This is a genomic window from Capnocytophaga sp., assembly GCF_030532915.1.
Classification (GTDB): Bacteria; Bacteroidota; Bacteroidia; order Flavobacteriales; family Flavobacteriaceae; genus Capnocytophaga.
In genome coordinates, this window is sequence record NZ_JAUNKD010000005.1 from 43843 (window position 1) to 101513 (window position 57671).

A 57671-nucleotide genomic window follows, 5' to 3' on the forward strand; every position below is an offset into this window, starting at 1 on the left:
CAGATAGCGCATACTTTCCATCGGATAGCGCATACTTTTTATTAGATAACAAACAATTATATCCAATTTTTAAATAAATATGTAGTGTTTTCCTAAAATTTTACCACAAAAACACGCTAAAAAAGGCATTTTTTAAACAAACAACACCATTTTTCGTGTTATTTCAAATCATAAAAACTATTTTTCATTCAGCAATCGCTTTAATGAAGCCATTTCTTTGTATTTTTTACGGGCTTCTTCTGCCGGATAACCGAAATAAGTCCGTCCTCCTTCCAATGATTTTGAAATTCCGCTTTGAGCAAGGATAATTGCTTTTGCTCCGATGGTAATTCCGCTTGTCATTCCCACTTGTCCCCAAATGGTAACCTCATTTTCAATAATTACACAGCCTGCTATACCCGTTTGAGAGGCAATTAGGCACTTTTCACCGATAATTGTGTCGTGCCCCACGTGAACCTGGTTGTCTATCTTGGTTCCGCGCTTGATTGTCGTGTCGCCCGATACACCCCGGTCAATGGTACAAAGCGCTCCAAGGTCTACATCATCTTCTATCACTACTCTCCCACCGGATTTGAGTTTATCAAAACCTTCCGGACGCTTTTTGTAATAAAACGCATCAGCCCCAAGCACGGTTCCTGCGTGAATGGTAACGTTATTCCCGATGATGCAATCGTCGTAAATGCTAACATTGGCGTGAATCAGGCAATTGTTACCGATTTTCACATTATTCCCGATAAAAGCCCCGTGCTGAATGGTCGTGTTTTCACCAATTTGAGCCGACGGAGCAATAGTTGCCGTGGATTTCTGAAAAGGTTTAAAAAAATCAGTCAGTTTATTAAAATCCCTGAACGGGTCGTCAGAGATAAGGAGCGCTTTCCCTTCGGGACAGGCTACTTCCTTGTTGATAAGCACAATAGTGGCTCGTGATTGCAATGCTTTGTCGTAGTATTTGGGGTGATCAACAAAGACTATGTCTCCCTCTTCCACGACGTGTATTTCATTCATTCCCAACACAGGAAAATGGGCATCGCCTACAAACGAACTACCTATGATAGTGGCTATTTGCTGCAAAGTATAAGGCTGCGGAAACTTCATTTTATGTAATTTTATGTGGATTTCGTGTTATTGCGCGCGTTATTCGGTAATTATTTGCACGTTTTTCATTAAAAAGTCAAGCGTATTGCCTCCTTCGTGAAAAAGGAGGTCAATTACGCTTAAATTGGATAAAAATCCGTGCTTGTCGGCAAAAATTTGGTAGTATTCTTCCGTTTTTACGGGAAGCGGTTTCTTGGCAGATGTCAGCTGACGGAAATCTTGGGCGTATTTAGGCTCGGCTTCATACGTTTTGGTCTTCTCGAAGTTCACGTCGGTTTGCAAACACGCCATTACAAGGGCGATTGTATCTAGATTTACATCCAACAAAAACGTATATTGCTTTTCAAACAACGGACGAAACTCATCTTCATAAAACTCAAAGAAAGGCGAGGTGCGATAGGCCGTTTCGAGGCTCTTCCAATGCAGTCGCTGCCACGGAAAATGGTTTTCAACACGCACATCTTTAAAGAGTTGCCGCCCCGTTTCGCCTCCCACGTGCTTGATGGGCAAGTTCAGAGCTTGTTTCCCGTTAGCTCCGTAAATATAGGCTCTGTTGCGAAGGGTTTGCTTCTGATAATTGTCTGAAACTTCCAGCACGCAAGGTCGCGTCAGCATCAAATGAAACTGAGCAATGCTCGGGAAATATGTCGGGTGAATAAGTGCTTGATACATTTGTATTTTTGTTTGTTTTTAAATGTAATTATCTGTTTCTTTCGTTTGAAATCGCTAAAAATTGCGTGAAGCCTCAATGGGCAAACTTTCCTTAAAACCCAATCATACGCAAACGGTCGTAATATTTAGAATCCTTACCAACGGCAATATTGAATTGCACACCGAAGGTTATCCCTCTGAAATACCGATTTTTATCTATCGGAATGGCATAACCCATGTTCAGTGCGAAAAGGTTTAAGACATTGAACTGCAACTGAGGCTCCACCGCATAGGGCGTAACGGAAACACCCGCCACCAAAAAGAGCCCATACTCCACGTTGAGTTGCGGCACTACTTTGGGTTTCCCTTCCACGGAAGTGTAATAAGCCTTTACCCCGACATTACAAGTCATTGCATCTTTATGCGGAATGCGGTATTCAAAGCCCAACCCCGCCGCGTTACGCCCCAAATAGCGATATTCAGTACTCACGGCAAGTCGGTTCCACACCGATTCTTGGGCTTGCACACTCACTCCTAAAAACAAAATCAGCAAAGCAAATATCGGTCGCATAAGCTTTTACATTTTATTGGTCATCAAAACTTTGCATTCAATTCATTAACAAGCTCCACCAACTGATTATACCCACCACGAATGTCTCTGTCGTAACTCACGTGCAATAATGTTCCTTCTTGGGAGGTATATAGCCCGTCAAAAGTCTCTATAACAAGCCGTTGAACGCGAGGCTCATTCGGATATTGCTTTCGGAATTGTTCCGCCTTGCGAGCCAGTAATTCAATCGAGGCGTAAATAACCCCGAAATCGTGAAATTCATCGTTTGCTTTTTCCAAAACGGTTCGGTCGTTCGGGTTATTTTTATAGTATGTTTTCAATCCCTCTATATGCTTTACCCCTTCGGAATAGGCATATTTTTGAAGTTGGTACAAATCATCAGGCAACTCGGGCAATTTGTTAATTTCGGCAATCAAACTGTTGTACCGTTCCACATACTCGGCAATTTGTGTTTTTAACTGCTCGTCGGTTTTCATATGCGTGCCTTTAAACTTCGGAAGCGACTCTTGTTTAGGCACTTCAGGCAAAAAAACCGTAATGGCAAGTGCAAGCGTACTTCCCTTTTGGGTGTCGGTGAGCGAGGCGGTTATTTTGCCTTTCCCGATGCCTTTCACCACAAAAGCCTGTTTGCTTTCGGCAAGAGTAACTTCCGCCACTTGGTTGCTTCCTTCCGAAAGGGCAATGGTGTAAGTCTGGTTTCCGGAAAGGATTTTCACCTCGGCACTTTCGCCTACAAGAAGCTCAACAGCGTTCTTTTCCAAGGTAAAATCTTTGGGTTTTTCGCCTTCATTTTCAGGCTGCATCAACTCTTCTTTCGGCTTTTCAACATCTGCCGAATTGTTTTCTTTTTGACAATGTGCCGACACCAAAGCCAGCAATACAAGTGCAGTAATTTTAAATATGCGTCTCATAAAATTAAGGTATTTATTTAATAAATTATTTTTTCTTTTATAAAAATTTGTTGACGACACCGTGTTTCCGCTCGGCGAGAGATTTTCGGGAACTTCCGACAGATATTTTCCACCAAAAAACAAACTTTCGGGAACTTCCGACGAGTATTTTCCAACAGAAAACAAACTTTCGGAAACTTCCGACAGATATTTTCTAACGGAAAACAAACTTTCGGAAGATTTTTCCCACCCTTTTCGCCAAAAAAGCACCCATTCGGGGATAATTCTTCCGAAAAACGGAATTATTCCCTACAAAAAAGGAATAGTCAAGGCTATTCCTCCGTCAAAAAAGACCATTACAGCGATTCTTCTTTGTTCTTTTTGCGTCTGCGGCTGTAAAATTCGTAACCACCCCACACCAACACGATGATTACCAATGCGTAATAACGATATGAAACCGGCTCGCCCTCGCCATTTACCGTGGTGAAAAGTCGGTTCCAACGGATTTTATTCAAGCCCGAAGCATTGCTGTCCAAACTCATCCACACCATCACGGGTTTGCCCAAAATATGGTCTTCCGGCACGAAGCCCCAATAACGGCTGTCCTCCGAATTGTGGCGGTTGTCGCCCATCATCCAATAATAATTCTGTTTGAACGTATAAGAATTGGCTTTTTGCCCGTTGATGAAAATATCGCCGGCTTTGATTTCTAAGGAATTATTTTCATAAACCTTGATAAGTCGCTCATAAAACGGCAGATTTTCAAGGCTTAGCGACACGGTTTGTCCTTTGGCAGGAATGGTTACAGGACCGTAATTATCTTCGTTCCAAGGGAATTTTTCCGAATGCGGAAACACGGCAGGATTGTACTTGCCCGCCTCCTCAATGCGTTTCTGTACCGAAAGCACATTAGGGCTGTTTTTCAAAGTGTTAGCCACTTCTTCCGTCAATGAAGAAAATATGTAAATATCGGGCTGTACTTCTTTGAAATAATCGGTAACGCCGAATTGCTGATACATAAACGGAGGTGTGAGTTTGCCTATATTCGGCTTCATTTCAACGATATACGAAGTTTGCAGTTTTGCCCGAACCGGATAAATTTCCTTTTTTCCGTTGATGAAAACATCGCCGTCTTTGATTTCAAACACATCGCCGGCAATGGCAACGGTTCGTTTCACGTAATTCGAACGCTTGTCAATGGGTTTATCCACGTGAATTTTGGAATCATCACGGAAGAAACGCACCGTATCGGTAGGCCAGTTGAAGACCGTAATATCATTACGCTCAATCTTTTGCAAAGCGGGTAAACGCAAATACGGCAATTGCGGCAGCTTCAAATATGATTTTGTCCCGACCACGGGAATGGAATCGTGTACCATCGGAAGCGAAAGCGGTGTCATCGGTACGCGCACACCGTAATGAAACTTGCTAACAAACAGAAAATCACCCACTAACAATGTCTTTTCCAATGATGAAGTCGGAATCATATACGGCTGAATGAAATACGTATGAATCGCCGAAGCCGCCACCACGGCAAAGAGCGTGGCACTTATCCACGAGGATACGTTCTTTTTGATGGCTTCTTCTTCTTTTCCGATGTATTTCGTTGTGGGTAAATAGGTTACGTAAGCGGTAAAAAGCCCCAAAGTCAGTACCGAAAGCAAGGTAAAACGCTTTTTGCGATAGCCGAACACGTGCAACCACTCGTAATTCATTACAATGAGAATAATATTCCCAATAACAGGCAGATACATCAGGAAAACCCACCACCAGGGGCGCTCAATAATCCTTAAAAAAAGGACATTGTTATAAAAAGGCACGAACGCTTGCCAGGGTTTGTACCCCGCCTTTTCGTATCCTTTCCAGAAATATAATCCGTTGATTATCTGTGCTGCGAGGAGAATATAGATATATAACATACAATTATTTTTAAATTAAAACTTACAAAAATATAAAAAACACAATAGTTTAAAAGGCAATCGTCAGGTCAAAAGCTTTACGAAAATCATTCAATTGCGGATTTATTTCAAGCAAACGCTCGTATTTATCTTCCGGAGTTATCAAAAACTTCTTCACAATCTCTTCATTAACAACAACTTCCAACGAAACATCGTAATTGCGGAGCGATTTGCGCAAGTGTGCCAAAAGCCTGTCTTCCTGATTTAAAATTTCGGTTTTAGAAGTTTGGTTCGGCACTTCCAAATAAATCGTTTTTTCGTTTAACTGAGGGGCATTCACGCTAAGTGTCGCAGCCTGAATGCGTTCGCCTTTGGATTCCAAATCGTGAATATAAGCATTCCAGTACTTGAAAAAATCAACCTGCGAAAAGGCTTCACGAGGCAGCGAATTGGGGTCAATAACTTCCTCTTTTATATTCTTCTGCGCTTCCGTTTTTACTTGAATACTGCGAATGGAAAAACTCGAAACCACCTCAGAGCGTTCCTGCTTGGTCATAAGCGGAACGTTCAAAACCGCATTTGTTACTCCCTGTGATTGTGGCATTTGTACATTCGTATTCGGAATTGCTCCACTCGTATTTTCTGCAATCGGCTCTTCTTTTCCGTTAAAAATATACGCCGGAATTATGAAGCGTCCATCATTTTTTTTTTATCCCCTTCAAAGGTCAATGATGCCAGCTGCATCAAAGCAATTTCAACCAACAAACGCTGATTTTTACTGGTTCGGTACTTCAAATCACAATCATTGGCTATATTAACAGCTTCCATCAAAAAAGGAACGCTTGCCCTTTGGGTCTGTTGTAGGTATTTCTGTTGCGTTTCTTCACCGACTTCCATCAAAGTAATGGTCGATTGATTTTTACAAACCATCAAATCGCGGAAATGACTTGCCAATCCAGAAATAAAATGCTGACCATCAAAACCTTGTGCAATAATATCATTAAACTTTTTCAGCAAATCAGGGAGTTTGTTATTCAAAATCAAATCCGTTGCCGAAAAATAAGTTTCATAATCCAAGACGTTTAAAATCTCGGAAGTGGCTTGGCGCGTAATCTTATCGCCTGAAAAACTCACCACACGATCAAAAATAGAAAGTGCATCGCGCATTGCTCCGTCAGCTTTTTGTGCGATGATTTGCAAGGCTTCATCTTCGGCTTCAATGCCCTGTTCTTTGGCGATATACTTCAAGTATTCACGAGCATCATTTACCGTAATTCTTTTAAAATCAAATATCTGACAACGAGAAAGAATCGTTGGGATAATTTTATGTTTTTCGGTAGTTGCCAAAATAAAAATGGCGTGTTTGGGTGGCTCTTCCAACGTTTTCAAAAAAGCATTGAAAGCCGCCGTTGAAAGCATATGCACCTCATCAATAATATACACCTTATATTTCCCAACCTGCGGCGGAATACGCACCTGCTCAATGAGTTTACGAATGTCATCAACCGAGTTGTTCGATGCCGCATCTAACTCAAAAACATTAAACGCAAAATCATTATCATCTTGAACACCAGCGGTTTGTTCATTAATTTTTTTAGCCAAAATCCTTGCACAAGTAGTTTTCCCTACTCCGCGCGGTCCCGTAAAAAGCAACGCCTGTGCCAAATGATTATTCTCAATGGCATTCATAAGCGTATTGGTAATTGCCTGCTGCCCAACTACATCACGAAATGATTGCGGGCGATACTTCCTTGCTGATACTACAAAATGATTCATACTGGCAAAAATAAGATGTTTTTATTACATACGCAAATGTTTTTCTGCAAAATAAACCAAAAACTGAATATCAAGTCATTACACCAAAAAAATTTTTCTACTTGTCCCATTTCATCGGTTAATATTTTTCTGCATTTTAACTTTCAAAAACCATTTATTGTTTTTATTTTTGCAGATAATTTATCAAAATAACTTCAAAAGATGAAAAAAATTATCACATTAACCGCTTTATGTAGCCTGTTTTATGCCTGCAACCAAGAAAAACCTGAATATTCTATCATTTCAGGAAAGTTGGAAAATGCCACTGACGGCAAATTTGTCATAAAAGGAGATTCCTTTAAGAGAGAAATCACCCCAAATGCCGACGGTACCTTTACCGATACGCTGATACTTACCTACAACGGGGTGTATCACATTGCCCGACAACCTATTTATTTGCAAAAAGGCAAGAATTTAATCTTAAAAGCAGATGCAAAAATGCTCGATGAAATCACTTTTTCAGGGGATTTAGCCCCCGAAAATAATTACATCGCGCAGAAACGCAAAATGAGCAGTGAATTTATGGGCAGTCAGCGCGAATTATATTCTCTTAATGAAACAGAATTCCTTCAAAAAGTAAACGACTTAAAAACCAAGCAAATTACCCTATTGAATGACGTTCAAGCATTTACTGTTGATAACTTCAAAGAAAATGAACTAAAAGAAATTGATTATCAAAGGGATATATACCTTTCCAACTATCAAAAAAATCATCGAATACTTTCAAAAAACAACGAATTTACCGTATCAGAGAACTTCCCCAAGCCACAAACTACGGATTATGACAACGCCGAAGCCTATTACCTATCGCCATCTTACCGCAATTTGGTGTTGGACTACTTTACCACTAAGAGTTTCGATACTTATAAAAAAGAATTTGGCGATGCCTACAACCAAGAAGGCTTTTACAAACATCTGCTTGCCAATTTCTCCAAAATCAAAAGTGCAAACATCAAAAACGGCATAGTACCCTACGAGTTGGCATACGGCATTTCGCCATCCAATAAAATAGTTGAGCAGCTTTATAATGAGATAATGGCAAACACAACCGACCCATATCTAAAAGAAGAAATCACCGAAAAGTATAACACTGTAAAAGCACTCACACCGGGAAATCCCTCGCCGAAGTTCAGTTTTGAAAATCACAAAGGCGGAAAAACATCACTCGATGACCTAAAAGGCAAATTTGTATATATCGATGTTTGGGCTACGTGGTGCGGACCTTGCATTCGCGAAATTCCCGAACTCAAAAAAGTGGAGCAAAAATACCATTCCAAAAACATTGAATTTGTAAGCATTTCAATCGACGAACCGAAACACCACCAGAAATGGCACGATTTCGTAACTTCGGAAGGACTTGTAGGCACGCAACTAATAGCCGACAATGCCTGGCAATCCGATTTCGTCAAAAAATATGCCATCAGCGGTATTCCCCGCTTCATACTTCTTGATACCAACGGCAACATTATCAGTGCCGATGCACCAAGACCATCAGATGAAGAACTCATCAAAACGTTCACTGAATTGGGTCTCTAATTGCAATAACCCCCAAAAAATAAGGCTATCCGATGATTTGGATAGCCTTATTTTTATATTTTATACCAGCACCTGCAATAAGTCGGGTTTGTCATTGAGGTAGTCGCCGTAGAAGTTTCGCAGTTTCATTCGGTCGATAAGGGGTTGCAGGTCTGTTTCGTGCTTTAATTCAATCCCGACAACTGCCGAACCGTTCTCGCGATTGTTCTTTTTCATATACTCAAAGTGCGTTATATCGTCCGTTTTGCCCAATACTTCAGTTACAAACTCCTTTAAAGCCCCCGCCCGCTGCGGAAAGCGAACCACAAAATAGTGCTTCAAGTTCGCATACAGCAAGGCACGCTCCTTAATTTCTGCCGTACGGGTAATATCATTGTTACTTCCGCTGACGATACACACCACGTTTTTGCCCTTGATTTCCTTTTTATAACTCTCCAACGCCGAGATGGTCAAGGCTCCGGCAGGTTCTACTACGATGGCATCGCGGTTGTACAGCTCTAAAATCGTTTGACAAACTTTCCCCTCGTGAACCCCGATTACTTCGTCTAAATAATGCCTACAGATGTCGAAATTCAGCCGTCCGACTTTCTTTACCGAAGCCCCATCAACGAAGGTATCGACCGCAGAAAGCTCGGTAGGCTCACCCACTTCCAAGGCTTTTTTCATCGACATCGCCCCTAAGGGTTCTACGCCTATAATTTTGGTCTTCGGGGAAAGGACTTTCAGTATGCTCGAAACCCCTGCCGATAGTCCGCCCCCGCCTATCGGAACAAATACATAGTCAAGCTCGACCGCCGATTGCTCCAATATCTCCAAAGCAATGGTCGCCTGCCCCTCAATCACCTTTTCATCATCAAACGGAGGTATAAAAACCTTGTCATTTTCCTGTGAAAAAGCAATCGCCGCATAGTTGGAATCGTCAAAAGTATCGCCTTCCAATACTATGGAAATCATATCCTCGCCAAACATTTGCACTTGCTCAATTTTCTGTTGGGGCGTTGTTACAGGCATATAGATAGTTCCCTGAATGTTTAATTCTCGGCAAGAGAGCGCTACCCCCTGTGCGTGATTTCCGGCACTGGCACACACGATGCCTTTTTGCTTTTGCTCATCGGTTAAAGCACTGATTTTGTTGTACGCTCCCCGAATTTTGTACGAGCGAACCGGCTGCAAATCTTCCCGTTTCAGGAATATTGAAGCCTCAAACTGCCTCCCAAGCCGAATGCTGGGCGACAAAGGCGTATGCACAACGATATTTTTTAGGCGTAACACCGCCTTTTGTACGTCTTCAATCTGTGGTATGTACATCTTTTTGATAAATTTTGTCTTTTAATTATTACAGGAAACTACACAATAACAGCATATTACAACCTAAAAGCAATTCCTTTTAGCTTGATGATTCAGCTTTCGGGAGTGATGAATACAAATTCGTGTCCGTTATCGTATAAATATGATTTTTCTTAGCCGTATTTTTATGGCTTACATACCTATTTTTATATTTCATAAAATAGGAAAACAAGTGATTTATAAAGATTTCAAAATCCATTTTTAAGTCAGAAGCACCCATCACAAGCTGTTTTTTATTCTTTTTATACGTAAAAAAGGGCAACTGACACCCCACTTCTACCTCTTCAAATAGAAAAATACGTACGCTTTTGTTGAAATATAGCATTTGCAATTGCACAATCCGATTCCAATCTGCGGAAAAAGTACGATAACCATCTCTAAAATCGATGCCTTTCTTGGAAATTATGATGCTATTTTCTTTTGAAAACAAACGCTTTACCATAATTAGTAAAACATAAAAACAGCCAATCAGAACAATAGCAAATAAACACTGAAGCAACCAATTACTTGCCGAATAGATAACTATCGGAACATACACAATAACAATCAACAGATTTATTAAAAAAAATCCGAATTGTTTTCTTTTACCAAATAAAACACGTATCATTTTTTCCGATTTTATCCCGATGCTACCCCGTCCCTACTCCATTTTTAAGGATAAAAACACTCAAATAGCATTCCACGCACAACCTTTGTCAAAGTTTGAAACTTTGACAAAGGTTTTTTACGCATCAGTTCGGAATTTTCTCTCTTTAATTACCGTCTGCGTTGCTTGTAAGCGATATTTACGTCATCAATCAATTTATTGACCGATGCCACAAACTTGCTTGCTTCTTCCGACGGAGTTGCTACACTGCTGACAAAACCACGGGTTGTAATCTCGTCGTATTGCTCATCGACCTCCTTGCGTAGCTTTTTGGCATTATCCAACGGATTGGCAAGCTGACTTTCCGTGCGATTGGCAGCCAGTGTTTTGTACGATTCGTTCACCGTCTTCAACTCTTGCAGACTCTCAAACAGCCCCAGCAGACGTATATTTTTAATATGTTCCGGCTTTTCAAGGTCTAACACAAGGCTTTCAATGGTTTGCGTAAGCTGACGCACCGGCAACTTTTCCGAACCCGTATAGGTTTTCGTTGCGTTAAACAGCTCCGTAGCTGCCTTTCTGCGGACTTCCACAGGGCTTTTACGCTCCATCTTAAAAAACGAAAGCAAATACCGAAATACGCTAACCCTATTTTTGCTCAATTGCAACAAGTTTTGCGTTTCGTTATGCACCCGTGCCTGCTTGGCAGTGTCCGTTAGCAAAAGGATATTCTCCTTAAACTTATCCAACAAAGTAGGTTCAACACCTAACTTTTCAGCGGTAGCCGTTTCGGCATACCCTTTCACCGCACCCATAAAATGAGTGTACTCCGCATTATTGAGCTTTGAAAGTCCAATAAGTTTAATTTTAACGATTCGTCCCATAAGGCTGTGATTTAAAATTTCTTGCTACAAAACTAAACCTTTATTTTCTGATTTCCAAATATTTTAAGAAAACTTTATAAAAATATATTTTTAAGAAGCCAAATTTATTATCAATATGCCTCACTCTACCTTTGTCAAAGTTTGGAACTTTGACAAAGGTTTTTACACATCGGTTCGGATATATCCGACCCCTACAATTCCCCTACAAATACCTCTTTTACATCTGAGTGTCCCCTCTCCTTGGGAACAAAACAGGATAATGAATTTAGTCCTCGACTTCGCTCAGCCTGACAAACACTGCTTTTACATCTGAGTGTCCTGTATCCTTGGGAACAAAATAGGATAGTGAATTTACGCTTCGACTTCGCTCAGCCTGACAAACACCCCTTTTACATCTGAGTATCCCCTCTCCTTGGGAACAAAATAGGATAGTGAATTTAGGCTTCGACTTCGCTCAGCCTGACAAACACCCCTTTTACATCTGAGTGTCCCCTTTCCTTAGGAACGAAACAGGATAGTGAATTTAGGCTTCGACTTCGCTCAGCCTGACAAATACCACTTTTACACCTGAGTGTTCCCTCTCCTTGGGAGAGGGATAGGGAGAGGAATACGTTTCTACGCCTCCCCTATCGGATTTGCTTCATATTGGTCATATAATCACGCAAATACGTACCCACTTTTTCGATTTCGTGGGATTGTATCGCCCGATTCACGGCAATAAGCTCCTGATTATCCACTTCATCGGAAGCCGAAAAATCACGACCGATTACTGTTTCCTCCAATCCAAAAATATAATCTTTAAGCAACGGACGACACGCATTGTCAAACAAATAGTTCCCGTACTCGGCGGTATCAGAAATGGTTTTGTTCATTTCGTAAAGTTTTTTGCGTGCAATGGTATTGGCAATGAGCGGAAGTTCGTGTAAAGACTCATAGTAAGCTGATTCCGATTTCATTCCGGAGGCGGTCATTACCTCAAAAGCCAATTCCACACCGGCTTTTACCAATGCCACGAGCAAGGTTCCGTGATTGAAATAGGTCTGATTGCTGATTTCTTGCTTCGTTATCGGGGTTTTCTCAAAATGAGTTTCGGCAGTTGCGGCACGCCATTGCAATAATTCGGCATCGTTATTTGCCCAATCTTGCATCATTTTGGCAGAAAACGCTCCGCTAAGTATATTGTCTTGATGTTTTTCAAACAACGGACGCATCATAATCTTCAATTCATCGGCAATTTGTGTAGCTCGTATTTTTGCAGGGTTTGAAAGTCGGTTCATCATATTGGTTATACCGCCTTGTTTGAGGGCTTCGGTAATCACTTCCCAGCCTTTTTGAATGAGTTTAGCGCCGTAATACGGGTCTATTCCCTCCTTTACTAACTTATCAAATGCCAAGACCGACCCCGTTTGTAACACTCCGCAAAGTATGGTTTGCTCGCCCATCAGATCGGATTTCACTTCCGCAACGAACGAAGAACGCAACACGCCTGCCGTATGACTTCCGAGGGCTGCCGCATAAGCTTTCGCTTGCTCAAATCCCTTTCCTTCGGGGTCATTTTCAGGATGCACGGCTATAAGCGTAGGCACGCCAAACCCGCGTTTGTATTCCTCACGCACTTCCGACCCCGGTGACTTCGGGGCAACCATAATCACAGTAATATCCTTGCGTATCTGTATACCCTCTTCCACGATATTGAATCCGTGCGAGTAGGACAGCGTAGCCCCTTGCTTCATCAAAGGCATTATTTTTGCAATTACCGAAGTGTGTTGTTTGTCGGGCGTAAGGTTGCAGACCAAGTCCGCTGAAGGGATAAGTTCTTCAAATGTACCCACCTTGAAATTATTCGCCACGGCATTGGTATATGACGGACGTTTTTCGGCAATAGCACACGCCCGTAAAGCATAGGACACGTCCAACCCTGAGTCTCTCATATTCAGACCCTGATGCAATCCTTGCGCACCCGCCCCTACGATGACTATATTTTTTCCTTTTAGCGCTTCCACACCATTATTAAATTCTTCTTTATTTAGTAATTCGCACACACCTAACTGCGCTAACTGCTGTCTAAAATTCAACGAATTGAAATAATTTTGCATATCTATATTTTAATTAATTCTTATATTTTTATCTTTGTCAAAGTTCGGAACTTTGACAAAGATTTTTAAACACTCACAATCCTCTCCCTATCCCTCTCCCAAGAACAGGAGACACTCATACCTATAAATATTATAGAGTATCAAATTTTATTATTTGTATCTTTGTCAAAGTTTAGAACTTTGACAAAGACTTTCAAACACTCACAATTCCCCACTCTAACCCTCTCCCAAGAAGAGGAAACACTCATACCTATAAATATTATAGAGCAACAAGTTTTATTATTTGTATCTTTGTCTAAGTTTGGAACTTTGACAAAGATTTTCAAACACTCACAATTCCCCACTCCAACCCTCTCCCAAGAAGAGGAAATACTCATACCTATAAATATTATAGAGTATCAAGTTTTATTATTTGTATCTTTGTCAAAGTTTGGAACTTTGACAAAGATTTTCAAACACTCACAATTCTTCACTCTAACCCTCTCCCAAGAAGAGGAAATACTCATACCCATAAATATTATAGAGTATCAAGTTTTATTATTTGTATCTTTGTCAAAGTTTGAAACTTTGACAAAGATTTATTACGACATCTGTTTTATTATCCAAACACTATAAAAAACCAAAGAAAAACCAACAGATTTCTATTTTCAAAATAACCAAATACAAATTTATACCTCTAAACTATTATTTTCCTTTTACAAAAGCAAAAATAAAGACATCTAAAATCCAATTTATAAAAACATCAAAACAAAAGACAGAACTCCAAATTTTATTTTGTAAAATCAAAAAATATTAAGAAAGACCTCTAAATCATATTTTACAATATTAAAACATCAAAAGAAAGAGGTCTATATTTCCATTTTCAATACATAAAACCCTAAAAACAGGCTATTTTCTGAATATTTTTAAAATAGTAATATCATCAGATACGCAATAAATTGCGTATTTACGCAGGGTTATTGCTCTAAAAACTTAGAAACCTCCATAATTTCTTTGGACACTGAAATCCGTGCCGAGCCTGCAAATTGCAATATCCCAAAAGGTTTAAGTGCTTCATACAAGCGTTCAATACTTTCGCGGGTTCCTGTTTTTGAAAGCACGCAGAAATCCTCATATACTGAAACAATCGTAACATTATGATGTTCAATCAACTTCTTGATAGAATTTTCCTCACCATAAAGCGAGACCGTCGGCATCTTAAATAGCGAATTTTCCAAGAACACGATTTGCTCATCGGTGTGATAAAATACTTTGATAATCTCCACTTGCTTCTCAATTTGCTTCACTAAATGGTCTATCCAATAGGGAGTTGTGTATGTTACAATCACAATTCTAAACACATCATCGATTTCCGATTTGGACACATTGATGCTTTCCATATCAATATGTCGGCGTAAAAAGATACCCGTTACCCGATTGAGCATTCCCAATTGGTTTTCAGAGTATATCGTTAGCGTATATAACTTTTTATCTTCCATAATTATTAGGTCTTTTTTGTGGTTTTTTACTTTTTAAAATTTTAGAACATCTCCCTATTCCCTTCAAAGGGAGATTTCAGACTCATATTTTGTTCCTCCAATTCCCCCTTTGAAAAAGATTAGAGGAATGTTTTTAATACCAAAACTATTATTTTCAATACGGTTCGGATATATCCGAACCCTACAAACTTCCCTTCGGAAATAATTAAAAACCTGCTCCGCTCCTCCAATTCTCTCTTTGAAGAGGGTTAGAGAGATATTTTTGACTTCCGTTTCCTTACATCTGAATATCCCCTCTCCTTAGAAAAGAAACAAGAAGAGGATTTTAAGGCTTCGACTTCGCTCAGCCTGACAACTCACCTCTTATATCCGAATATCCCCTCTCCTTGGGAGAGGGATAGGGAGAGAACTTTTTGCTTTACTTACTGCAACCGCACTTCCGAAACGGAGGCTCCCGTGGGCACCATAGGGAACACATTGCCCTCTTTCTTGACCTTTACCTCCAAGAAAAATGCCTCGTTGGATGCTATTAACTGCCTTACGGCTTCCTTCAAGTCGGAACGCTCACTCACACGGCGGGACTTGATGTGGTAGCCTTCGGCAATTTTGATAAAATCCGGATTGGTCATCACCGTGGAAGCATACCGTTTGTCGAAAAATAATTCCTGCCACTGACGTACCATACCCAGAAAATCATTGTTAAGTACCACTATTTTCACCGGAATTCTGCTCTGAAAGATAGTCCCCAGCTCTTGTATGGTCATCTGAAATCCGCCATCGCCGATAATGGCAACTACTTCACGCTCAGGCGAACCCAATTTCGCACCAATGGCGGCAGGAAGTGCAAAGCCCATAGTTCCTAAACCGCCCGACGTTATCTTACTTCGCGATTGCTTAAATTTGGCATAACGGCACGCCATCATCTGATGTTGCCCCACGTCCGATACGATAACCGCCTGATGGTCAGTTGCCTCATTGATAAGTTCAATAACCTCGCCCATTGTGATATTTCCTTTGGAAGGAAACAGCTCGTCTTTGATAACGGCTTCATATTCTTTATTTTGCAATAGGGCGAATTGCTCACGCCACTGCGGATATTTTTTTTCGTGAACTAACGGAAGTATGGCTTTCAGAGTATTTTTCACATTGCCAAGTACGGCTACATCGGTCTTTACATTCTTGTTGATTTCCGCCGGGTCGATGTCAAAATGAATAATTTTGGCTTGTTTGGCATAGCGATTGAGGTCGCCCGTAACCCGATCGTCAAATCGCATTCCGATAGCTATCAAAACATCGCACTGGTTGGTAAGTATATTGGGAGCGTAATTGCCGTGCATACCCACCATTCCCACATAATTGGGGTGAGACGTATTGAGGGCGGATAAGCCCAGCACGGTTGCCGCCGCCGGAATGCCCGTCTTGTTCAAAAATTGCAATAGTTCGCTTTCAGCTTCTCCGAGAATGACCCCCTGCCCGAAGATGACGTAGGGTTTTTCAGCCTGATTGATAAGCTGAGCAGCATTTTCCACACTTCGGAAGTCCGTTTCAGGCACAGGTTTGTAGCTTCGCACGTTGGTGCAAGGCTCGTAACGGAATTCGGGCATTGTATCGAATTGTGCACTCTTAACGATGTCAATCAATACCGGTCCCGGGCGACCCGAGCGAGCCACGTAAAAGGCTTTGGCAACCACTTCGGGGATTTCGCGAACGTCGGTAATTTGGTAATTCCACTTGGTTACAGGGGTTGAAATCCCGATGATGTCCGTCTCTTGGAAGGCATCTGTTCCTAATAAGTGCTTTGCCACTTGCCCCGTGATGCATACTAGCGGCGTGGAATCGATTTGCGCATCGGCGATTCCGGTAATGATGTTAGTCGCTCCCGGTCCTGAGGTTGCGAAGACCACTCCTACTTTTCCGGAAACCCGTGCGTAGCCCTGTGCGGCGTGTATTGCACCTTGCTCGTGCCTTGTCAAGATATGCTTCAACTGATTTTGGTATTTGTAAAGCTGGTCGTAAACGGGCATTATGGCACCTCCGGGGTATCCGAAAGCCAAATCCACGCCTTCGGCTAATAGAGATTTTATTAGAATTTCTGCTCCTGTCATCATATTTTTGTGCTTTGATTTTGATTTTATTTTACGTTTTTCTGCTCGAAAAACCATTTTTATTGTGTTATTTCTCTAATTTATATACCGACCACGTATTTTCAGCGACTTCGATCAGGTAGTACATTCGTACTTTTTCGTTAGAAACTTTTAGAACTTACTGAATCTGCTGATAAATTCTGCAAAACTTCCTTTCCGTATTCGGCTCGGTTTTCGTTGTTTTGTTCTTCTTCCACAATTCGTCTGCCAATTTGCCAATAGGCTTCCACCATCGCCGAATTGATAGCCGCATAAGCCCGTTGCCTTGCCTGTGAAAGAATATTTTTTATTTCAGCAATATAGTCTCTCTTATACAAATAGCTTTCTTTCATCATATTAAGTTTTGCGTTGAAACATAAAAACCTTATATTTTCTTCACTTATTGCCTTTTTTTAGCAACATTTCAAGCATTTTCTGCAAGCGTTTTTCTTTGGTTTCCTGCTTTTTAGCTTCGTTCATCCATTTGATATACTCATTTCGGTGCGAAGGAGGCATTTTCTGAAACACCGCATACGCATTGGGCGTTTCTTTCAAAAAAATTTCTATGTCGCTATTGTTGGTCATTTGATTTTTTAATTTGCTATTTAATTTTTATTTCTCTATTAAAACTCATCGGTTACGCAGCCTTGCGAAGCGGAACTTACCGTACGGGCATATTTGTAAAGCACCCCGCGTTGGGCGGTTTCTTTCAGGGGGTTGGGTACGAAATTTTTGCGCCTTTGGGCGAGTTCTTCCTCAGTGAGATGCACGTCAATGGTGTTTTTCACGGCATCAATGGTTATCAAATCGCCATCTTGTACCAACGCGATATTTCCGCCGTTTTGGGCTTCGGGCGAAATATGCCCCACCACAAATCCGTGTGAACCACCCGAAAATCGTCCGTCGGTGATGAGAGCCACTTTTTTGCCCAAACCTGCTCCCATTATGGCCGAAGTCGGTTTTAACATTTCAGGCATTCCCGGCCCTCCTTTCGGCCCTTCGTAACGAATTACCACCACCGTTCCTTCGGTAACTTCGCCTCGTGCAATCCCTTCATTAGCAAGGAATTCCCCCTCATAAACTTTGGCTTTTCCGGTGAATGAAAGTCCTTCTTTGCCCGTGATTTTCGCCACCGCTCCTTCGGTTGCCAAATTTCCGTATAGGATACGAATATGCCCCGTTTCTTTGATGGGTTTTTCCAAAGAAAAAATAATATCCTGATTTTCAGAAAGCGACGGAACATCTTGCAAGTTCTCGGCAAGTGTTTTCCCCGTAACTGTCAGACAATCACCATATAACAATCCTTTTTCGAGCAAATATTTCATCACGGCAGGAATTCCGCCGATGTGATGCAAGTCTTCCATAACGTATTTTCCGCTGGGTTTGAGGTCGGCGATGAAAGGCGTGGTTTCACTCAATTGAGCAAAATCGTCAATGGTCATCGGGATTTGAGCCGCCTTGGCGATTGCCAAAAAGTGAAGCACCGCATTGGTTGAACCGCCCAAAGCCACCACCAATCGGAAGGCGTTTTCGATGGATTTTCGGGTAACGATGTCGCTGGGTTTGATGTCGTTTTCTTGCAAATAACGGAGGTATTTCCCGACTTTGAGGCATTCTTGCTGTTTGTCATCGCCCGAAGCTGGATTGGAAGAATTGTAAGGCAAACTCATTCCGAGGGCTTCAATTGCCGATGCCATTGTGTTGGCGGTGTACATTCCGCCGCAAGCTCCTTCACCGGGGCAAGCCTTGTGAATCACGCTTTTATATTCTTGTTCGGTGATGGTGCCCGCCACTTTTTGTCCCCACGCCTCGAAAGCGGAAACCACATCGAGTTTCTTTCCGTTGTGGCAACCCGCAGCGATTGTTCCGCCATAAACCAATATCGAAGGACGATTCAGCCGAAGCATCGCCATCAAAGCCCCGGGCATATTCTTGTCACAGCCCACCACCGTTACCAAAGCATCGTAACACATTGCCTGCACGACGGTTTCAACCGAATCGGCGATGATGTCACGCGAAACGAGGGAATACCGCATTCCGTACGTTCCCATTGAAATTCCGTCCGAAACGCCTATCGTATTGAAAATAAGCCCCACCGAACCCGATTCTTGCACGCCTTCCTTGATTTTTACTGCCAATTTATTGAGGTGCATATTGCAGGGATTTCCTTCGTAACCCGTACTGGCAATTCCCACGAAAGGTTTTCGTAAATCATTGTCAGTAAGCCCCAAAGCGTGGAGCATCGCCTGTGCGGCGGGTTGGGTGTCGTTTTGTGTTACTTGTTTGCTGTATCGGTTTAATTCCATCGTTTTGAATTATTTAATCGTGAATTAAAAAATTATAAAACTATAAAAAAACCTGCATCGCTTTAATTTGATGCAGGTTTTCTTTTACGTGTATGTATGAAGCCTCACATCAATTTGATGAATTGATGATACGAATTTGGCTAATAATTGTTCTACTACCGAAAAACATTTTTTTATAATTGCTGGGGCAAATTTAGAAATTATTTTTTAAAGAACAAATGTTTTTCACTTAAAAGAAATAAATAATTGAAAAATGAAAGAATTTTTTTAGGTATTTTGACATACTAATCAGCAGAAGCTCACCATAAAGTATTGATTTACAACGAATGCAAATAAACTCTAAAATTACCTTTCCAATGGAATTTAAATAATTCACATATTTTTTTTCAATTAAATTAAAGTTCCTAGAAAGGAGAATAGAAAAACCCCCGTTGTTTTTCACGCACGGGGGTTTTGTTTATCATCGGTGGAAACTTGCCATTACCCACCAAAATCGTCGAAGCGGATATTTTCATCGGGCAGACCGAAATCCTGACCCATTTTCTGTACCGCTTTGTTCATCATCGGAGGTCCGCAGAAGTAAAGTTCAATATCTTCCGGAGCGTCGTGTTTGCTCAAATATTGGTCAATCACCGCATTGTGAACAAATCCTGTAAATCCGTCGCCTTCCGCATCGTGAATGTCTTTTTTCACTTTCCAGTTATCCTCAGGAAGCGGTTCGGAAAGCACCACGAAAAACTTAAAGTTCGGGAACTCACGCTCCAACTCCCAGAAGTGCTCCAAGTAGAACAACTCACGTTTTGAACGTCCTCCGTACCAGTACGTTACCTTACGTCCTGTTTTTAAGGTTTTGAACAGATGGTACAAGTGCGAACGCATCGGTGCCATTCCTGCTCCACCGCCCACGTATAGCATTTCGGCGTTGGATTCGTTGATAAAGAACTCTCCGTAAGGTCCTGAAATCACCACTTTGTCGCCTTTCTTACGCGAGAAAATGTATGACGAAGCAACCCCGGGGTTTACGTTCATCCAGCCGTTTTTGGCTCTGTCCCAAGGCGGCGTAGCGATACGAACGTTCAGCATAATCTCACGTCCTTCGGCAGGATACGAAGCCATTGAGTAGGCACGCTCCACCGTTTCGCCGTTTTTCATCACTAATGGCCAAAGACCGAATTTGTCCCATTCCATTTTGAATTTCTCCGGTTCGCCGGGGTGCTCGGCAGGGTGAGCCGTGATGTCAATGTCCGAATATTTGATTTCGCAAGGCGGAATTTCAATCTGAATGTATCCCCCTGGTTTATAGTCCATATCTTCGGGAATTTCCACCACAAATTCTTTAATGAACGAAGCCACGTTGTAGTTACGCACCACTACGGCTTCCCATTTTTTGATACCGAAAATTTCCTCAGGAATGGAAATTTCCATATCTTGTTTCACCTTCACTTGGCACGCCAAACGAGCTCCTTCTTTGAGTTCCTTTTTGGTAAAGTGCGGCGTTTCCGTCGGAAGAGCCTCTCCCCCGCCCGAATGCACGTGGCACTCGCACTGAATACACGAACCACCGCCCCCGCAAGCCGAAGGCAAAAATATTTTCTGATTCCCCAAGGTGGAAAGTAGCGACCCGCCCGAAGGCACTTCAATTACTTTTTCCTTATTGATGGTAATTTTTACAGGTCCCGAAGGGGCTAATTTCTGCTTGACTACCAACAACAAAGCCACCAACAATAACGTAATTACCAGCAAGGCAATCACCGTTACGGCTACCGTTACTAATATACTGCTTGATAATATCATCTTTTAAAAATCTTTTGTGTTATGGGCTAATTTTTCCTTTTTTTCCACTTTTTGCTCCATCATCGTTTGGATTTGCTCCTCATCGGCTTTTTTCTCGCCACCGGTAAGCATTCCGCCGAAGCTCATAAACCCGATTGCCATAAGCCCCGTGATGATGAAGGTAATTCCCAACCCGCGAAGTGCCGGCGGAACGTTCGAGTAGCGGATTTTCTCGCGAATGGCAGCAATGGCAACAATGGCCAAAAACCAACCGATGCCCGAAGCCAATCCGTAAGTAGCCGCCAAACCGATAGTCGGGATTTCACGCGACTGCATAAAAAGCGAACCCCCTAAAATCGCACAGTTTACGGCGATAAGCGGTAAGAAAATCCCCAAAGAGTTGTACAACGCCGGAGCAAATTTCTCCACGATGATTTCAACAAGCTGAACCATCGTTGCCACCGTAGCGATGAACAAAATGTAGGTCAAAAAGCTCAAATCATAGCTTGCGTATTCCTCGCCAAGCCACTTCAACGCTCCTTCTTTGAGCAAATATTCGTTAAGCAACCAGTTGATAGGCACCGTTACCGCCAAAACGAAGATAACCGCCGCACCCAAACCAACCGCCGTAGATACTTTTTTAGATACCGCAAGGTACGAACACATACCCAAGAAGGTAGCGAACACCATATTATCTACGAATATCGATTTAAAAATCAGTTCTATATATTCCATCTTCTAATCTTTATAAAATTAACCAATTAGTCCTCAATGAGGGATTTGTTACGCGTACGTTGAATCCAGATTACGATTCCGTAGGTAATAAGTGCCATCGGGGCGAGCAACATAAATCCGTTGTTTTCATAGCCCAAGGCATACAAGCCCGTCTTTTTGATAGGGTCGCCCAACACTTGGATTCCGAAAAGCGTACCCGAGCCTAACAACTCACGGAAGAAAGCCACAATCACCAAAGCGATGGCATAACCGCCTGCGTTTCCAATCCCGTCCAAGAACGATTTCCACGGCGTGTTCCCCAAAGCGAACGCCTCAAAACGCCCCATAATGATACAGTTGGTAATGATAAGCCCCACGAACACCGAAAGCTGTTTGCTCAGTTCATACGAAAAGGCTTTCAGCACCTGATCAACGATGATAACGAGCATCGCCACCACCAACAATTGCACGATGATACGGATTTTTCCCGGAATTACATTTCGGATTAATGAAATTACCACGTTACCCACGCTGAGTACAAATATTACGGACAATCCCATAACAATCGCCGCTTTGAGCTGTGCCGTGATAGCCAATGCCGAACAAATCCCCAATACCTGCACGGTAATCGGGTTGTTATCCCATAGCGGGTCGGTAACTAATTTTACGTCTTTTTTCGATAGTCCCATACGATTACTTGTTTAAGTTTTTAATATAATCAACATACGCCCCTACGCCTGTTTTCACCATTTCGTTCACGCCGTTTACGGTGAGGGTGGCTCCGGCGATGGCATCTACTTTACCGTCTTCTTTGCGTTTGTTTTCAGGGTCGCCGTTTGATTTTGACCCCTCCACGCTTTGGAAATGCCCCGCAGCGTCTAACAAATGCTCGCCGATGAAATCGTCCATAAAGAAACGCTCTTTGATGTTTGAACCCAATCCGGCGGTTTCGCCTTTGTGGTCAAAGAAAACCCCTTGCACGATTAGGTTTTTATCCACGGCTACGTAGCCCCAGATAGCGTCCCAAAGTCCTTTTCCGAAAACGGGAATGATGTAAAACGTTTTTCCGTCTTTCTCACCCACGAAAAGCGGTAAGCCTTTATCGTCTTTGCTGAGCGGATTTTCAATGAGGTTACGCTCCGAAGCCTGTCCGTTTTCGATAACCAATTGCTGTTTGATGTACTTCCCGAACTCGGCTTTCACTTCCGAAGTAGGCACGAAGGTAACGTCGCCCTCGCCCAAGTTGGTGTTCTGATTTCGGTTTACGCCCATTGCGTAAAGTACGTTCTGTTGCTTTTCGAATTTCTTGTTCTCGCTGATTCTATCGCTCAATGCCGAAGAAACCCCCGCAAGCAACGCCCCTACGATAATTACCATCACGATGGCAAAAATCACTGTATATGAATTACTTTCAGTTCTGTTTGACATACCTATGCAGTTTTAGCTTTTAAACGTTTCTTTCTTCTTGCCACATTTGCCTGCACCACGTAATGGTCGATGGTCGGTGCAAATACGTTCATCAGCAAAATCGCCAACATCACCCCTTCCGGATAGGCGGGATTGAAGCAACGAATCATAATGGAGATGAACCCTGCCAAGAAACCGTAAATGTATTTACCCGTGTTGGTTTGTGCCGCCGTAACGGGGTCGGTAGCCATAAAGACCGTACCGAAAGCAAATCCCCCGATAAGCAGATGCTGCCACGCCGGCAAGCTCCACAAGGCGAAAAACTTCGTGCCTTCCATTGACGGAGCAAAGGCATTGAAGATATACCCCATCGCCAAACCGCCGAGTACCATACTGAGCATCACGCGCCAGCTTCCGATTTTGGTGAAAATCAAGAACAAGCCCGCTAAGATAATCAGCACGGTAGAGGTTTCACCGATTGAACCGGGCGTGAAACCAAAGAACATATCCGACACCGAATATTTCGCGGCAATGTCGTGCTGTTGTGCCAAATGCCCGAGGATGGTTTCCCCCGAAATGGCATCTAAATTCGCTCCTTTGGCGATTTGGGCAGCACGCTCGGTAGCGCCTTCCACCCAGATTTTGTCGCCACTCATCGAAGTCGGATAGGCGAAGAACAAAAACGCACGAATGGTCAGTGCGGGGTTTAAGATGTTCATTCCCGTTCCGCCGAAAACTTCCTTACCGATAATCACCCCGAAAGCCACCGCAACGGCAAGCATCCACAGGGGTAAATCCACCGGAACAATCAGCGGCACAAGCATACCCGTTACCAAGTAGCCCTCTTCCACTTCGTGCCCGCGAAGGGTTGCGAAGATAAACTCAATGCCCAGACCCACGGCGTAGGAAACCACCACGAGCGGAAACACTTTCACGGCTCCGAACGAGAAGTTTTGCCACGACCAGAACGTCGGGTCACAAAACGATAGCCCCACTGCGTGCGAAAACTCGCCCGTGGCTACATAATGCTGATACCCCACGTTGAAGATACCGAAGATAAGACACGGAATAAGTGCCATAATCACGGTGTTCATCGTACGTTTGAGGTCATCGGCTGCCTTAATGTGCGTCCCGTGGTGGGTCGTTTCATTAGGCATATAAAGGAAGGTATGCAACGCATTGAAGGTCGTTTCGAGCTTCGTTCCTTTATACTTTTCTTTTAACGTATGTAATTTACTTTTTAAACTCATTTTCTTATGAAAATTATTTACTTTTTAATTTCTTTTAAACGAATATTTTTCCGGATACGGATTATGGATTTCTTTGTATTTCCGTAGAAAATCACCCATTCGGGGAAAAATCTGTACGGAAACCGCATAAAAAAGACGCTTTTTTGCCTTTTGTCGTAATCCAATCTGTTTATGAACATTTCAGCATTTGTCGCCACTGCCTTAAAATTCAATGTCGGAGACGATTATTTTTTCTCCTTTTTTAAACTTTTCCGAAGCAGTTTCAACGCCCAATCATAATGACTTGAAGTTGCCGAAACCAAATACGCCCCCAACGAAGTACTTCCCGTCCAGCAATACATTTTCTTGGTAAAAAGCTCAGTATCAGTATGTTTTTCAATAATAGAAAACACTTGCCGATGCGATTTTTCGAATAGAATTTGCATCGTTTCGAGCGGTACGCCTTGGCATTCTTCCCAAATGGTGCGGTTCAATCGTGGTGTATCAGTAAAGGTGTAACCCTCCTTCGGAATGGCAGGTTTTTCGCCTCGCATTCCTATCTCGTACCAAGTCAAAAACAGCAAATGCCAGTGGTACAAATGCCCAATGACATCTCGCACATTACGGTTGAGCGTTCCCTCTGGAAAGTCGGTTTCTCTTTGGCTTTCCGATAGTTCGTCAATAAACAAACGAATTTTTCGGTAATTTTCTTCTGCCAAAAACAACAACTCTTCTTTTGATTGTGGGCGTGGCATAGTTCAATGTTTTTATTTCTTGATTATATGTTTTTTAATGCATTACACTTCGAAAAACACGGATTTTGCTTGTCAGGTTGAGCGAAGTCGAAACCTTTTACTCAACAAACACGCTTGCCCCTTGACTCCGCTCGGGGTGACAGCCTTCTTCCGAAGAAAACCGCAACCTCGTTTGGAACGGCGACCCGAAAATCGGTGGCGTAACACAACAAAAACACGAAAAATCACACGAAACCCTTATCCCAATTCTTCCATCATTAGGTCTAAGCCCTCGCGGATAATCTTCTGATGCGGTTGTTTGGACACGCAAACGAACTCGGTCAGTGCAAAATCCTCAGGGGCAATCTCGTAGGCTCCTAAATTTTCCAGCTCGTCCAAATCTTTGTACAAGCAGGCTTTTAGCAACTGCATCGGATAGATGTCCAACGGGAACACCTCTTCGTACATACCCGTCATCACAAACGCACGATGCTCGCCGTTGGTATTGGTGTTCAGGTTGTACTTTTTCTTCGGATTCAGCCACGAGAAGGTCATCGCACGCGTGGTGGATACCTTGTTGAAAATAGGTTTGTTCCAGCCGAAAAATTCGTAATCGTCTCCTTCGGGAATGGCGGTAATTTGGTCGTCATAATAGCCCAAATAGCCGTTTTCACCTACCTTTTTGCCCGTTAGCACATCACCGCTGATAAGGCGGGCTTTGCCGTCTTTGAGGTTTCCGGCAACGATGCTGCTCACCTCGGCTCCGGCAATTACCGAAACATACTGCGGTTTGCTGATGCACGCCCCCGTGAGTGCCAAAGTGCGGGTCAGGTTGAGCTTTCCGGTAACGAACAGCTCGCCGATAACCACCAAATCTTGCGGGGTTACCACCCAAACCACTTCGCCTTTATTAATCGGACTGATTTGAGCGATTTGCGTGCTTACGTTACCCGCCGGATGCGGACCTGACACGTTGTGAATCACCAAATCTTTCAGATTACGCAAGGGCGACTGCGGGTCGTTTTTAAACACCGACACGTGAACCTTGCCCGGAGTAAGTTTGGAAAGAGCCGTTACGGCAGCCTGCAAGAATTTTTCCTTTCCGTTTAGCACATAACCATAATCGGGTGCCAGCGGATTGGTTTTGCAAGCGGAAACGAAAATCGCCTTGGGAGTTGTATCAGCCCCGGCAATCACATCATACGGACGCTGTTTGATGAGCGTCCACGCACCGCTTGACAGCAAGAAGTTTTTGATTTGCTCGGCTGTCATTTGGGTGGGGTCTTGGCTTGCAAAGTCTTTGAAGACCTGCGTCGGGTCGGGAGTGATTTTGATTTCTAAAATCTTACGACGCTCGCCACGGACAATTTCGGTAATTTTACCGCTCACGGGTGAGGGGAATACCACTCGCTCGTCTTTTTTGTCGTGAAAAACGGCTTCTCCGGCTTTAACCTCTGTGCCTTCCTTAGCGATAAGCTTCGGCACGACAGAATGAAAATCAGTGGGTTTGAGACCATACGATTTTGCCAAAGGCACTTGCCGTGTGATTTTCTCGGCTTCGCCCTCCAAATGTATGTCTAACCCTTTTCGAATACGGATGTCGTTTGACATATTTGTAAAATTGTTAGTTAGTTTTAATTAATTAAAATCGGCACAAATATACTACTTTCTATTTAGAAAAGAAGATAAAAATGTTTTTTTTCGCCTACATAAAGTCGGTTTACACAAAAAAGAGGAGAAAGTCCGCTAAAAACGAGGCAAAATAAAATCCCTTTGGCACAAGTGCCAAAGGGATTTTTATCTTCTTGTTAAACTATTTTACATTAGTTCACAGGGAAAACCACTCGGAAACTGATGTTATTTTGGAACGAATCGTTTGCACCCCGGTTTGCTGAACGGCAATAGTTTGGTTTGCAATAAACACTTGCTCCACGACGCACAAACCTTTTCTTAGCATTATCGGTTTTGTATGGTTGAGGGTCAACCTTATCGGCAGATGTGTAATTTGAATAGTACTCATCGGCAGTCCACTCCCACGCATTTCCACTCATATCGTGAATACCCAACTCATTGGCTTTTAGAGTTCCGACAGGATTTAGCCCTTTTGAGTTTCCTAAGTGATACCCCACTTCATTAACGTTGTTACTTCCTGAGAATTTGTATTTTTGGCTTTTTGTTCCGCCCAAAGAAGCAAACTCCCACTGTGCTTCGGTTGGTAATGAACCTCCTACCCACTCGGCATAAGCCTTAGCTCCGTACCACGACACATAGGTTACCGGATAGTTTTCACGACCTTTTACCGGCTCAAAAGTATTTCCGTTTTTAACTATACCTTTTTCTCTTTCCTTTCCGATACCGTTGTAGTAGAGGAGTCCGTTTTCAATTTTATTACCTACCGCATTCAAAAACTTGGCGTATTGTGCATTGGTAATTTCGTACTTACTGATTCGGTAACTGCTTAGGGTTACGTTGTGGCGCACTCTTTCATCGGGGTCGCCATCATCGCTTCCCATTCTGAAAGTTCCGCCTTCAACCAAAACGGTATCAGCATCTTCGGGTGATACAGCACCTTCAAGTACATAAACCCCTAAAATTACTTCTTTTCCTGAGACTTTGTCTTTTATCGTAATCTCCGTTTTAACAGGGCTTGTTCCTGTTATGGTTATCGTACTTCCGGAAACGGTTACTTCCACTCCGGCAGGCACGCCCTCCACCCCATACTCACCACTTCCGTCAATTACTTGCACGGCAACCGATTCATATGGTTTTAAGCTGATATTGCTCACTTCGAGATTCAAAGCGTATACGTGAGCTACGATTTCTTTGGGTTCGTCCACATCATTGGCGATGGTAATAGTTACGGTTCCGGTTTTGTAGCCGTCGATGTAAATTTCATTTCCTTCTACACGCACTTTTGCGATGTTTTCATCACTTGATGTTACGGTGTAATTACCTGCACCTGAAACAATTTCTATTTTTGTACTTTCTAGTTTTTCCTTTTTTACAGCAGCCTGCTCTCTTTCAATGTCTGTATAAGCCTTAACAACAAGCTCATCTTCCTCAATATTTAATTCAATCAGCTGCTTTTCAGTTACAACAACAGGGAACTCAATTTTTTCTTCGCTTTCGGTATCAACCACTGTGATGGTTGTTGTTCCAGCGCTAAGAGCTTCCAAAACAAGAATGGTTGTTCCGGATAGGGTGGCCTTAACGACGGTCGGGTCTACCGACTCTACTTGGTAGTTTCCGTTCCCTTGTATACCGATTTCGGTTTGTGCTCCCGAAAGCAAGCTCATCTCATCGTCAATATCAACAACAAGTTCCACCAAACCGGCACTTACTTTAACCTTTACGGAATGCTTTTGACCTGATTTTTTGTCTGTTACCAAAATGGTTGTTTCACCCTCCTGAACGCCCGTTACCAGAACGTTTTTACCTGAAAGAATTACTGTTGCGATTGAAGTGTCGGCGCTTTGCACCTGGTACTCACCGCTTCCTGATTCAATACCAAAAGAGGCTTCTTTATCGGCTCGCAACACAACTTCGGTACTGCTAACCTTCAAGGTGTCATAAACAACATCTTCTGCGATGTCTTTTTTAGAACAATTTGCAGCAACCACAACAAACAACGCAGTTATTGCGTAAATGAAAAACTTTTTCATAAAACTAATTATATTGAATTAATTAATAAATAATATTTATTTTGGGGGACAAAGCTACGGATTAAATGTTAAATAATTAGAAATAAATTCTTAATTTTTTCACAAAAGTTACTTCTTACCGAGAATCAGCAGCATAATTTTAAGAAATTGCTAATAAAACCCTGTTTTTACAAAAAAATCGTTTAATTTTAGCGAAGTACTCGGTCGGGTTCTCTGTTTTTCTCCCATTTAAGGTCAGAAAGCATTGATGATTTTATACCGATGAAGAAATACCACGAACTTCTGTACCCGAAAGGCGTGAACTGAAAACTCATTCTGAAGCTGTTCAAATCGCGCTCAAAACGCAATTGGGTGTAGGTAATCCCTTTATTTACAAAATCATAACCACTTGAAACCCCCACCTGCCATTTGGGTGACAGTTCCACATTACCCGAAAACATCACCGAATTATTTGAAATGCGTTTTTCGCGGGCTATATTACTGTACGTAAGCGAATACGCCAAATTAATATCCCACGGAATAGAGGCTTTGTAATGCGTTACTTTTTCTTCTTCATCCTCTTTCTCTTCGGTGTTTTTATGTGTGGACTGCATATCATTTAAAGGACGCGATGAACCGAATAAATCATCAGAACGTCCCCCCGAAGCCGTATTGTCTTCCCGATTGGATTTGTCTTTATTTCGATTTGAAAATGAATAACTTGTAGAAATATTCGCATTGGTTAAACGGAAAAGACTGCCACCATTGTTAATATTGAATTTTTCCATTTGCCTTCCGTTTTCATCAATCGCATAAGGGTTTAAGGTCATACCGAAATTCAGCGGAAGTTTCCCGTCAAAAAAAGTGGTACCGCCGGTTACCGAAACTGGACTAAATTGTTTGGTAATCACGTTGTAACTTGAACTGAAATTCAAGCTGTTAAGCAACATTACTTTTTTAGGTTCGGTTTGCGTACTGTCTTTCTGGCGCACTTTGGCTTCGAGCGTATTACTCAATGAAAACGAAACGGATTGCGACTTGCTCAGCCCCGGCGTTCCGTATATACCACCTTCAAAACGAGTATATTGCGATTTATTTCCGTAAGCATCTGAAATATATTCTTCGTAGTACCGGTCAAAAGCGGGCGTATATCCGTAGCTCACTGACGGGCGCATCACGTGCCGAATGGCTTGCACTTTGGCGTCTTTATTAAATCGGAAAGTTCCGTAAACCGTTGTCCCCAAGCTCGCTCCTATGTTATAGGTCAAAAATCGGTCAAAACCACTAACAGTATCGATGGGTATCCTGCCCGTATTATCGTTAAAATCTCTTTTTCGGATAGTTTTAAACTGCCAAGTTTCATTCAATGAGGAGTTTACACCAAAAGTTACGTATTTAAACAATTTAGCCGTAGTGCTCACAGGAATGGAATGGCGCACTCCGTTTCGGGCTTCTTGAAACATTTTTTTCGAAAAGAAAAGGCTATCGGTGGTTGAAAAACGATTGTCAGCCTGCATACTATACTGAAAATTAAGGCTTTTCAAAAGTCCTTTTTTGGTTTGCCCTTGTTTTACAAACGGATAGATACGCTCCACACTTGTTCGTAAAGCCGGCAAAGTCATTTCAATATTCTGCGTGTTCGTGTTTTGCGAATGTGAAGCCGTAACAGACAGATTAACAGATGGGTATGCAGGAAATGTTTTTGAATACGAAATCGAGGACGAAAGCGTATTGTTCAGCACGTTTGCCGAATTAATCTGATTGTATGAATTTTGATAATAACGGCTGCTCCCCAAATTAACGGAAGCCGAAAAACTTGAATTCGGGTTTGATTTAGAGTCCTTTGAGTGCGTCCACTGAATGTTATAAAGCGTAGTTCGGTTGTAATCAGGAAGCCCACGAATGCTGTAAATCTGGTTTTCGTAATTCAAATTGAAATTCCCTGAAAACTTATAGCGCTTGCTATAAGCCGATTGTGCTCTAAATCCGTAACTTCCGTTGGTAAAATAATCACCCGTGAGTGCCAAATCCATATAATCGCTAATCACGAAGTAATATCCTCCGTTTTGGATAAAATACCCACGATTGTTTACCTCGCCAAAAGTAGGGAAAATAAGCCCCGAAGTGCGCCCTGAAACCATCGGATAATAAGCAAACGGAATGGCAATAGGTGTCGGGATATCAACAATATACATATTACTAAGCCCCGCTACGACCTTCTTTTTCGGCACAAACTTGGCTTTGCGAATTTTGATGTAATAATCCGGATCGTCCAAATCTTCGGCTGTGGTGAGAATGGCATTTTTCATAAAATAAGTGGAATCATTTTCTTTTTTAATGATTTCACCTTTAATATTATTCTCATCTTGCTTGGTGTACGCATTGCGGATAATTGCCCGCTGGGTTTTGTAATTAAACCGAATGGAATCGGGTTCAATAACGTCATTACCTTGCTTAAAAACAGGATGTTGCGTGTATTCGCCCAACGAATCTTTCAAACGACCCGCATACACCTCGCCCACATCAAACTTAATCAGTTCAATACCCGCAGTAATGTCAATATCAGTATATTGCACCTGCGTTTCGTTATAAAGAATAATTTCACTGCGCACTTTGTTAAACACGATACTGTCTTGGGCTTTGTACTTCACAATATCTTCCAATTCGCCTTTGGGTTTTTGCAAGGTATCATTTTTCAGTGAATCAGCAACTTGCACAACCGAATCCAATTTAGGTGTTAATTGTTTTATGGTATCTTTAGCGTTCCTTGTGCGTTTTAACGTATCAAGCAACGAAAATCGGTTAATATACGGGTAATCCGACTTTTGGGCAGCAAACAAACCCGCATACCAAAAACAAGCGGTTGCGATTAACAAACTGATAATTAAGATGATTTGCCCTCGGTGTTTTAACAAAGTTCTTCGTTTTGAAATTCAAAAAATTAGCGTAAAAACTCACGCACTTCGTCCTTTAAATGGCTGATAGCACTTGACGAGGGCGAAGGCTTATTGATAAATTCAGTAAAAATAAACTCGGTCATTGCCTTTGCATCGGGCAATTCCTCATCGTGTGTAGCTTTACGAATGATTTGAATGGTTGCCATTTTAGCGGTACGAATAATATTCCATAATTTTTCGCTCATATAAATCTGTTGTGCCAAATTATGCTCAAATTCCTCATCAATGGAATTGACCAAAAGCGCCTCATATTCGCGCTTGGGCAAATTACGCGCCGGAATGCGAAGCAATAAATTTTGCGGACTAATACGCTCCAAAAAAAGCGTCATCCGTTCGTAGGCTTGCAAACGTAAAGGCAACGCAATCTTCTGATTTTCTTTATGTAATAAAAAATCACGACGCTTTTCCTCATTCTTTGTATGCAAACTAAAAAAATAGTAGGCAACAACCCCGACAATTGCCGATGGGATACAATAAAGCAAAAAAGTAACAATCTGGCTTTCCATTCTTATGATTATTTTTTTCGTGGACAAAAGTAGTATTTTTTGTTTTAAAAAAAAAATCTTACCTTTGGAAACTTATTTTAATAGTTCACTTTATGAAAAAACGACATCTAATATGCGTAATAAGTCTGTTGTTTTTTGCCGTTTCGTGCCAAGAAAACAGCTCGCCTGGCAAGGCAACGACTTTCACTATTGAAGGAAGCGTTCCGGCAAATATGCAGGGAAAAGTACATCTGTTTGAATTTAAAAACCAAACATACACACCGGTTGATTCCGTGGAAATTAACAACGGAATTTTTAAGTTCACCGGAAGCGTAACCGAGCCTTTGCTCTATTCGTTACGGCTGAATAATATCGGTAAACGAGCCAATTTCTTTTTAGAAAACACTGCCGTGAAAATGCAACTCAGTACCAATTGGGAAATCACAAAAATTGAAGGAACGGCAAACACGCTTTTGTTCAAAAAATACGACGATACCAATAAAAGGAAATCCGTAAACTTGGACAGCCTTTTGAAAACGGACAATTCTTCACCTGTAATTACTTATTTTTTAGGCAGAAACGCTTATTTGTACGATTTTGACGCACTGGTATCACTTCGCAATCAAATTGCTGACGAATTAACGCAAAACACTTATATTAAAGAACTTGACAGTGCCATTACCAAACTGGCAAGCGTACAACCCGGCAAACCCGCCCCCGAAATAACGATGGAAGACACAAACGGCAACACCTTCAAGTTAAGCGACTTAAAAGGAAAAAACGTGTTAATTGATTTTTGGGCGTCGTGGTGCCCCGATTGCCGAAAACAAAACCCGAATTTGGTTACGCTTTACAGCACTTATAAAGATAAGAATTTCACCATTTTAGGCGTTTCTCTCGACCGCAACAAAGACCATTGGAAACAAGCCATCGTCAAGGACAAACTCACTTGGCAACAAGGCTTTGTGGAAGGCGGCTGGAAATCAGACGTTGCAAAAACATACGCCTTGCGGTGGCTGCCTACCAGTATTTTAATTGATAAACAAGGCATTATCATCGCCCGAAATATCGAAAACGAAAAGCTAATTAACGACATTGAAAAACTAATATCAGAAAAATAAAATGAAAGACCTCTTCGGACAAGCCATTTTAGACTATCAGCAAGGTAATTACACGGAAGACATCAAAACCGAAACCACCATTTCGGAAGAAGACGTATTGCCCCTCCCCTATTTATTTCGCTCTTTTGCCGAAATGCCAAAATTGGAACAAAAAGCATTGCAACTAACACGCGGCAAGGTACTTGAAGTGGGCTGTGGTGCCGGAAGTCACGGGCTTTACCTGCAAAATAAGCGTGGTTTGGAAGTCCATTCCATCGACGTCTCACCCAAAGCCATTGAAGCCTGCAAACTCAGGGGATTAAAAAACGCCTCCGTTGCCAATGTTATGGATTTTGAAGGAAAATTCGACACCATTTTACTGCTGATGAATGGAGCGGGAATGTGTGGAAAGCTCAAAAAAATGGGCACTTTTCTTAGCAAAATTAAAAGTCTTTTAGCTCCAAACGGACAAATTTTCACCGATTCATCAGACATTATTTATATGTTTGACCAAAATCCCGACGGAACGTATGATGTGCCATTGCATTTTGAATATTACGGCGAGGTGGATTATTTAGTTAAGTACAAAGGGCAAAAAGAAAAACCGTTTCCGTGGTTGTACGTGGACTACAATACGCTCCAAAATGCAGCTCACTATGCGGGACTACAATGTGAACTCGTTGAAGAAGGCACTAATTTTGACTATTTAGCCAGATTATTTTAAGTCAATAACTTCTCTATTAAATAAGAGTAACATCAGAAAACATTCATTGCCCTTCTGCTGATTGGCCATTCCTACGAGGCTTCTTTCGAACAAAAATTTTAAAAGCATATTAATTCGGGACTATATCAGCTGGTCAAAATATCAAAAATTAATCCAAAAAATTGCATCTGCTAATGGAATTTAGTTTAGCAATTGATTACGAATAATTTAAAATTACGAAATTCATAATTTAACAGCAAATAATTATCAATATGATAAATTTATGTAGCATACGTTAAAAAAAATTTAATTTTTATTACTCCAAGTCGGATAAAAGCAGTATTTTTGCGCTCGGAAAAATTTTAAAATATTTAACGTATGGATTGGATAGTAAATCTGTTTTCAAACCACGAAAGCGTGGCTTACACCGTTATTATTTACAGTATCGTGATTGCCTTGGGGGTGGCTCTGGGCAAGATTCGCATTTGGGGAATTTCATTCGGGATTGCCTGTGTACTTTTTGCCGGAATTGCCGTAGCGCATTTCGGGTTTACGGTAGATGGTCACATTCAACATTTTATAAAAGAGTTCGGGCTTATTTTATTTGTCTATACCATTGGTTTACAGGTAGGTCCGGGTTTTTTCGCTTCGTTTCAACAGGGCGGACTAAAATTGAACAGTTTGGCAATTTTGTCGGTACTTGCCTGCTTGCTCACCGTCATCGGGCTACATTATGTCACTGGCACGCGAATGGCTGAGTTAGTGGGAATTATGTCAGGTGCCGTGACCAATACGCCCGGTTTGGGCGCTGCTCAACAAGCCATTGTTGATGTTTCATTAGAAAGAGGTATTTCACAAGAAGCCATTAATGAAACACTTTCTAACGTATCTAACGGATATGCAGTAGCTTACCCATTTGGTGTATTGGGTATTATTTTGGTGATGATGGTGCTAAAATCGGCTTTAAAAGTGAATTTAGATGCCGAAAAACGATTAAATCAATGGAAAATCAACAAAAATAATTCAACGGTTGATAAAATTGCCGTATATGTTGAAAATCCTATTTTATTTAACAAACATATTGCCATCATCAAACAGACTTTGGGAATGGATTTTGTGGTTTCTCGCCTGTATCGCGAAGAAAATGTGCTTTTGGTGGATAAAGACACGCTACTTAAAGAGGGTGATATTTTGCTTTTGGTTGCCAATCCGAAAGATTTTGAGCGTCTTAGCACTTTGGTGGGCAAAAAAGCCAACTTGTCGTTATTTGACGAAGAGGCAACCAATATTATTTCGCGCCGAATGAACGTTACCAACAAATTGGCATACACCAAAAAATTAGGCGAAATTAACGTTCGTGAAAAATACGGAGTTACCATTAGTCGTGTATATCGTGCCGGTATTGAATTTGTTCCGACCAAAGACACAAAACTTCAATTTGGTGACACCATCACGGTGGTGGGTGATGAAGAACATATCAAACTGATTGAAAAAGTTTTTGGAAATTCAAAAAAACGCCTGCAACATCCGCACATTGCCGAACTTTTCTTCGGAATTGTACTTGGTGTGATTTTGGGTTCTATTCCTTTGTATATTCCGGGAATGTCGTCGCCTGTAAAACTTGGACTAGCGGGTGGTCCGCTTATCGTTGCGATTTTAATCAGCCGTTATGGCGGACGTTTTTCGGTAACGCATTACGTTTCACATAGTGCTAATTTGATGGTTCGTGAAATTGGTATTGTATTGTTTTTGGCAAGCGTGGGGTTGGGAGCCGGACAAGGCTTTATCAAAACACTTTCCGAAGGTGATGGATTGCAGTGGATGCTGATGGGTGTCGCCATTACACTTATTCCTTTAATTGTTGTGGCACTGACGGCTCGTTTTTACTTTAAATTGAATTTCCTTGAAATTTGCGGACTTTTATCAGGCTCACAAACTGACCCTCCGGCGTTGGCTTTTGCGCACGATGTAACAGGTTCAGATGCTCCGGCAGTAACCTATGCAGCCGTTTACCCACTCACGACTTTTATGCGGATTATGGTTGCACAATTACTCATTGTATTATTTTTATAACACTGAAAAAATAGTTGTTTATAAACCGAAAACGCTCAAATCCTTTACTGATTTGAGCGTTTTGTTTAAATCTTTATAATCGGGTATAAAATTAATCACAGACCGAAAACCACGAAGCACATCACGGATGTCTTAATTAAAATTTATTTCAAGAATTGTAACACAAAAATTTACTCTTGATGGTTGAATGTGTACTCCCATTGATTTAATTATTATTTTTTTCTATCTTTGCGGTCATTTAATTTAGAATTATGAAACGTTTTTTGAAATTTCCGACCCCTTACACCGTACTTATGATTGTGATTGCCTTGGCAGCTTCTTTAACGTATTGGCTTCCGTCAGGAACCTATGATACACTGTCATATGATAAAGAACAAAATCTTTTCATCGTTAAATCAAAGGATAAAACCTACTCACTGGAAGCAACACAACAGACTCTAAACGAGAAAGGTATCGGAATTCATATCGATAAATTTAAACAAGAAAAAATCAAAAAACCGGTTTCTATTCCCAACACATATCGGCAAAGTGAAGCCAAACCACAAGGTATTTTAGAAATTCTTTACGCTCCCATAAAGGGAATTTATGAAGCCATTGACATCGTTCTTTTTGTCTTGATTTTGGGCGGATTTATCGGTGTTTTCAATAGCTCAGGAACGCTCAATGAAGGTGTTGGGTATTTGGCTTATCGGCTTAAAGGGCGTGAAGGAATTTTAATCATACTGATTTCCACATTGATAGCCTTGGGCGGAACCTCATTCGGGCTTGCCGAAGAAACCTTGGCATTTTACCCAATATTAGTCCCCGTTTTTTTAGCCGCAGGATATGACCTCATCGTTCCGTTGGCGGTTATTTACTTGGGGTCATCAATAGGTACAATGGCATCAACCACCAATCCGTTTTCAGTAATTATCGCGTCTGACTCGGCAGGAGTGGATTGGACAACCGGATTTGCAAGCCGAGCCATTATGCTTGTTTTATCGCTGATAATCAGCATAGCTTATATCATTCGGTATGCTGAAAAAGTACGAAAAAACCCGCAAGTATCTATTGCTCACGGAGTTTCTTTACCGGAATCACTCGCTGCGGAGCAAGCCGTTCCTGTTGAAAAATTGAAGTTTTCAAGCAAATTGTTACTCATTGTTTTCGCACTTTCATTTATCGTAATGATTATAGGCGTTTCACAATGGGAATGGTGGTTTACGGAAATGACCGCCCTGTTTTTGGTGGCTTCGGTGTGCATTGCTCTTTTGCAACGCATTGATGAAGAACGATTTATAACCACTTTTATCAATGGCGCAAAAGATTTATTGGGCGTGGCTTTCATCATCGGGATTGCCCGAGGGGTTAATTTTATCTTAAATGACGGACAAATTGCCGATACCATTTTGTATCATTCGTCTAATTTGGTAAACGGAATGTCGCCCTTGTTGTTTCTCCCCGTGTTGATGTGCGTATTTGCCTTTTTAAATCTGTTTATTTCGTCATCATCAGGAATGGCAGTAGTTACAATGCCCATTATGGGTGCTTTGGGAGCTTCGGTAGGCATTGAAGGTCAGAATATTGTGAATGCTTACCTCTTCGGAATGGGGTTGATGAGCTTCATTACGCCAACGGGACTCATTCTACCATCATTGGCAATGGTGAACATCAATTACAAACAATGGTTGAAATTTGTTCTCCCGCTTTTGATGATGCTAACGCTTTTGGCGGTGATGGTACTTTTGGGTGAATACTATCGCCAATCTGTTTAATTTTAAGCTGATTATCACAACTTTAAAAGCATATTTAAGGTTGTGATTTTCCTAAACTCTGCAAGTTTACTAATTATTTTTAAAAAAGCGATGGCTGTCAGAAAGGCATCGCCCGCTGCGTTGTGTCGGTCGTGCGTGATGATGTTAAGTTCTTGACACACTTCATCTAAGGTGTAATTTTTATCATTTTGCAGAAGATAATTAATTATCTTTATTTTTTTAAATAAATAATTGGTATCCAAATAGTTGTTGTTCAGAATTGGCAATTGATGTCGCTGGAAAGCCGCATTTATCATTTTGATGTCATACCCCACGTGGTGCCCTACCAAAACGGCATCTTGAACGTAATTAAAAAACAGTTCAACCGCCTCTTTTTCAGGAAGTTTGTCATATTTATGATTTTTGATAATGCCGTGAATCGGGATACTTTCAGGGTTGGATTTTTCTTGTTTTAGAAACACTTCCAAACTGTTTTTCAAATCAATACGATTTTTAAAAACCGTTACAGCTCCTACAGATAAAATTCGATCTGTAACAACATCAAAACCGGTAGTTTCCGTATCAAAAACTACAAATCGGACTTCTTCCAACGGAATAGCCAACTCCTTATTTTTATCAAAAAAACGATGAAAAAATGATGAAAACACCCTGTTAATTTTTCAAAAAATGTAATAATTTCTCAAAGGCCCTTGCTCGATGACTGATTTGGTTTTTAATTTCAACAGAAAGCTCGGCAAAGGTTTTTGAGTATCCACAAGGCTGAAAAACAGGGTCATAACCAAAACCATTATTCCCTTTGGGGAACGCCGTGATAACGCCTTCAACTATGCCTTCAAAAAGATAACTTTTTTCACCTAAACATAAGGCTATCACGGTTTTGAATCGTGCTTGCCTATCAGTTTTATCGTGCATATTTTGCAAAAGCAACTGTATGTTATCAGCATCACTTTTATGCTCTCCGGCATAACGAGCGGAATAAACCCCCGGTTGATTATCCAACACACTGACTTCCAATCCCGTATCATCGGCAAAGACATCATAACCATATCTTTTTTTTATGTATTTCGCCTTTAACAGCGCATTGCCTTCAATGGTACTTTCAGTTTCGGGAATATCTTCCTGACAATCAATATCATTCAAACTTAAAAGCTGAATATTTTCAGGCATAAGTTTCTGAATTTCTTTAAGTTTATTTATGTTATGAGTTGCAAAAACAAGTTTTGTTACCATTTTATACTTTTTTAACAAAAGAAGAAGAGACTCCCGCCTCTTCTTCCACTTAATTCAACCTATTATTACTCACTCACTTGCTCTTCATCTGCTTGTGATTGATGTAATTGCTTCAATTCGTGTAATTTTGCCTTCCAAGTTTCGAGTGTTTCTTTCTGGGCGGTTATGTTTTTAATCACATCGCGCAACAACGGATTTTTCTCATCTACATTACTGAAAAACTGCAAGTTATTTTCCAATTGTAAAATTTCGGACGTAAGCTCATCAATTTTGCGACGCACAAATATCATTTCATAACTGAGTGAATTTTCATCCTCATCATTGGCTAATTTCTCCAATTTGTTGTTGTATTTGAGAAGTTCAATTTCCTGTTTGTCAAAATTCAATTTTCGATAAAAACCATCAATAATTTTATGGAATTTTGTATCAATGCTTTTTTTAGACAGAGGCACTTTACCCAATTCATTCCATTGATTTACAAAACCTTGCAGAATTTCAATTTCCTTGTCTCTATCCGCTGTTAATTGGTGTTCTTTAACTTTATCAAGAAAATTTTTCTTCTTTTCAAGAACTTCAAACTCTTTATTTTGGTTATTTTTGATAGCCTTACCAAGTGCGTTAAAATACTCATTACAAACCTTTTGGAATTCCCGCCAAAGTTTATCGGCATTTTTTCTGGGCACATTGCCAATTTGCTTCCAATCTTCTTGAATTTTTTTCATAACGGGTGTTACAGCCTGCCAATCCTCACTGTTTTTGTTGGCTTTGGCAATCTCCAACAGCGCCATTTTTTTCTCTAAATTTTCCTGTTGCTCTTTTTTGAGTTTTTTGTAATAACTATTTTTCTTGCGATTGAAAGAACGTGCCGATTCGTTAAATTTTTTCCAGATTTCATCAGCTGAATGAGCCGGAACCCGACCTAAATTAAGAAATGTTTCACGCAAAGTTTCCATTTCCTTAATAGCTTTTTGCCAAGCCCCGTGGGTGGCGAATTCACGTGATGCAAGTTCTTTTATTTTTTCAATAATTTCGGTCTTTTTCTGAGCATTTTGCTCAAAAACTTTGTCTAAATTGGCAAAATAAAACTGTTTTTTCTCGTGAATGGCTTTGGTGGCTTCACTGAATTGTTGCCAAATTTCTTCGCGATATTCGCGTGCCACAGGCCCTATGTCTTCCTTCCAAACCTTGTGCAAAAGCTGCAATTCACGAGATGCCCGCATTGCATCAACTTCCTCTTTTGCAAGTTCTTGGGCTTTTTTAATTATTTTTCGTTTTTCTTCCAAATTGCGTTTAAAATCAATATCGCGCAAATCGCGGCTTAAATCAATAAAATCATAGAAATTTTCAACGTGATGGTGATAATTTCCCCACAAAACATCATAATCTTTGTGTGAAACGGCACCGGCTTTGCGCCAACGCTCCTGTAATTGCTGAAAATGCTTGAACGTGGTGTTTATATTTTCTTCAATATTTATCAAATTCTTGATTTCTTCAATAATTTCTTGGCGTTCTATCAAGTTTTGATGATGAATTTTCTCCAACTCACGGTGATAACGATTTCGTTTTTCACGATATTCATTAAACAGCGCATAAAAAGTTCTGTGAACGGGACTTTCGTATTTAAAATCATAGCTTTCGCCCCCGTCAGCAATAAATTCTTCCTTTTTTTCTTCCAGAAGAGCCTCATACTTACGGTCAAACTCGTGTTTGATTGCCTCTGCGTGCTTTTTAATTGCCTGTACTTTTTCAGAATGGAGCAATTTTTTCAGTTCGTTGGATAATTTTTCCATCGACATTGCTTCGTAATCCAAAAAAGGGATTTCGTGCCGTTTTGATTTTTCCGAATCTTCGGCATCTTCGGCATTTTCTTGATGAATTTCTTCAAGAATACGGTTGGTAGTTTCAACATTCTCTTGAAGTTTTTGCGCTTGATTGAAATCCTTGCTCTCTGCCGGATGCAGATTATCGTTTGTTAGTTCTGACATAAGACTTATGATTTATGTTTATATTGTCCTTGAATTAAGCGAAATACGTCCTAAAATTACAACAATTTATTTAATATCCTAATTTTTTTTGATTCTTTTTTTAATTTTTTTTGGATTTTTAATTGCAACAAACAGCTAATTAATTAACTATCAATAAATTAAACTAAAACACAAAAATCACTATTTTTCTGTTCTTTTGATAAGAAAACGATGTAATTTTTGCATTTTTCTCGTGAAATGACTCCTAAAAATCTGCTGCTGAAACCAAAAAAAATGCGTATTTTGAATTCATCTGCAAATGTCATACTTTTGCAAACGAATTAGAAGTTTTCTTCTTATCCCATAAAAATAACGTTTAATCTTTTAATAAATTGAAAAAAAAATGAAAGTAGCCATCGTAATGGGAAGCAAAAGCGACCTTCCCGTAATGCAAGAAGCCATTGACATCTTAAAAAATTTTGGAATAGAAACGCTGGTGGATATTGTTTCGGCTCATAGAACGCCTGAAAAATTGATGGATTTCAGTACCAACGCCCACAAAAACGGAGTGAAAGTCATCATTGCCGGTGCCGGTGGTGCCGCTCACCTGCCGGGAATGGTAGCCTCAATGTCGCCACTGCCCGTAATCGGGGTTCCGGTTAAAAGCAGTAATTCAATTGATGGTTGGGACTCGGTGCTTTCCATTTTACAAATGCCCGGTGGCGTTCCCGTAGCAACCGTAGCGCTCAACGGAGGCAAAAACGCAGGTATTTTGGCAGCGCAAATCATCGGTGCGCAACATTCCGAAGTGCTTGATAAAATTATTCGGTACAAAGAAGCATTAAAACAAGCAGTTTTAACCTCAGCTGAAGAACTAAAAAAAGGATTTTGATTTTCTCAAAATCCTTTTTTTACACATAATTAGATATTTATTCCACATTACAGCCTTCTTTGGCAAGCGTTGGCTTTTCGTTTTTAACATTCAAAATCATATACCCCAGAACACCGCCAAGGATGGAAGCCGCAAAAATTCCGATTTTTGCCTGATCCATATAAAGCGGATTAGAAAAAGCCAAGGTGGTAACAAACAACGACATCGTAAAACCAATTGCCGCTAAAAGCCCCAATCCGAAGAGGTTACGAACGTTCATTCCTCTGGGGAAAGACGACACGCCCAATCGTACCATTAATAAAGTAGCACCTGCCACACCGATTACTTTTCCGAAGAACAAGCCCAAAGCTACACCCCACGCAATGTTGGTGCTGAACAACATATCCATATCAATGGACAACGAAACACCGGCATTAGCCAAGGCAAATATAGGAATCACCACAAAAGTAACAAACGGATGCATTGCGTGTTCCAATCGTTGTAACGGCGGGATTGACCTGCGGGTATCAACCGCCACTTTTTCCAACAATCGAAGTTGGTTATCGGTAAGCGTCGGAATTTTATGATTCGGGTCTAACCGTTTGAATTTCTTCAAATAACTTTGTATGTTATGCACAAATTCATTTTCTTTAAGTTGCACATCAGCAGGAATCATAAAGGCTATCAACACGGCTGCGATGGTGGCGTGAACCCCCGAAAGCAGAAATTCTATCCAAATGGCAATACCGATTAAGGCGTAAAACAACACTGTTCGGATACCGATACGTTTACCTATATACAAAACAGACAACAACGCCAGCCCCAATCCTAAATTGGAAAGCGATATATCGGACGTGTAAAAAAACGCAATTACCAGCACGGCTCCGAGGTCGTCCACGATAGCAAGTGCCGTTAAAAATACTTTAAGCGTGAAGGGAACTTTATCGCCCAAAAGATACAAAACCCCCAATGAAAAAGCAATGTCGGTCGCCATCGGGATTCCCCAACCGCTGTGCACATCACCCGACGGATTGAGCAGTATGTAAATCAATGCCGGAACTACCATTCCACCAATGGCAGCAACAATGGGCAGTATTGCCTTTCGCGGATTTGAAAGCTCACCGGCAACAATTTCACGTTTCAATTCAAGCCCCACCACAAAAAAGAACAGTGCCATCAATCCGTCGTTAATCCAATGCAATAACGACATATCCAAGTAGGTTTTTCCGTTAAAAACGAACCCCAAATGTTGCTTAAAAAAACTAAAATAGGTATCTGACCAGGGTGAATTTGCCAAAAAAAGCGCTAAAATAACGTTTATGCCCAACACTACGCCTCCTGATTTGGCTTGTTTGGTAAATTTATAAATAAAAGAAGAAATTGTACTGACAATATATTTGTTTTTTCTCATTTTTTGAAGTATTTAAAACGTGGTAAAGATACTTCTTTTTAAACAAAAAATCAAACTTTCAAGCCAAAAACAAACAATTAAATCAGTAAGCAAGTATTATTTAATCAGTTACGAAAACAATCGTTTCGTTAGTTCCAACAAAAAAGAGTGAATATCCGATAACTTCGTTATTCACTCTTTTATTTTGTATTTTATTGTTTGTTAAACCTTTAAAATCTCGGCTTCTTTGACTGCCAACACTTCCTCTACTTTTTTGATGTAAGAGTCGGTAAGTTTTTGTACGCTTTCTTCGGCTCCTTTTTTGGCATCTTCCGAAGTTTCAGTTTTTTTAATTTCTTTATTGGCTTCTTGGCGGGCGTTTCTGATACTTATTTTGGCATCTTCGCCTTCGCCTTTGGCTTGTTTTACGAGTTCTTTACGACGCTCTTCGGTCAGAGGCGGCACACTGATAATAACCACATCGCCATTATTCATCGGGTTAAAGCCCAAATTGGCAGCCTGAATGGCTTTTTCAATGGGTTGAATCATCGACTTTTCCCACGGCTGAATGGTAATGGTTCGTGAATCGGGGGCGCTTACGTTAGCAACCTGACTCAGTGGCGTTTGTGAACCGTAATAATCTACAAAAACGCTCCCTACCATTTGCGGACTCGCCTTTCCGGCTCGAATGTTGCCCAACGACTTGTTAAGATGTGCCAATGCTCCTTGCATTGCCTCTTCGGTGCTGTCTAAAATAATGTCTATCTCTTCGTTCATATTTTCAACATTTATTGCTTGTTAATCTGCCTTTGTTTTTTTGTGATATGTCACAACCAAAACTGCAAATTACGGAATTTTTTACCAATTTTTATCTATTTTCAAACCAAATTTATTAATTTTCTTAAAACAATTCATTCTTTCTAATTGGTTTTAAAATGATTACGTAAAAAACATTTCAAAAAGATATTCATTATTTACAATAGAAAACCGTACATTTACAAAAAACTTTGGCAAACCTCAATCACACAATCTGTTTTTGTGAGATGAAAGTTTGCCAAAGCAACTATTCCCTTTAATATAAATGTAAGATTATTTCATACGAGCTGCCAAACCGTCGCTATCACCGCTAATGCGTGATTTGCCAACCGGCATCAATACAGAATTACTTGTATCACCATCTTTCCAAATGAGGGTATAAGCGGCTTTCAGGTTTTTAATTCCTTCTTGGGTAACTTCACCCGACAGAAGCGTTATATTTTTCTTTTTGATACCGTTTTCAGCACCTTCCAACTGGGAAAAAATCGTAAAGCGATTGCCGCTTCCCATCACATAAACACCCGTACCCTTTTCGGAGGCATCAGAGGCTTGCACGCTCAACCGGGCAGTGCTTACCGTCTGATTATAAATGGTGTAAGTACGATTAGGCCACACGTACCCTTTTGGACGACTATCTCCCGCATACGGGCTCATCAAAACGTGCGGTTGAGACAAAAACGCCCCTTCAATAATCGGCGGATTTGCTCCCTGATGGATTTCAAAACCGCGACTTTGAATGTCATTAAGAACGTTTTGCGGTACTATTTCTTTAAATTTGGCTACAACGTCCAATTGGGTTTCTGCCCCAATGTTTAACACCATTTCACCAAGCGGAAGGAAAAATTCGCCGTCGGTAACCGTTACAACATCACCTTTCTGATTTTTGGCAGTAAAGGCAAAAGTTCCTTTGATAGTTTTTGCCGTCAGTTCAGTAATTGTAAGGTTTCCGAGGGTATTTCCGTAGTGATTATGTTCATCAACCGACGTATAATCCTTATGATATTTCGCCTGATTTTCAATATTTTCAGTCGGATAATTAATAGAAATACTCCCCGTTGTACTCGTAAATTTTTGTATTGAAAAGGCAATTCCTTCGGTGGAATTACTGCCCCAAACACCAAAAATTCGCAAGGTTTTCTCAAAAACGGAAACGTGATGTTTGCTCGCCTCAACTTTGGTTCCGTTTACGGTTGCTCTGAAATAATACGATTCGTTTTGTGAATTTTCATTTTTAGAACAACTGAAAATCAATGCCAATAGGGCAAATACCGACAAATAAAAAGTTTTTTTCATATAAAAATAATTTTGTTACAAATCAACGGTAGTTCCCACGTTTTCACCTTGAACAACTTTTAACAAGTTCCCTTTTTTGTTCATATCAAAAACGATAATCGGCAAGTTATTCTCTTGGCTGAGGGTAAAAGCAGTCATATCCATTACTTTCAACCCCTTGTCCATCACTTCGTTAAAGGTTATTTTTTCGAACTTAACGGCTTGTTTGTCTTTTTCAGGGTCAGCCGTGTAAATGCCATCAACACGCGTACCTTTCAGGATAACATCAGCTCCGATTTCAATGGCTCGAAGCACGGCTGCCGAATCGGTTGTGAAGTACGGATTCCCGGTTCCTGCTCCGAAAATTACCACCCGCCCTTTTTCCAAATGACGAACGGCTCGGCGTTTGATGAACGGCTCGGCAATGGCTTCCATTTTAATGGCGGTTTGCAATCGGGTGTAAATCCCTTCGTCTTCCAAAGCACTTTGCAAAGCAAGTGAATTGATAACCGTGGCGAGCATTCCCATATAATCGCCTTGCACTCTGTCCATTCCGTTGCTAGCACCTGCCACCCCGCGGAAAATATTTCCGCCACCGATAACAATGGCTACTTCCACGCCTTTTTCAACCACTTGTTTGATTTCGGTTGCATATTCTTTTAAACGGGCAGGGTCAATTCCGTACTGACGACTTCCCATAAGTGCCTCACCGCTAAGTTTTAATAAAATTCTTTTGTACTTCATATTATTCCTATTTATTTTGGATTGTAAAACGATTTAAAATTTTTCACAAAGATATAAAACTTATAGATAACCGTTGTTATTGATTTGATAAAATTTCGTTAAAACATAAAAAAATTGTTCCCCACAAGTGAGAAACAATTTTTATTATTAGATTATGACCATTTTTTTGATTAATCGGCAAAAGCGTGTCTGTATTTTTGTACTTTGTTCCAAGCTCCGCGCGTAAAATCAGGGATTTCAACAGGTGCGCTTCCGTTTTCCAATGAAAGTTTTGAAAGCGGCACAAGGCACGACCATTCGGCTAAGTCATACACGTCCATATCCAGCGGAAGTCCGTTTCGCAAGCAGTACACCAAACGATAGTCCATAATGAAATCCATACCTCCGTGTCCGCCCACTTGTTTGGCTTTTTCTTCCAATTCAACGTGAATGCGATGTTTGTATTTTTTCATCAAGGCTTTTTTCACATCTTCGGGTACAAATCCGTGCGAATTTAAGTTTTCGTGATTTGGCACATCGTCTTTTGAAATATTCTCAGGTTCAACGGTATAGCCTTGCGTTGGATATTTGTTGGCAAACCCTTTTGTTCCGGTAAGCTGATACATACGCGAATACGGGCGAGGTGTCATCACATTGTGCTGAATTTGCATTGTTTTTCCTTTTTCGGTTTTAATCATCGTCATCGTATGATCACCGTTTTGGAAATTATCGCCGTTTTTCCCCGTAAGTTTTTCGTAAAGTTGTTTCCCTTTAAATGGCTTTGTATCAAACGAAACTAAATAATTCATTTTATCACCTCGGTGAATGTCAAGTGCTTGGCAGGCAGGTCCCATTCCGTGCGTTGGATACACATCTCCCCTATTTTTTGCATTGTAATCCAAACGCCAGTTGTTCCAGTAGGCTTTCCAGAAATCATCCAAAGCGTGAATGTACGAACCCTCGGCGTGGATAATTTCACCAAAAACACCTTTTTGAGCCATATTGAGTGAAGTCAATTCAAAATAGTCGTACACGCAATTTTCAAGCATCATACAGTGTAGGCGTTTTTTTTCAGCCATATCAATAAGTGCCCAAATTTCGTCCATTGTCATTGCTCCGGGAACCTCGATGGCTACGTGTTTTCCTTTTTCCATCGCATACAAAGCCATCGGAACGTGTGTTTTCCAGTCGGTTACGATATATACCAAATCAATATCGTCACGCTCACAAAGGGCTTTCCACGCATCTTCCGAACCACTGTATGCAGGCACTCGGCTTTGTCCGGCTTTCTCCAAAATGGCTTGTGTTTTTTCAACACGCTCCGGACGAATATCACAAAGTGCGGTTACTTTGGCTCCCGGAATGTGTGTAAAACGCTGTACCGCTCCCGGTCCGCGCATTCCCAAACCGATAAAACCAACGCGAACGGTTTCCAGTTTCGGGGTTACCAAATTCACCACATCGGTTTGACCCGCAGGGCGTTTGGGTGTCATTACCTTGATGGGTTGGTACATCATCCTGTCAGGAGCAGACACCGTTGTTTGTTTTGATTTACAAGCAACAAGGCTCAGGCAGAACATTCCACCAACGAGCAATTTTGTCATTTTATTCAACATAAAAAAAGTATTATGGGGTTAATTTAAACTCTCGCAAAGGTAAAATTTTAATCAATAAAAAACAAAGATTATTACCAAAATACAACAAAATTTGTATCAAAACATATTTTTTATAACCTAAAAAGGATAAAACGCATCTTCAATATAATTGATATTAAACTCAACACTGTTTTTTACAATCGAAATAATGTTGAATTGCACCTCCAAATCCAAGTCGTTTTTCTGCACATAATGATTCGTAGCTTTGACCAACAAATCAATTTTTTGCTTGCTAACAAAACTCTCGGGCTGACCGTAAGCCGTTGATGTTCTCGCTTTTACTTCGGTAATATGAAGCACATTTCCCTTTTGGGAAATAATGTCAATTTCGGCGTGACCAAAAATAAAATTCCGTTCCAAAATAATATGCTCCTCGCCTATCAAAAAATCGGTTGCAATTTGCTCGGCTTCCTTGCCAAAATCATTATGTGCTGCCATTGCGTGTATGTGTTAATTTTCTTCCAATTCCATTTCGGGCATTTCGTCAGTTTCTTGCTCTTCGTGTTTGGATTGCGTTATAAGCTTTTCCATTCGCCTGTCGTTGAGCATATAAGCAATTCCCGATTCTTCCAACTTGCTTAAAAATTCTTCAGTAATATGAACTTTCAATTGCCCGTTTTCCATTTTCAGATGTATGTTTTCTGCCGAACTATGTACCATAAACGACAGCGGAAAACCTCCTTTATGACCGGATATAAGCGATTTACATCTTTCGGTAAATCCTGCGTTAATTTCGTCAATATTGGTATGAAAACATATTTTCTTTGATAAATTTTCAAGCACATCGTGCAACAACATTATTTGCTGGAACTGAATGCGCGGTTCGCCCCGTTGATTGGTTTCTTTATTGCGCCAACCTTCGGCAACAACAAACTTACAGAAGATAAAACTCCCCGAAACCATATAGTTACGAAACTTTAAATAATCTTCACCAAACAACCGAAACTCATACGAGCCGTCATAATCTTCCAAAACAAACGAACCGAATCCTTTTCCGGTTTTCGAGGTGCGATGTTGCGCATCGGTGAGCATCCCGCCAACAGATATTTCTCTGTTAATGAGCGGATTTAAATCTTGTAAATTAGACAGAGACAAGTTACAAAAATGGTTCAGCGTATGGCGAAAATCATCTAACGGATGTCCCGAAATATAAATTCCAACCACCTCTTTTTCACGGCGTAACTGTTCCAAATTACCCCAAGTTTCACAATTAGGAATTGTCGGTTCGGGAACGTCCACTTCACTGCTTCCGCCAAAGAGACTCATCTGTGCCGAGTTTTTGCTCTCCTGATATTTATTCCCGAAACGAATGGCTTTTTCCAAAAACGGAATGCCGTCAGCTTCTGCGTGAAAATACTGGGCTCGGTGGACTTTCGTGAATGAATCAAAACCGCCTGCCAAAGCGATATTTTCAAAGGCTTTTTTGTTAATATTCTTATAATCAACACGTTTTGCCAAATCAAAAATGGAGGTGTACATTCCTTCCTTGCGATGCTCAACGATGGTATCTACGGCATTTCTTCCAACACCTTTGATAGCCCCTAATCCAAAGCGAATATCTCCGTTTTTGTTTACCGTAAACTTATAGAACGATTCGTTTACATCCGGACTTAAAACTTTGATTCCCATTCGCTTACATTCTTCCAAAAAGAAAGTAACTTGCTTGATGTCGTTCATATTGTTGGAAAGCACCGCTGCCATAAATTCCGCCGGATAATTGGCTTTCAAAAATGCGGTTTGATAGCCAATCCACGCATAACACGTAGAATGCGATTTGTTGAAGGCGTAACTGGCAAAGGCTTCCCAATCTTTCCAAATTTTTTCTAATTTTTCGGCATTGTGTCCTTTTTCAGCAGCTTGGGAAATGAACTTAGGCTTCATTTTGTCCAAAACATCTTTTTGCTTTTTCCCCATCGCCTTACGCAAAACGTCTGCTTCACCTTTGGTAAAGCCCGCCAACTTTTGCGAAAGCAACATCACCTGCTCCTGATACACCGTAATTCCGTATGTTTCTTTGAGGTATTCCTCCATCGCATCAAGGTCATACACAATGGGTTCCGTACCGTGTTTTCGGCGGATAAAACTTGGAATGTACTCCAACGGACCGGGTCGATACAGGGCGTTCATCGCAATCAAATCGGCAAAAACGGTGGGTTTCAGTTCACGCATATATTTTTGCATTCCGGGCGACTCGTATTGGAAAATCCCAACGGTTTCGCCTCGTTGGAAAAGTTCATACGTTTTTTTATCATCTAACGGAAAAGCCTCAGGGTCAAGCTCTAAACCTCTTCGCAATTTGATGATTTCCACCGTATCTTTGATAAGCGTAAGCGTGCTGAGCCCCAAAAAGTCCATTTTCAGAAGTCCGGCACTCTCCACCACCGAGTTATCAAACTGAGTTACAAATAAATCCGAATCTTTTGCCAATGAAATCGGAACGAAATTCGTAATGTCGTCAGGCGTGATAATTACCCCGCAAGCGTGAACCCCCGTGTTGCGTACCGAGCCCTCCAAAACCCGCGCTTGCTGAATGGTTTGGCTACTCAAATCATCGCCTTCTAGTAACTGTTTGAGTTCGTTAACTTTGGGAAGGTCTTCGGAGCGTATTTTTTCTTTGAGTGTTTTGTCATCGGCGTTGAAAATCTTTTTGAGCGATGGCATTTTATCGGGAACAAGCCCCGCCAACCGAGCCGATTCCTGTAACGGAACGTCCAGCACACGAGCCGTATCCTTAATGGACGACTTGGCTGCCATCGTTCCGTAAGTAATGATTCGTGCCACTTGATTTGCTCCGTATTTATCTATTACATAGTCAATTACGAGTTGGCGACCCGAATCTTCAAAATCGATGTCAATATCGGGCATAGACACACGGTCAGGGTTCAAGAAACGCTCAAAAAGGAGGTCGTACGAAATCGGGTCCATATTGGTGATTCCCAAGCAGTAAGCCACCGCCGAACCTGCCGCCGAACCCCTTCCCGGACCTACCGAAACGCCCATATCACGTGCCGCCGCAATAAAATCCTGCACAATCAAAAAATAGCCTGGGTAACCCGTTTTTTCGATAATAGAAAGCTCAAAATCAAGACGTTCACGAATTTCGTCAGTGATTTCGGCGTATTTTTTTTCCGCACCTAAATACGTTAAATATCGTAAGTAATTATTCTCGCCTTTTTTTCCGTCCGGGTCGTCATCTACCTGAAATTCAGCAGGAATATCAAACTTCGGGAGCAACACGTCACGCCCCAAATCATAAGGTTCTATTTTGTCAATTACTTCCTGAATGTTCAAAATCGCCTGCGGAAGGTCTTTAAACAAGGTTTTCATCGCTTCGGCGGACTTGTAATAATACTCCTGATTGGGCATTCCGAAGCGGAAACCACGTCCGCGACCCACGGGCGTTGCTTGTTTTTCGCCGTCTTTCACGCAAAGCAAAATATCGTGTGCATTGGCATCTTTCTGATTGATATAGAAGGTGTTATTCGTAGCGATGAGCTTCACATCGTGTTTTTGAGCCAGTTCCACAAGTGTCTGATTTACACGATTTTCGTCCTCTTGATTATGACGCATAATTTCGATGTAAAAATCCGCTCCAAACTGCTCTTTCCACCACAAAAGGGCGTCTTCGGCTTGTTTCTGCCCGATATTCAGCACTTTGGACGAAATTTCGCCGTTCATTCCCCCCGAAAGCACAATCAAATCGTCTTTGTATTGCGTGATGATTTCCTTGTCAATTCGCGGTACGTAATAAAATCCCTGCGTAGAGGCGATGGACGCCATTTTTGCCAAATTGTGGTATCCTTTTTTATTTTTTGCTAAAATAACTATCTGATAACCATTATCTTGACGAGATTTATCCAAATGATTTTCGCAAACGTAAAACTCACACCCCACAATCGCCTTGATGATGGTTTCGGTGGGAGTTTCGCCTTTTTCAACAGCTTCGGCATTTTTGGCTTTCGCCGATTTGTTATGCCCCGAAACCTCTTTCACGAAATGAAACGCCGCCATCATATTCCCGCTATCGGTCAAAGCCACGGCAGGCATTTTCTCTTGTGCGGTTTTCTTAACTAAATCAGAAATCGATGTAGTTGATTGAAGTACAGAGAATTGCGTATGATTATGCAGATGAGCAAACGGAGCCTCGGCAAGCAGAGCGATGTTGGCTTCGATTTGCTGTTGCGAAAGTCCGCCTTCGGTTTTTTGCGTTTTTCGGATTTTGTCGGAAGCCTCTTTTAAATTGATGTGTTTCAGCCCGACAGACTGAATTTGACTTGGGTTATATTGCTGAAATTCAGTGATATATTCCGCAGAAATATCTTTCGTATCGAAACCCTCGCCTATGCGGATAAGCTCGAAAAAACAACGCGTGGTCGCCTCCACGTCGGCAGTGGCGTTGTGGGCTTCGGCAAACGGAACTCCGAACAAAAATTCGTGTAACTCGGTGAGTGTCGGCAACTTATAACGACCACCGCGACCACCGGGGATTTTACAGAGATTTGCCGTAATTTCGGTACACGTATCCAAAACAGGCATCGTAACAAGCGGACTATCAACACCATAACGATGAAATTCCGCTCCCATAATGTTGATATCGAAACCGATGTTCTGCCCGACTACATAGGTAGCTTTTTGGAGAGCTTCGTTGAATTTCTCGAAAACCTGCTGAATAGGAACTCCCTGACTTTCGGCAAGTTCGGTGGAAATTCCGTGTACTTTTTCGGCATCATACGGAATGTTAAAATCATCGGGAGCAATCAAAAAATCTTGATGCTCAATGAGTTTCCCCATCGAATCGTGCAACTGCCAAGCAATCTGCACGGCACGAGGCCAATTGTCTGAATCTGTGATGGGTGCGTCCCAACGTTTGGGCAAACCCGTAGTTTCGGTATCAAAAATTAAGTACATAATCGTGGAAATAGAAACCGCAAAAATACGATTTTTTTGGCAAAAATGCCATAAATATTACGTAAACCAACCAAAAGACAAACAAATTACAGTTCTATCTGATATTGAATGACATACGTACCTTTTCGGCTGCTTACTTTTCGGGTATCTTTTTCAAAAATCGGACGATTGTGATAACTAAACGTCAATTTACTTTTATGTTTATTAAAATAGACATTTAACCCCAGCGCATACGAATTCACACTTTGGTTAAGTCCTTCAAAATTAGCATATTTCCACCCGAAATTAGGCTGATAACGAATTTTGTTTTTTTCTGATTTAGGCAAAAGATATCCGAATTGGAAAAGAAGCGTATTTCCGGTACCTACCACCGGAAAAGCATTACCTCCTCCGTTAAAAGAAGTCCCTTCGGTATCAAAAATACTGTTTGTTTCCACATTTCGGACGTAATTATCACCCAAATTTATGTTATTGTAGCCCAAATAAGCCGTTATAGCATCATTTTTTTCAGAAATAGGCGTATCGATGAAAAAATCAGCAGCTAAATTCAAATAATCATCATACTGAACGCTCAAATTATCCATTTTTTGCAGCATTTTAGGCTGATAAGCATAGCCCAGACCAAAATTCATTATTTTTTTTGTCCCTATATATGTCCCCGTACCGCCACTATACGGAGTTCGATTGCTTTCATTGTCCCAAAATTCGTATTTCACGTACGAAGAAGTATAAAATCGAGAGCGATTTTTGGCATACCCAAAGTCCTTAATTTGGGTGTCAGTGGGCAATGCCGCGCTTTGCAGCGAAATATTGTAATCAATTTTTCCGAGCTGTCCTTTAACGTATATACCTAAGTTTCTGCCTACATCATCATAATGATTTAACGTAAAAAGCTGATGCACAGCAGGGTCTAAATTTAACATCGAACCATTTGAAAAAGCTACAAAACGTCCGGCTCCGGCAAAAATAAGTTTCCCGACGCCTATCGAAATTTTCTCATTAAATGTATATTCTGCCAATAAATCAAGTAACCTAAAATCGTTTGAACGCAATGTTTTTTGATTTAAATTATTGTTTCCCAGCAACATATAAAAATACAACTTACGATTTATTTGTGCCTGAAAACCAACGCGATAACGCCTTATTGAAAAATCAAGCGAATGGCTCAACGGCTCTTTGTTGAGAGTTGTTCCGGGGTTGGTGTCCACATATCTTGCCCAAAACTGACCGCGAAACGACCCCTGAATGTAGGTATCACCTTGCTCATCAAAATTGTATCTGAGCGATTGTGCATAAAAAGTTATTGAAAATAAGAACAATACGATTAGTAGGTTATTTTTTTTCATTTTGGTAGTTTTTTTGCCAAAATTAGCAAAGATTATCCAAAAAAACAAATAAAAAAACAGCTATTTTCGACCTATTTTTAGCAAAAATGCACGCAATCACGGAAGCGTTTCTTCGGCTATTATATACGCTCCTTTTTCAGCGGTGGCGTGAAACGGAATGCCAAGTTCTTCACTTTTTGCCTGCCATTTTTTGATAAGATAAGATGCATTACTACCATCAGCAATCACCTTTTTAGGCTTAATTTTCAGCAACATACGTTCAAAATTTATTTTAGGAGATTGCGTAATAATTATTTTATCAATAGGAATATTTTCAGAAATGGGAAAAACACCCAAACTATCCAAACACAATATATTTTTATTTTGATAATCAAACAAATGTGGTATTTTTCTAATGGAAATATCCGAAGTACCAATCGTTTTGGCATAATTAGTTACGATGTTATTTTGTGTCGTATCATTTTGAAAAACAATCAATTGCTTTGCGTTTCGTATTAAAAATAAACTTTTTTGATGAATTTGGAAAACAGTCATCGTCTTTGAAGTCTCCAACTTGTATTTTTCATAGAAAAGAACTGACTGAAACAGCAAAACTGACAGCAAAAACAGCATAATTCTTCTAAAATTTTGTTTATTTAGCCAAAAAATTAGCAATAAAATCACCACAAAGGAACAAATCAATAGTTTTTCATTAAAATAAACATTTCTAACAATAAAATATTCTTGCGAAGCTATCATTTTTGCCAAAAAATTCATCAAATTAATTATTTTTTCCAATAAAAACACTAAAAATGACGGTAATATATCAAAAAAACCAAGAAAAATCATCAAAAATCCCAGTACCAAAACCGGCGACAACAACGGGACTATCAATAAATTTGACGCGAAGAAAAGTAGCGGAAATTGATGAAAATAATACAAACTTATAGGCAACACCCCAATTTGAGCCGAAAAACCAATGATTGTCAATGACCAAACATACCGCAACAAACTATTTTTGGGTTTCCACCATTTTTCCATACGAGGATAAAATGTTAAAATTGAAAAAACTGCGGCATAACTTAACTGAAAACCAAGAGCATACAAAAAATTTGGATACACCAATAACAGCAAAAGCATTGAAAGCATCAAGGCATCAAAACGCCCCTGCCTGCGATTGATTTGCAGTGAAATCCCTATAAAACTGAACATTGTAACGGCTCGCAAAACGGAAGGTGAAAGTCCGGCAAGAAAGGCAAATGTCCATAAAATCAACAATAACGCAACAAATCGGAAGATTTTGAAAAACTTTGTGTTGGGTAATCTTTGCAGAAAAAACAATAAAATTACCGTAATAATCCCGACGTGCAATCCTGAAATTGCCAAAATATGAACCGCTCCGGCATCAATATATTGCTGGTAAATCGTATCATCCAATTGATTGCGTTGCCCTAAAAGTAAGGTTTTTAAAATAGAAGACGTTGATTTTGAAAAATTTGCATCAATAATTTCAAATGCTTTTTCGCGGATAATTTCGGCATATTTCTGTAAAGACGCTGTTTTTGAATCGCTTTTCAAAATATGATACGAACCTACATTTGTTCGCCAAAAAACACCTTGACGTTCCATATAAACTTTATAATCAAACTGATACGGATTTTTAGGCGGTGATATGGTTCGTAACTGAGATGTAAACGCAAAATAATCATCTGTTTGCAAATGACTTTTTCTGAGCGTATCTGTCGGAAAAAAACACAAAATATCCCCCGTAACTCTTTGATTATCTGCCGAAATGAGCCGTACTTTATAGGTTGTACCAAAATCTGCTTCCGATACTTTTTCTATGACTCTGGCTTGCAACAAATAACCGGTATTTTCTTTTAATTGATTGGTGTAATGATTTGATTTTGAAGTAGGATTACGCAAAACACTCACCCAAGCACCCAATACAATAGCTACGATAAAAGTGTGAAAAGCAAAAAACTTTCTGAATTTACTTTTCTTCACAGAAAGAAACAAATGTACTGATATTGAAAATAGTAGTACGAAAAACAATAAAGAAACGCCCCATAACGGCACAGAAAAAACGCCCGAAATTGCAATTCCTGTTACAATTCCCGAAAGTAAAATTAATATAGGCGTGTTTACAAATTTCACATAACTCTTCTTGCTTTTCGGTAGGCTTTTGACCAATATCCCTCATTCATTGACGAGATAATAACGCCTCTCGAAGTTGATGAATGTATAAATTTTATTTCTTTTTCAGTTTCCACAACAATCCCTACGTGTGAAATGCGTTTGCTTTTTCCTGTTACAAAAAACAGTAAATCACCTATTTGCACGTTTTTCAAATCCACAGGTTTACCCTGTTCAGCCATCTCGTGCGATGAACGATGTAACGAAATGGCAACGGGTGCAAAAGCGGCTGATACAAAACCCGAACAATCAAAACCCGAACGTGTTGTGCCTCCGTATTTGTATGGAGAACCTAAATAAGACAATGCCGTGTCAAGCACCACTTGTTGCTGTTCGCCAAGTGAATACGAATTTGTCCTTTTTGTTTCTACCGTTTCAGATTCGTTACGTTTTGTGGTTCTTACTTCTTTTTCAGTGTTTTTTTTCTGATTTTTAGTTTTTTGAAAAACTGCCGAATCGGTTGTTTTTGGTTTCCTCACCGAAGTTTTTTCTTCTATAACAGCTTTATTTCCTGTGCGTTTACGTGAACTATAACGTTCAGCACACGAAAAAAGCAAAAAACCAAAAACAAATAATAAAGTTATTTTTATAATTTTCATTTTTTGTTGTAAAACCTTTAAAGGCAATTAAAAAACTTTGGCAAAGTCTGTGTAACTTTACCAAAGTTCAGCATCTAACTTAATAATTTTGTAGTTATTACAAGATTTTCTTCGTTTGCATCTACATCAAAATAAATGGTATCGCCTTCTTTTATGTGAGTCGCTACGATTTCTTCTGCAAGCAAATCTTCTACATATTTTTGAATGGCACGTTTTAAAGGACGCGCGCCATATTGCTTATCGTACCCTTTTTCAGCGATAAAATCACGGGCTTTTTCTGAAAGTTCAATGGTGTATCCCAAATCCTTGATACGTGAATATAACTTATTCAGCTCAATATCAATGATTTTGAAAATATCTTCTTTACTCAACGGATTGAAAGTTATCACATCATCAATTCGGTTTAAAAACTCGGGAGCGAACACTTTTTTAAGCGCATTTTCAATGATGGATTTTTCGTGGCTGTCCGATTGTGCCATTTTGGCAGAAGTCCCGAAACCGATTCCTTGTCCAAAATCCTTCACCTGTCTTGCTCCAATGTTCGATGTCATAATAATAATGCAATTTCTGAAATCGATTTTTCGTCCTAAACTATCCGTTAAAAAACCGTCATCAAGCACCTGTAAAAGCATATTAAACACATCGGGGTGTGCTTTTTCTATCTCGTCAAGCAACACTACGGAATATGGTTTACGACGCACTTTTTCAGTAAGTTGCCCACCTTCTTCGTAGCCCACATACCCCGGAGGTGCACCGATTAAGCGCGTAGTGGAAAATTTCTCCATATATTCGCTCATATCAATGCGAATCATAGTTTCTTCTGAATCAAACAGTTCACGCGCCAAAACCTTTGCCAATTGTGTTTTTCCGACCCCC

46 protein-coding genes (1 of these 46 running past the window's edge) are annotated in these 57671 nt (G+C 40.7%); 6 read left to right on the top strand and 40 right to left on the bottom strand.

All coding sequences use genetic code 11. From position 1 onward, the window contains the following. Positions 1-177: 177 nt before the first annotated feature. From Q4D72_RS02505 to dnaX, 7 genes are all read right to left on the bottom strand, one after another. On the bottom strand, positions 178-1095 hold the full coding sequence (locus tag Q4D72_RS02505; RefSeq protein WP_303075841.1) for a UDP-3-O-(3-hydroxymyristoyl)glucosamine N-acyltransferase: 918 nt from the start codon (positions 1093-1095) through the stop codon (positions 178-180). 39 nt (positions 1096-1134) lie between these two features. Next, positions 1135-1767 (bottom strand): WbqC family protein, encoded by a 633-nt coding sequence (locus Q4D72_RS02510; RefSeq protein ID WP_303075842.1) that lies wholly within the window; start codon positions 1765-1767, stop codon positions 1135-1137. A gap of 91 nt (positions 1768-1858) precedes the next feature. Beyond that, the gene (locus Q4D72_RS02515; RefSeq protein WP_303075843.1) at positions 1859-2317 is read right to left on the bottom strand and encodes a hypothetical protein; all 459 of its coding nucleotides are present in this window, start codon (positions 2315-2317) and stop codon (positions 1859-1861) included. A 23-nt stretch (positions 2318-2340) separates the two neighbouring features. Then, positions 2341-3477 (bottom strand): GAG-binding domain-containing protein, encoded by a 1137-nt coding sequence (locus Q4D72_RS02520; RefSeq protein ID WP_303075844.1) that lies wholly within the window; start codon positions 3475-3477, stop codon positions 2341-2343. An 86-nt stretch (positions 3478-3563) separates the two neighbouring features. Beyond that, the gene (gene lepB, locus Q4D72_RS02525) at positions 3564-5126 is read right to left on the bottom strand and encodes a signal peptidase I (protein WP_303075845.1); all 1563 of its coding nucleotides are present in this window, start codon (positions 5124-5126) and stop codon (positions 3564-3566) included. A gap of 49 nt (positions 5127-5175) precedes the next feature. Further along, a complete protein-coding gene (locus Q4D72_RS02530; RefSeq protein ID WP_303075846.1) occupies positions 5176-5709 on the bottom strand; it encodes a hypothetical protein in 534 nt (177 codons plus the stop codon). Positions 5710-5789: 80 nt separating this feature from the next. After that, positions 5790-6881, bottom strand: a complete 1092-nt coding sequence (gene dnaX / locus Q4D72_RS02535; protein ID WP_303075847.1) for a DNA polymerase III subunit gamma/tau — start codon at positions 6879-6881, stop codon at positions 5790-5792. A gap of 201 nt (positions 6882-7082) precedes the next feature. Here dnaX and Q4D72_RS02540 point away from each other — a divergent pair, with 201 nt between their 5' ends. Then, a complete protein-coding gene (locus Q4D72_RS02540) occupies positions 7083-8456 on the top strand; it encodes a TlpA disulfide reductase family protein (protein ID WP_303075848.1) in 1374 nt (457 codons plus the stop codon). Between the two features lie 60 nt (positions 8457-8516). Here the strand turns inward: Q4D72_RS02540 and ilvA are convergent, their stop codons facing one another. The 19 genes from ilvA to Q4D72_RS02635 all read right to left on the bottom strand — a co-directional run bounded on the left by ilvA (position 8517) and on the right by Q4D72_RS02635 (position 32237). Then, positions 8517-9764: a threonine ammonia-lyase IlvA gene (ilvA, locus tag Q4D72_RS02545; RefSeq protein WP_303075849.1), complete on the bottom strand. Its 1248-nt coding sequence runs from the start codon at positions 9762-9764 to the stop codon at positions 8517-8519. A gap of 79 nt (positions 9765-9843) precedes the next feature. Continuing rightward, positions 9844-10410 carry a hypothetical protein gene (locus Q4D72_RS02550; protein WP_303075850.1) on the bottom strand — a complete coding sequence of 189 codons (567 nt, stop codon included), beginning with the start codon at positions 10408-10410 and terminating at the stop codon, positions 9844-9846. 149 nt (positions 10411-10559) lie between these two features. Continuing rightward, the gene (locus tag Q4D72_RS02555; RefSeq protein WP_303075851.1) at positions 10560-11273 is read right to left on the bottom strand and encodes a DUF6261 family protein; all 714 of its coding nucleotides are present in this window, start codon (positions 11271-11273) and stop codon (positions 10560-10562) included. A 626-nt stretch (positions 11274-11899) separates the two neighbouring features. Then, on the bottom strand, positions 11900-13369 hold the full coding sequence (ilvC, locus tag Q4D72_RS02560) for a ketol-acid reductoisomerase (protein WP_303075852.1): 1470 nt from the start codon (positions 13367-13369) through the stop codon (positions 11900-11902). Positions 13370-14325: 956 nt separating this feature from the next. Beyond that, on the bottom strand, positions 14326-14847 hold the full coding sequence (gene ilvN, locus Q4D72_RS02565) for an acetolactate synthase small subunit (protein ID WP_303075853.1): 522 nt from the start codon (positions 14845-14847) through the stop codon (positions 14326-14328). Between the two features lie 422 nt (positions 14848-15269). Next, on the bottom strand, positions 15270-16952 hold the full coding sequence (ilvB, locus tag Q4D72_RS02570; protein WP_303075893.1) for a biosynthetic-type acetolactate synthase large subunit: 1683 nt from the start codon (positions 16950-16952) through the stop codon (positions 15270-15272). Between the two features lie 140 nt (positions 16953-17092). Further along, a complete protein-coding gene (locus Q4D72_RS02575; RefSeq protein ID WP_303075854.1) occupies positions 17093-17326 on the bottom strand; it encodes a DUF1016 N-terminal domain-containing protein in 234 nt (77 codons plus the stop codon). Between the two features lie 40 nt (positions 17327-17366). Further along, on the bottom strand, positions 17367-17555 hold the full coding sequence (locus Q4D72_RS02580; protein ID WP_303075855.1) for a YdeI/OmpD-associated family protein: 189 nt from the start codon (positions 17553-17555) through the stop codon (positions 17367-17369). 38 nt (positions 17556-17593) lie between these two features. Then, positions 17594-19276: a dihydroxy-acid dehydratase gene (gene ilvD / locus Q4D72_RS02585; RefSeq protein WP_303075856.1), complete on the bottom strand. Its 1683-nt coding sequence runs from the start codon at positions 19274-19276 to the stop codon at positions 17594-17596. 480 nt (positions 19277-19756) lie between these two features. After that, positions 19757-21070 (bottom strand): NADH:ubiquinone reductase (Na(+)-transporting) subunit F, encoded by a 1314-nt coding sequence (gene nqrF / locus Q4D72_RS02590; RefSeq protein WP_303075857.1) that lies wholly within the window; start codon positions 21068-21070, stop codon positions 19757-19759. Between the two features lie 3 nt (positions 21071-21073). Beyond that, complete coding sequence (gene nqrE / locus Q4D72_RS02595) at positions 21074-21784, bottom strand: NADH:ubiquinone reductase (Na(+)-transporting) subunit E (RefSeq protein WP_303075858.1); 711 nt, start codon at positions 21782-21784, stop codon at positions 21074-21076. 26 nt (positions 21785-21810) lie between these two features. Beyond that, complete coding sequence (locus tag Q4D72_RS02600; protein ID WP_303075859.1) at positions 21811-22452, bottom strand: NADH:ubiquinone reductase (Na(+)-transporting) subunit D; 642 nt, start codon at positions 22450-22452, stop codon at positions 21811-21813. A gap of 4 nt (positions 22453-22456) precedes the next feature. Continuing rightward, entirely contained in the window at positions 22457-23191 is a 735-nt protein-coding gene (locus tag Q4D72_RS02605) for a Na(+)-translocating NADH-quinone reductase subunit C (protein WP_303075860.1), read from the bottom strand. 2 nt (positions 23192-23193) lie between these two features. Next, entirely contained in the window at positions 23194-24420 is a 1227-nt protein-coding gene (locus Q4D72_RS02610; protein ID WP_303075861.1) for an NADH:ubiquinone reductase (Na(+)-transporting) subunit B, read from the bottom strand. A gap of 224 nt (positions 24421-24644) precedes the next feature. After that, entirely contained in the window at positions 24645-25154 is a 510-nt protein-coding gene (locus tag Q4D72_RS02615; RefSeq protein WP_303075862.1) for a ClbS/DfsB family four-helix bundle protein, read from the bottom strand. 237 nt (positions 25155-25391) lie between these two features. Beyond that, entirely contained in the window at positions 25392-26744 is a 1353-nt protein-coding gene (locus Q4D72_RS02620) for a Na(+)-translocating NADH-quinone reductase subunit A (protein ID WP_303075863.1), read from the bottom strand. Positions 26745-26956: 212 nt separating this feature from the next. Next, positions 26957-28795, bottom strand: coding sequence for an SUMF1/EgtB/PvdO family nonheme iron enzyme (locus Q4D72_RS02625; protein ID WP_303075864.1), 1839 nt, complete (start codon positions 28793-28795; stop codon positions 26957-26959). Between the two features lie 188 nt (positions 28796-28983). Continuing rightward, positions 28984-31644, bottom strand: a complete 2661-nt coding sequence (locus tag Q4D72_RS02630) for a putative LPS assembly protein LptD (RefSeq protein WP_303075894.1) — start codon at positions 31642-31644, stop codon at positions 28984-28986. A 71-nt stretch (positions 31645-31715) separates the two neighbouring features. Then, a complete protein-coding gene (locus Q4D72_RS02635) occupies positions 31716-32237 on the bottom strand; it encodes a hypothetical protein (protein WP_303075865.1) in 522 nt (173 codons plus the stop codon). 92 nt (positions 32238-32329) lie between these two features. Here Q4D72_RS02635 and Q4D72_RS02640 point away from each other — a divergent pair, with 92 nt between their 5' ends. The 4 genes from Q4D72_RS02640 (at position 32330) to Q4D72_RS02655 (ending at position 37846) form a co-directional block, all read left to right on the top strand. After that, positions 32330-33337, top strand: a complete 1008-nt coding sequence (locus Q4D72_RS02640) for a TlpA disulfide reductase family protein (RefSeq protein WP_303075866.1) — start codon at positions 32330-32332, stop codon at positions 33335-33337. A gap of 1 nt (position 33338) precedes the next feature. After that, positions 33339-34040 carry a bifunctional 2-polyprenyl-6-hydroxyphenol methylase/3-demethylubiquinol 3-O-methyltransferase UbiG gene (locus Q4D72_RS02645; protein WP_303075867.1) on the top strand — a complete coding sequence of 234 codons (702 nt, stop codon included), beginning with the start codon at positions 33339-33341 and terminating at the stop codon, positions 34038-34040. Between the two features lie 357 nt (positions 34041-34397). Further along, on the top strand, positions 34398-36092 hold the full coding sequence (locus tag Q4D72_RS02650; protein WP_303075868.1) for a putative transporter: 1695 nt from the start codon (positions 34398-34400) through the stop codon (positions 36090-36092). Between the two features lie 251 nt (positions 36093-36343). Continuing rightward, positions 36344-37846 (top strand): YfcC family protein, encoded by a 1503-nt coding sequence (locus tag Q4D72_RS02655; RefSeq protein ID WP_303075869.1) that lies wholly within the window; start codon positions 36344-36346, stop codon positions 37844-37846. Between the two features lie 14 nt (positions 37847-37860). On the opposite strand, the gene Q4D72_RS02660 is transcribed toward Q4D72_RS02655, so the two are convergent. The 3 genes from Q4D72_RS02660 to Q4D72_RS02670 form a co-directional block, all read right to left on the bottom strand. Next, positions 37861-38493 (bottom strand): PolC-type DNA polymerase III, encoded by a 633-nt coding sequence (locus Q4D72_RS02660; protein ID WP_303075870.1) that lies wholly within the window; start codon positions 38491-38493, stop codon positions 37861-37863. Positions 38494-38497: 4 nt separating this feature from the next. Then, on the bottom strand, positions 38498-39076 hold the full coding sequence (locus tag Q4D72_RS02665; protein ID WP_303075871.1) for a non-canonical purine NTP diphosphatase: 579 nt from the start codon (positions 39074-39076) through the stop codon (positions 38498-38500). 65 nt (positions 39077-39141) lie between these two features. Beyond that, positions 39142-41061, bottom strand: coding sequence for a DUF349 domain-containing protein (locus Q4D72_RS02670; RefSeq protein ID WP_303075872.1), 1920 nt, complete (start codon positions 41059-41061; stop codon positions 39142-39144). Between the two features lie 382 nt (positions 41062-41443). On the opposite strand from Q4D72_RS02670, the gene purE reads away from it, so the two are divergent. Continuing rightward, positions 41444-41932, top strand: coding sequence for a 5-(carboxyamino)imidazole ribonucleotide mutase (purE, locus tag Q4D72_RS02675; RefSeq protein ID WP_303075873.1), 489 nt, complete (start codon positions 41444-41446; stop codon positions 41930-41932). A gap of 37 nt (positions 41933-41969) precedes the next feature. On the opposite strand, the gene nhaA is transcribed toward purE, so the two are convergent. From nhaA to Q4D72_RS02730, 11 genes are all read right to left on the bottom strand, one after another. Next, a complete protein-coding gene (gene nhaA, locus Q4D72_RS02680; RefSeq protein WP_303075874.1) occupies positions 41970-43322 on the bottom strand; it encodes a Na+/H+ antiporter NhaA in 1353 nt (450 codons plus the stop codon). 201 nt (positions 43323-43523) lie between these two features. Next, a complete protein-coding gene (gene frr, locus Q4D72_RS02685) occupies positions 43524-44078 on the bottom strand; it encodes a ribosome recycling factor (protein ID WP_303075875.1) in 555 nt (184 codons plus the stop codon). Positions 44079-44390: 312 nt separating this feature from the next. Continuing rightward, the gene (locus tag Q4D72_RS02690; protein ID WP_303075876.1) at positions 44391-45410 is read right to left on the bottom strand and encodes a DUF6252 family protein; all 1020 of its coding nucleotides are present in this window, start codon (positions 45408-45410) and stop codon (positions 44391-44393) included. A 15-nt stretch (positions 45411-45425) separates the two neighbouring features. Continuing rightward, positions 45426-46133: a UMP kinase gene (gene pyrH / locus Q4D72_RS02695; protein ID WP_303075877.1), complete on the bottom strand. Its 708-nt coding sequence runs from the start codon at positions 46131-46133 to the stop codon at positions 45426-45428. Between the two features lie 170 nt (positions 46134-46303). After that, positions 46304-47728, bottom strand: a complete 1425-nt coding sequence (locus tag Q4D72_RS02700; protein ID WP_303075878.1) for a Gfo/Idh/MocA family protein — start codon at positions 47726-47728, stop codon at positions 46304-46306. A gap of 117 nt (positions 47729-47845) precedes the next feature. Then, on the bottom strand, positions 47846-48205 hold the full coding sequence (locus tag Q4D72_RS02705; RefSeq protein ID WP_303075879.1) for a YraN family protein: 360 nt from the start codon (positions 48203-48205) through the stop codon (positions 47846-47848). A 12-nt stretch (positions 48206-48217) separates the two neighbouring features. After that, a complete protein-coding gene (gene dnaE, locus Q4D72_RS02710) occupies positions 48218-52675 on the bottom strand; it encodes a DNA polymerase III subunit alpha (RefSeq protein ID WP_303075880.1) in 4458 nt (1485 codons plus the stop codon). Between the two features lie 86 nt (positions 52676-52761). Then, on the bottom strand, positions 52762-54021 hold the full coding sequence (locus tag Q4D72_RS02715) for a hypothetical protein (protein ID WP_303075881.1): 1260 nt from the start codon (positions 54019-54021) through the stop codon (positions 52762-52764). A 96-nt stretch (positions 54022-54117) separates the two neighbouring features. Continuing rightward, positions 54118-56157, bottom strand: coding sequence for a ComEC/Rec2 family competence protein (locus Q4D72_RS02720; RefSeq protein ID WP_303075882.1), 2040 nt, complete (start codon positions 56155-56157; stop codon positions 54118-54120). Then, a complete protein-coding gene (locus Q4D72_RS02725) occupies positions 56154-56795 on the bottom strand; it encodes a C40 family peptidase (protein ID WP_303075883.1) in 642 nt (213 codons plus the stop codon). Before Q4D72_RS02725 ends, Q4D72_RS02720 begins: the two co-directional genes overlap by 4 nt. A gap of 74 nt (positions 56796-56869) precedes the next feature. Next, on the bottom strand, positions 56870-57671 hold the 3' portion of the coding sequence (locus Q4D72_RS02730) for an ATP-dependent Clp protease ATP-binding subunit (protein WP_303075884.1). 1721 nt of this gene lie beyond the right edge of the window; 802 of the gene's 2523 nt are visible here — the last part of the coding sequence; its start codon lies beyond the right edge, outside the window; the stop codon is at positions 56870-56872.

Excerpts from the sequence above, each read along its gene's own strand:
- Q4D72_RS02505 (WP_303075841.1), bottom strand. The coding sequence starts at position 1,095 with ATGAAGTTTCCGCAGCCTTATACTTTGCAGCAAATAGCCACTATCATA.
- Q4D72_RS02510 (WP_303075842.1), bottom strand. The coding sequence starts at position 1,767 with ATGTATCAAGCACTTATTCACCCGACATATTTCCCGAGCATTGCTCAG.
- Q4D72_RS02515 (WP_303075843.1), bottom strand. The coding sequence starts at position 2,317 with ATGCGACCGATATTTGCTTTGCTGATTTTGTTTTTAGGAGTGAGTGTG.
- lepB (WP_303075845.1), bottom strand. The coding sequence starts at position 5,126 with ATGTTATATATCTATATTCTCCTCGCAGCACAGATAATCAACGGATTA.
- Q4D72_RS02530 (WP_303075846.1), bottom strand. The coding sequence starts at position 5,709 with ATGCCACAATCACAGGGAGTAACAAATGCGGTTTTGAACGTTCCGCTT.
- dnaX (WP_303075847.1), bottom strand. The coding sequence starts at position 6,881 with ATGAATCATTTTGTAGTATCAGCAAGGAAGTATCGCCCGCAATCATTT.
- Q4D72_RS02540 (WP_303075848.1), top strand. The coding sequence starts at position 7,083 with ATGAAAAAAATTATCACATTAACCGCTTTATGTAGCCTGTTTTATGCC.
- ilvA (WP_303075849.1), bottom strand. The coding sequence starts at position 9,764 with ATGTACATACCACAGATTGAAGACGTACAAAAGGCGGTGTTACGCCTA.
- Q4D72_RS02550 (WP_303075850.1), bottom strand. The coding sequence starts at position 10,410 with ATGATACGTGTTTTATTTGGTAAAAGAAAACAATTCGGATTTTTTTTA.
- Q4D72_RS02555 (WP_303075851.1), bottom strand. The coding sequence starts at position 11,273 with ATGGGACGAATCGTTAAAATTAAACTTATTGGACTTTCAAAGCTCAAT.
- ilvC (WP_303075852.1), bottom strand. The coding sequence starts at position 13,369 with ATGCAAAATTATTTCAATTCGTTGAATTTTAGACAGCAGTTAGCGCAG.
- ilvN (WP_303075853.1), bottom strand. The coding sequence starts at position 14,847 with ATGGAAGATAAAAAGTTATATACGCTAACGATATACTCTGAAAACCAA.
- ilvB (WP_303075893.1), bottom strand. The coding sequence starts at position 16,952 with ATGACAGGAGCAGAAATTCTAATAAAATCTCTATTAGCCGAAGGCGTG.
- Q4D72_RS02575 (WP_303075854.1), bottom strand. The coding sequence starts at position 17,326 with ATGATGAAAGAAAGCTATTTGTATAAGAGAGACTATATTGCTGAAATA.
- Q4D72_RS02580 (WP_303075855.1), bottom strand. The coding sequence starts at position 17,555 with ATGACCAACAATAGCGACATAGAAATTTTTTTGAAAGAAACGCCCAAT.
- ilvD (WP_303075856.1), bottom strand. The coding sequence starts at position 19,276 with ATGGAATTAAACCGATACAGCAAACAAGTAACACAAAACGACACCCAA.
- nqrF (WP_303075857.1), bottom strand. The coding sequence starts at position 21,070 with ATGATATTATCAAGCAGTATATTAGTAACGGTAGCCGTAACGGTGATT.
- nqrE (WP_303075858.1), bottom strand. The coding sequence starts at position 21,784 with ATGGAATATATAGAACTGATTTTTAAATCGATATTCGTAGATAATATG.
- Q4D72_RS02600 (WP_303075859.1), bottom strand. The coding sequence starts at position 22,452 with ATGGGACTATCGAAAAAAGACGTAAAATTAGTTACCGACCCGCTATGG.
- Q4D72_RS02605 (WP_303075860.1), bottom strand. The coding sequence starts at position 23,191 with ATGTCAAACAGAACTGAAAGTAATTCATATACAGTGATTTTTGCCATC.
- Q4D72_RS02610 (WP_303075861.1), bottom strand. The coding sequence starts at position 24,420 with ATGAGTTTAAAAAGTAAATTACATACGTTAAAAGAAAAGTATAAAGGA.
- Q4D72_RS02615 (WP_303075862.1), bottom strand. The coding sequence starts at position 25,154 with ATGCCACGCCCACAATCAAAAGAAGAGTTGTTGTTTTTGGCAGAAGAA.
- Q4D72_RS02620 (WP_303075863.1), bottom strand. The coding sequence starts at position 26,744 with ATGTCAAACGACATCCGTATTCGAAAAGGGTTAGACATACATTTGGAG.
- Q4D72_RS02625 (WP_303075864.1), bottom strand. The coding sequence starts at position 28,795 with ATGAAAAAGTTTTTCATTTACGCAATAACTGCGTTGTTTGTTGTGGTT.
- Q4D72_RS02635 (WP_303075865.1), bottom strand. The coding sequence starts at position 32,237 with ATGGAAAGCCAGATTGTTACTTTTTTGCTTTATTGTATCCCATCGGCA.
- Q4D72_RS02640 (WP_303075866.1), top strand. The coding sequence starts at position 32,330 with ATGAAAAAACGACATCTAATATGCGTAATAAGTCTGTTGTTTTTTGCC.
- Q4D72_RS02645 (WP_303075867.1), top strand. The coding sequence starts at position 33,339 with ATGAAAGACCTCTTCGGACAAGCCATTTTAGACTATCAGCAAGGTAAT.
- Q4D72_RS02650 (WP_303075868.1), top strand. The coding sequence starts at position 34,398 with ATGGATTGGATAGTAAATCTGTTTTCAAACCACGAAAGCGTGGCTTAC.
- Q4D72_RS02655 (WP_303075869.1), top strand. The coding sequence starts at position 36,344 with ATGAAACGTTTTTTGAAATTTCCGACCCCTTACACCGTACTTATGATT.
- Q4D72_RS02665 (WP_303075871.1), bottom strand. The coding sequence starts at position 39,076 with ATGGTAACAAAACTTGTTTTTGCAACTCATAACATAAATAAACTTAAA.
- Q4D72_RS02670 (WP_303075872.1), bottom strand. The coding sequence starts at position 41,061 with ATGTCAGAACTAACAAACGATAATCTGCATCCGGCAGAGAGCAAGGAT.
- purE (WP_303075873.1), top strand. The coding sequence starts at position 41,444 with ATGAAAGTAGCCATCGTAATGGGAAGCAAAAGCGACCTTCCCGTAATG.
- nhaA (WP_303075874.1), bottom strand. The coding sequence starts at position 43,322 with ATGAGAAAAAACAAATATATTGTCAGTACAATTTCTTCTTTTATTTAT.
- frr (WP_303075875.1), bottom strand. The coding sequence starts at position 44,078 with ATGAACGAAGAGATAGACATTATTTTAGACAGCACCGAAGAGGCAATG.
- Q4D72_RS02690 (WP_303075876.1), bottom strand. The coding sequence starts at position 45,410 with ATGAAAAAAACTTTTTATTTGTCGGTATTTGCCCTATTGGCATTGATT.
- pyrH (WP_303075877.1), bottom strand. The coding sequence starts at position 46,133 with ATGAAGTACAAAAGAATTTTATTAAAACTTAGCGGTGAGGCACTTATG.
- Q4D72_RS02700 (WP_303075878.1), bottom strand. The coding sequence starts at position 47,728 with ATGTTGAATAAAATGACAAAATTGCTCGTTGGTGGAATGTTCTGCCTG.
- Q4D72_RS02705 (WP_303075879.1), bottom strand. The coding sequence starts at position 48,205 with ATGGCAGCACATAATGATTTTGGCAAGGAAGCCGAGCAAATTGCAACC.
- dnaE (WP_303075880.1), bottom strand. The coding sequence starts at position 52,675 with ATGTACTTAATTTTTGATACCGAAACTACGGGTTTGCCCAAACGTTGG.
- Q4D72_RS02715 (WP_303075881.1), bottom strand. The coding sequence starts at position 54,021 with ATGAAAAAAAATAACCTACTAATCGTATTGTTCTTATTTTCAATAACT.
- Q4D72_RS02725 (WP_303075883.1), bottom strand. The coding sequence starts at position 56,795 with ATGAAAATTATAAAAATAACTTTATTATTTGTTTTTGGTTTTTTGCTT.